We start from the raw sequence: 56,330 nt of genomic DNA on the forward strand, positions 1-56,330 counted from the left end.
TGATCAAGCCGATGCGGCCAGCACAGCACTTCCGGACCTACCAGCAGCACAGGTCGATGCGGTGGCCTGTCGTGAGCTCGACCTAGTCGCTGGGGTCGGTCTTGCCGCAGTCCCCCGACTGGGTTGCTGGCTCGGTAGCAGCCGGCGACGTCCTCCGGCAGGTCTGGGTCGATCACGTCGGCCCCGAGGTGACCCAAGGGTCCCGCAGACAGCACCACCGGCCGGTGGGCAGGCCGTGCCGGGAAGCATCGGCGAACGCCTGCCCCGCCTCCTGTGTTCGCCGGTCGAAGTCTGGCGAGCCGCTCTGGATGCTGGCGGCACGGCTTCACCGCTTGCTGAACGGTGTCGAACCGGACCTGGCGTGGTGAGGGGTCAACAGCTCGCTGTGGTCGAGCTCGACGATGAAGAAGATGCGCTGGGGAGAGCCTGGACGCGAGACCCAGCGCACCGAGGTGGTCGCGACCGCCTCGTGTCCTTCTTCGACGGCGAGGCGAACGAACTCCAGGAGGGATCGTAGCTACGCGGGTGTGCCGCGTAGCAGGATGCGGCCGAGTGCTCGAGCTCCTGGTCCACAGGAGGGATCAACACGTGTCCCGGCCCGCCAGGCGCCCGTGGCTGAGCAGCCGCCGGCGACCGACCAGCACCCCTCGGCGTCCAGTCAACGTGCGCCAGCATGCGCTCGGCGCAGCCAGGACGTAGCCCGGTCAGGTACTGCGCCAGCCCGGTCGGCGAACGGTAGGACAGCGAGCATCGTGCGGACCGGCAGCACGCGAGAGCCTCAAGCTCTCCCCTGCCGAACCGCAGGGCCGGTCGGCAAGCCGAGCCCGACCCTCTCTTGTACGGAGCCTGCCGGGCGCTCGGGTTCTCTGGGAACTCCGCCCAGCCAGAACTCATGAGCCTGGCCAGCGCCGAGTGAGAATGTGGCTCCCGCCACGTCGATGCGAACCGGAGCGGCAGCCGCACATTCTCGTGCGGTGACGAGCAGTCGGTCGTGGTGGAGGATGACGTCGAGGCGCTGACCGCGGTACTGGATCTGGAACCGCGCGCTGCGCAGCTCGGCGGGCAGCCGCGGGGCGAATGCCACGGTGCCGCCGTGGATCTGCATGCCGGCGAACGCGCGCGTGACGATGTCGACCGTGCCGGCCATGGCGCCGAGGTGGATGCCCTCCTCGGTGGTGCCCCCCTGGGTGTCATCGAGGTCGGCGACCAGAGCTTCACGAAAGGTGCTCCAGGCGCGGGTCGGGTCGATACGGGCCAGGACCGAGGCGTGCACCACGCGGCTCAAGGTGGAGCCGTGTGCAGTCCGGGCAAGGTAGAAGTCGATGGTGCGGACGAGCGTGTCGGTCGTGGCGGGGTAGCCGAGCCGGTTCAGCACCGCAAGCAGCTCGTCCGGCCCGAGCAGGTAGATCAGCATCAGCACGTCGGCCTGTTTGGCGAGCCTGTAGCGGTTGGTGGTGTCCCCCTCGGCCTCCAGGATCAGATCGAGCCGCCCGATGTTGCCGTACGTCTGCTCGTACCGATCCCAGTCGAGCTCGGCGAGGGCGTCGTACCCGTCGAACTGGCTGATGACGCCGTCGGCCAGGAAGGGCACGCCCAGCCGATGGCTCAGCCGCGCCCAGGTGGCCGGCTCCCCAGGACGGATCCTGAGCCGGGCGACGACCTCCTCGCGATCGTGACCGGCCAGGACGGTCAGGACCTCGCCGGCGCGCTGGCAGATCCAGGCGGCGAGGACGTTGGTGTAGGCGTTGTCACGCAGGCCTTCGCCGGGGGCGTCGGGGTAGCCGTCGTGGTACTCGTCAGGACCCATCACCCCGGCGATGTGGTATCGGTCGGTAGCCGGATCGTGGGTGCCCAGCGAGACGAAGAGCCGAGCGACGTCGATGATCAGCTCCGCGCCACGATCGGCCAGCCAGGTCCTGTCGCCGGTGCCCTGGTAGTACTGCCACGCGTTGTAGGCGACGGCCAGGCTGACGTGTCGTTGGCGGCGTGAGTTGTCCGGCATCCACCGCTGCGACCGCGCGTTGAACAGCTGGGCCGGCGTCTCCTCCCGGCCGTCGCTGCCGCTCTGCCACGGGAACAGCGCTCCAGACAGGCCGGCATGGGCTGCTGCCTGGCGGGCTGCAGGCAGGCGTCGCCAGCGGTAGTCCAGGAGTGCCCTGCTCACTTCGGGTAGGTGTGTGGTGATCGAGGGGAGGACGAACAGCTCGTCCCAGAACACGTGCCCGCGGTAGCCCTCCCCGTGTAGTCCGCGAGCGGGAACGCCGACATCGAGCTCTGCGGTGTGCGGTGAGATGGTCTGCAGTTGGTGGAACACGTGCAGGTTGAGCACCAACTGCGTCTCCCGGTCGCTGTCGAGGGTCACCCCGAAGCGGTCCCAGAGCCGTTGCCAGGCCGCTACGTGCCCGGGTAGCAGGCCGCTGACCCCGGCCGGAGCGCGGGCCAGCTCGTCGAGGGTGCCGAGCCCGGGTGCGGCGATCGCGCGATCCCGCGAGGTCGCCATCGCGACGGTCTTGTCGATCACCACGGGCAGCCCATCACGCAACCCGACCTCGACCCGGTGCGCGTGCCGTCCCTCGGGGCCGGACTCGAGCCGGCGAGGCGTCGGCACGGAGGCCCCATGCACGACGGTGCGCGCTGCGGTCGAGACCGTGATCCGGCTCTGCGTGGTCGCTGCCTGAACCAGGAGCGTCTCCGGGTCCGGCTGCTGGACCGTGACGCGGTCCAGGTGCCGATCAGCCAGCGCCGCGTACTCGGCGACGTTGGAGTTGGTGATCCCGGCGTCGATCCCGGACCGCACGCTGACCTGACCGCTCCAGCCCAGGGCGAGCAGGGTGGTCTCCAGGGCAGCGAGGTGCGGGTGCTCCATGGACACGAGCCGGCGCTGGGTGAGTTGCAGGCGTCGTCCGGCCCGGTCGGTCAGCTGGACGTGACGGGTCAGCAGGCCGCGACGCAGGTCCAGTTCGCGACGCTCGGACCGTTCGGTCAAGCCGCCGTCGGACCACCAACCGCCGTCCTCGATCCGAACGTCCAGCGGGAGCCAGTTGTGGACATTGACCAGGTGCTCGTCCTCCACCTGGCGGCCCTGGACGGTGCTGGTGAGCCGGTTGTAGATCCCGGCCAGATAGGTGCCCGGGTAGTGCGTACCGTCGGCGGAGGACTCAGGGGCGGCCCCCCGGGTCCCGGCGTACCCGTTGCCCAGAGTGGTCAGTGCCTCCCGGTGTCCCTCGTGGGCCGGGTCGAATCCCTCGTAGACCAGCAGCCATGGATCGGTCCGCAGCACACCGAGGTCCAGCTCGCCCAGGTCGTCGACGACGAGCTGCGCCCCCGCGGCTTCCAGATCTCTGCGGTGCCCGGCGCGGCTGATGCCGACCACCAGACCGACGTGGGCGGCCCGGGCAGCGCGCACGCCTGCAGCTGTGCCCTCCACCACGGCGACGCCGGCTGGCGGGACCTCCAGCCGCTGGGCGACGTCGAGGAACAACGCCGGGGCCGGCTCGTGGGACATGCGAGGTCCATCGACCGGGGCATGACCCACGACGACGTCCAACAGTCCCTGTAGCTCCGGCAAGGCCGCCAGCACACTGTGCTCCCGGCCGACGACGAGCCCGGTGGGCACATGTCCCGCTCTGAGCCTGCGGAGCAGATCGATGGCGCCGGGGGACACCCGCGGAGGGCGTTCTGTCAGCAGCCGCAGGTACATCTGGTCGTGGTGGGCCGCCAGGCCGTTGACTGAGCGGGTGCCGGGCGGGTCATCGGGGTGCCCCATCGGCATCGTCATGTGGTTGTCGGAGAGGAACGCGATCACCACGGCCTCGGGAGACCGTTGATCGAGGTACCTCCGGCCATCAGCGGCCGTCCCGGACGGTTGCGCGACCGTCGCCGCCCCGGCGCCGCTGCCGGTCAGCACAGCGGCGAAGAGCTCCTGCCAGGCGGCGGCGCGGATGGCTGACGTGTCGACGACCACCTCGGATGCGAAGATCACCGCACCGTATGGTGGCGCGGCCCCGAGGGGCCCGAGCCGGGAGGCAGGCGGATCGTCGGGTTCCCTCACGGCGCCGGTCGTGCCTGGGGAGGCACGGTCACCATGCCCGGCTCGCCGCATGGCCGGTGAGCTGTCCAGTGCGACCAGCGGCCAGGACGATGCGTGATCGGCCGCTGGTGCCCAAGCCCTCCCGAGCGGTCGGGACGACCACGCGGGCGCCGGCGCCTGAGCCGCTGTCGACCATCAGGACCCGCACCGCTGGACCGGCTCGACCAGCGGCTGGTTCCCGACCTGCGTACTCGGGCCTGCGACTGCGGACCACTCCCAGTCGCGGATCTCGGGCATGTCCTCCCCGTGCACCCGGATGTACTGACGGTGCTCGATCAGCTTGTCGTGGAGGCTCTCCCGGGCGTGCGCGGAGATCGCCTGCAGCCGCGGTACCCGGTCCAGGACGTCGATGGCAAGGTTGAACCGGTCGATCCGGTTCAACACGCACATGTCGAACGGCGTGGTCGTCGTGCCCTCCTCGACGTAGCCGCGGACGTGCATGTTGCCGTGGTTCGCACGCCGATAGGTCAGCCGGTGGATCAGCGTCGGATACCCGTGGTAGGCGAAGACCACCGGCTTGTCGGTGCTGAACAACGAGTCGAACTCCCGGTCGGAGATCCCGTGCGGGTGCTCCCGGTCGTCAACGAGCCGCATCAGGTCGACCACGTTGACCACCCGGACCCGCAGGTCGGGAAACCAGCCGCGCAGGATCTCGACGGCCGCAAGGGTCTCCATGGTGGGTACGTCCCCGGCGCAGGCCATGACGACGTCGGGCTCCGTGCCGGCGTCGGTGCTGGCCCACTCCCAGATGCCGATCCCCTTGGTGCAGTGCACGATCGCGTCCTGCATGCCCAGGTACTGCAGTTGCGGCTGCTTGCCGGCGACGATCACGTTGACGTACTGACGGCTGGCCAGGCAGTGCGCAGCCGTCGAGAGCAAGGTGTTGGCGTCCGGCGGCAGGTAGACCCGGATCACATCGGGCCCCTTGTTCACCACGTGGTCGATGAAGCCGGGATCCTGGTGGGAGAACCCGTTGTTGTCCTGACGCCAGACGTGCGAGGTCAACAGGTAGTTCAGCGACGCGACCGGACGTCGCCACGGGATGGAGTCGGTGACCTTCAACCACTTGGCGTGCTGGTTGAACATCGAGTCGACGATGTGCACGAAGGCCTCGTAGCAGGAGAAGAGGCCGTGCCGGCCGGTCAGCAGGTAGCCCTCGACCCAGCCCTGGAGGGTGTGCTCCGACAGGATTTCCATCACCCGGCCGTCCGCGGCGAGACTGACGTCGTCGGGCGCCCTCTGCGCGTTCCACGCCCGGTCGGTGGCCTCCAGCACAGCACCCAGCCGGTTGGAGTTGTTCTCGTCGGGAGCGAAGACCCGGAAGTTCGTCATGTTGGCGCGCATGACGTCGCGCAGGAAGGTGCCCAGCACCCGGGTCGACTCCACGGCGCCGGTGCCGGGATCGTCGACCGGGACGGCGTACTCCCGGAAGTCCGGCATCCGCAGGGCGCGCAGCAGCACGCCACCGTTGGCGTGCGGGTTGGCGCTCATCCGCCGGTCCCCCGCCGGGTGCAGGTCCCGGATCGCGGGCACCGGGGCGCCGTCGCCCTCGAAGAGCTCTTCGGGCCGGTAGCTGCGCAGCCACTTCTCCACCACGGTCCGGTGCGCGTCGTTGTCCCGAGCGTCGGTGAAGGGCACCTGGTGCGAGCGCCAGGAGCCCTCCACCTTCAGGCCGTCGACCTCCGCGGGGCCAGTCCAGCCCTTCGGCGACCGCAGCACGATCATCGGCCAGCGCGGCCGTTCACTGACCCCGTCGCGGGCCCGGCGTTTGATCTCCGCGATGTCGTCCAGGCACTGGTCCAGGGCCGCCGCGAACTGCTGGTGCATGAGCGCTGGATCGTCGCCCTCCACGAGGTGCGGGGTGTGCCCGTACCCGCGCAGCAGGTGGTCCAGTTCCTCGCGGCTGATCCGGTCCAGCACGGTCGGGCTGGCGATCTTGTAGCCGTTGAGGTGCAGGATGGGCAGCACGGTGCCGTCCCGGCGCGGATCGACGAACTTGTTCGAATGCCAGCTGGCCGCCAGCGGACCGGTCTCGGCCTCCCCGTCACCGACGACCGCGGCGACGATCAGGTCGGGGTTGTCGAACGCCGCGCCGTAGGCGTGGGACAAGGAGTAGCCGAGCTCGCCGCCCTCGTGGATCGACCCGGGTGTCTCCGGGGCAACATGGCTGGGTATCCCACCGGGGAAGGAGAACTGGGTGAACAGCCGCTGCATCCCGGCCAGGTCCTGGGAGACCTCGGCGTAGACCTCGCTGTAGGTGCCTTCCAACCACGCCGAGGCCACCGGTCCTGGGCCACCGTGGCCGGGACCCATGACGTACATCATGTCCAGGTCGCGGGCGGCGATGGCGCGGTTGAGATGGGCGTAGATGAAGTTCAGTCCCGGCGTGGTGCCCCAGTGGCCGAGCAGCCGCGGCTTCACGTGCTCACGGAGCAACGGCTCCCGCAGCAAGGGGTTGCCCATCAGGTAGATCTGCCCCACCGACAGGTAGTTCGCGGCCCGCCACCACGCGTGGATGCGCTCCAGCTCCGCCGGGTCGAGCGGACCCCGGGCGGAGGGGAGCGTGACGGCTGGTGCTTCCAGGACGTCCATGTGCTCCTCAGATCTCTCGGTGGCCACGCGGCTCGCGAGCCCGGTCATCGCTGACCCACCGGTTCCGCCGGGACACGGCCGACCGGTGCAGGCGCCGCTGCTGGTGGCTGCGCGGACCGCGGCAGCTTGAGGCGCTTGAGCAGCAGGGCGTTCACGGCGACGATCAGGCTGGACCCCGCCATCGACAAGGCGGCGATCTCCGGGCGCAGCACCAGCCCGAAGGCGGGCGCGAACACGCCGGCGCCGATGGGCAGGGCGACGACGTTGTAACCGATCGCCCAGCCCAGGTTCTGCCGCATCTTGCGCAGCGTTCCCCTGCCGATCAGCAGCGCCACCGACACGTCCAACGGATCCGATCGCATGAGCACCACATCGGCGGTGTCGATGGCGACGTCCGTGCCCGCGCCGATCGCGATGCCCACGTCCGCCTGTGCCAGCGCGGGGGCGTCGTTGACGCCGTCACCGACCATGGCCACCCGCTTGCCGGCCTCCTGCAGCTCGGCGACCTTGGTGGCCTTGTCCCCGGGCAGCACCTCGGCGATCACGATGTCGATCCCGAGCTGGCCGGCGATCCGGGCAGCCGTCGCCTGGTTGTCACCGCTCAGCATGACCACCTCGACGCCTGCGTCGTGCAGGGCCGATACGGCTGCGGCGGACGTTGGCCGGACTGCGTCGGCCAGGGCGATGACCCCGGCACCACGGCCGTCGACGGCCACCAGCACCGCGGTCCGGCCGGTCGCAGCCAGCTCGTCGCGGCGCGTGAGCAGGGCGGCCACCTCCACACCTTCGGCCGCCATCAGCTTGCGGTTGCCGACCAGCACGTGCCGCCCGGCCACGTCTGCGGCCGCACCCTGGCCAGGGACACTCCGGAAGCCGGTCAGTGGCGGCGACGCCACGCCACGGTCCTCGGCGTAGCGGACGATCGCGCCGGCCAACGGGTGCTCGGACTCGCGCTCGACCGCGGCCACCAGGGCCAACAGGTCGTCTTCGGACATGCCGTCGGCGACCACGTCGGTGACTTCGGGTTCTCCCTTGGTCAGGGTGCCGGTCTTGTCCATCACGACGGTGTCGATCCGGGCCGAGGTCTCCAGCGCGGTGGCGTTCTTGAACAGCACGCCTCGCTGAGCACCCAGCCCGGTCCCCACCATGATCGCTGTCGGCGTGGCCAGTCCCAGTGCGTCGGGGCAGGTGATGACCACGACGGTGATGGCGAACAGGAGAGCGGCTTGCACGCTGGACCCGGTCAGCCACCACACGAGGAAGGTCCCGGTCCCACCGATCAGGGCGACGAACACCAGCCAGAAGGCCGCCCGGTCGGCGAGGCGCTGGCCGGGTGCCTTGGAGTTCTGCGCCTCCTGCACGAGGGTCACGATCTGCGCCAGCGCGGTGTCGGATCCGACCTTGGTGGCCCGGACCCGCAACGTGCCGGTGGTGTTGATCGAGGCTCCGATGACCGCGGCACCGGGGCCCTTGGTCACCGGCAGGCTCTCCCCGGTCAGCATCGACTCGTCGACCTCGGACACGCCGTCCTCGACGGTGCCGTCCGCTGCGATCTTGCCGCCCGGACGGATGAGCAACAGATCCCCGACCACGACGTCGGCGGTCGGCATCTCGACCGGCTCGCCGTTCCGCACCACCACCGCCTTCGCCGGGGCGAGCTCGAGCAGGGTCCGGATGGCCTCGTTCGCTCCGCCGCGTGCCCGCATCTCGAACCAGTGCCCCAGCAGCACGAAGGCGGTGAGGACGGTAGCGGCCTCGTAGAACACCTCACCGCCGCCGGTCAGGGTGACGACGACGCTGTACACCCAGCCGGCCCCTACGGCGACCGCCACCAGCACCATCATGTCCAGCGTCCGTGCCCGTAGCGCCCGGTACGCGCCGTCGAAGAAGATCCATGCCGAGTAGAAGATGACCGGCAGGGTCAGCAGCAGGGAGAACACATCGGTGCGGAGCCCGAACGGCGCCGCGACGGTGAACCCCAGCACGTCCGAGCCGATCGGCGACCAGAGCAGGATGGGGATCGCGAGCAGCGCAGCTACGAGGAAGCGGTTGCGCATGTTGCGCACCATGGCGTCCATCGACATGCCGTGGCCGCCGCCGTGCCCCATCACCTCCTGCGGAGCCCGGCCCGCGTGCTCGTCACCCTGACCAGGCCGGCCATGAGCGTGCCCCGCAGGACCTGGTGGCGCCGAGCGCACCGCCTCAGGGCTGCCGGCACCCATCGGTGCCGACATGTCCATCTCCCTCTTCGACGATCCAGCCATGGGATCGCACACGTGCTCAGGAACAGAGCGTCCCGAGCAGTGGTAACCGCAGTCCCGGACCCAGCCGACGAGGTCGGCCACCGATGTCTGCCCGGGTTCGAAGATGACGGTGGCGGTCTGGGCCACCGGGTTCATCACCACCTCGAGCACACCGGGCCGGCGCGACAGGCCGGCCTCGACGACAGCCTTCGACGAGGCCCGCAGCAGGTTCGACACCTCGATGACGGTGGTCGTGGATGTGGATGTGGAACTCACAGGACCCTCCGGGTAGGGCGTTGTCGAGCGCGGTCGTGGTGGCGGCGCTGGATCGCCACGCCGGCAACCCATGGCTGCCGCTTGATCACTACGGCCACTGTCGTCCCCTCGATGCGCGGGGCGTAGGGGCCTCCGACTCAGGGCCCGAGCCGAAGGTCCCGGCACGCGGACAGCAGGACCGGCATCACGACGGGACCCGTTCGGTCGCCCGTTCCCGCGGGTCGGTCCGTGCTGCCTGCATCGGTCCGCTGAAGTGGATGAGGATGAGGAGGCTCAGCAGGGCAGCGAAGAAGCACCACACCGAGACGAACGTCATGATCGACACCAGGACCGCAGCGATCGCCAGCACGAATGCCAGGACTCCGAAGATCCGGACGCACCGATGACTGGAGAACAGCCCGGTGAAGCAGGTCGCCAGCAGGTAGATCACCAGAACCCCGGCGATGTAGAAGTGCGGCGAGTCGTAGGAGATGCTCCGCTCGTGCACATGGGCGCTGACCGGGAACCGGACGAGGAAGTAGAGGAGATAGAGGCCTACTCCGATACCGAGCGCCAGGAAGACGCTGATCGCCCTTCGCCGCCATCGCACCGGCTCGACCAGCAGGAAGGCGAACGGGATGAACATCGGCCACAGCACGTGGGAGAACAGCGAGAAGACGTAGGTCGACCACGACTGCAGCCCAGTCAGGTCGTTGTCGAGACCCACCCAGAGAAGTCCTTCGGTGAGCTGCTGCAACCCGAACAGCAACGGGACCGCCGCAAGCGGCAACTCGCTCCTGCCCCTCGACCTGTACACCGTCACCATTCCCACCGCGGTGAGCGCGGTTCCTGCGGTGAAACTCGCGGTCGCGGAAAAGCACATGTCAGGTCCTCCAGGAAGGCGGCTTGCGGGACACCCGGAACGGAGTGGGGCCATCCGCCGTCCGCCCGGCGCTGCCTCGCGGCTCAGGGAGGAACGACGTCCACGCGACGACGTCCGTACTCGTCGTCACGGCGGCTGCATCTCGCTCTTCCGGCCCGGCCGAGCCGCGTCCGCGATGTGCAGGTGACCGGGCCCGGCGGTCGCGGCACCGCGCTGGGTCAGCGCCAGCCGCATGCTCGCCAGGACCAGGACGATGCCCGCGACGGTCCAGCCATCAGGACGCTCGCCCAACACGGCGATGCCGATCAGCAGACCGAAGACCGGTACGAGGAACATCCACGGGGTCAGAGTTGAGAGAGGGCAGCGCTGGGTCTCGACGAACCAGGCCAGCGTCGTCGCCGCGGTGGCGATCAGGCCGAGGAAGGCCAGGACGGCGAGGAATCGTGGCGTCCAGTCGATCTGCGGCGCGCCCTCCACCATCACGGCGACGACGGCCAGCACCACTCCCCCGATCAGCAGGTGCGCCGCACTGGCCACCACCACGTCGACACCACCCAGCCGACGCACGAGCAACGTCCCGGCAGTGACCGCGAGCGCCGCGAGAAGGGACAACAACGCCCCGGAACCGCCACCGCCGGGGACGGCGACCACCAGCAGCCCGCCGAAACCCAGCACCAGCGCGACGCCGGTCCGCGCTGACACCCGTTCCCCGTAGAGCCACCAAGCGGGCAAGAGGATCAGCAGCGGCTGGGCATTGGCGAGCACAGCGGCGGTGCCGGTGGCCAATCCGTCGATGCCCGCGAACATGGCGGCGAAGGCCAGGCTGACGTTCACCACGCCCAACGCCGCGACCGTCCCCCAGGTACGCGCGGACCGGGGCAGCGGTCGACGCTGCACGGCGGCGAGTAGCGCCAAGGCCGTCCCGCCCAGAAGGGCACGCAGCGCAGCGAGCCACAGCAGTGGGGCGTCCCGCAGCCCCCACCGCACCCCCAGGAAGCAGCCTCCGAGGGCGGCCGTGATCCACAACATGCGCAGCGGCGCCGGCCGACCCGTTGAGGTGGACGGGGTGACCTCCACAGCAGGGCTCATCGAGAAGCGCTCATCGCTCGCCGCTGGCCCGCCGACGGGGTCGACGTGAACGGTGGCCGCTGCCTGCCCACCGATTCTCGTCGACATGCACCGGGACTCGACTTCTGACAGCCGGTGGACCGGCTGCAGCTCCACGGCCACTGCCCGGCAGTCCCACTCGACGTGGACCGGATGGCCTTCGTGAGCCAATCGAACAGCACTGACGGCGTGGACGAACGCACCCCGCCGACACCACTGTCCGCGGCTGCCGCGCTGACCGCCCTCGCCGGCGAAATGGCGGCGACCTGCCGTTCAGACGCCCACGCGGCGCGATCCGGTGGCCGATCAGTGTCGGTGCTCGACGTGCCGCTCCGACTCATCGCTTTCATCCCCGCCATCCTGGCTGCCGCCCATTCCACGCATCATGAAGAACATCATGAACGCGCAGGCACCCAGCCAGAGGAGCCCCAGCGAGCCACCGCTCGCGGCACCGGTCAACCACAGCACGCCCGCCAACACAGCGAAGCCGACCATCACATACAGGTGCTTTCCGTGATTCATCGATTCTCCTCAGGAACTGCGCGATGATCCAGCGCGGAGTCAGTCCGGCGCCGCCGATTGTTCGTTGGCCGGAGAGCAGGTACGGCCTTGCCGAACATCGGCACTGCCAGCGCCCACGCCCGCGAGACCAGACTGCACACAGGATCTGTTTCTCAGGGCGAACTGTGCCCGGTACGTCGAGTCAGCAGTAGAACCCAACGTCCCGAGTTGGCGTGGCGTTCTTGCGTGGTCGAGCCCGACACCGAGCTGATCACCGCCACCCGGTTGACTGCAGCGACCAGACCGGACCACAGCCATGTCAGCGTCGGCGTCCCGACTGTCCCCCCTGTGATGCGACAGCGAGGAGTAGCGCCAAGCGTGGAGGAGACTGCGCCAGCCCCCACAGGCTGTTCCGGCGGACTTGCTGGGACTGACACTGCCTGCGCGGCCCCCACCGGGCGACGCACTGGAGCGGCGGCCCCAGCCGCACCGACATGTCCCCGGCTGAGCGGCACGAGATCCCCCGCCACCAGTGGGACTGAAGCCGCGAGCTGACCGCTCACCCTCAAGCGTGCTCCCGCTTCAGCTGCAGCGCCGCCGGACCCTGGCGAGGAGCGGCGTGTCCGTGGCGAGCGGCCAGGCGGCATCGGTTGGAGCGCCCGAACGAGCGACCGCCAGCGACCGACAGGCCGCCAAGCCTGGCCGGTGGTGGCCAGGTGAGGCGCGCCTGCTTGCAGCGGCCGTGTCAGGTGCGGCGATCGCCGCCGGGATGCCTCCGCGGTCAGCCTGGTACCTGCTGCCGCTCGGCACGGCATTGCTGACGTGGGCACTGCTCGGCGGGTCGTGGCGACAGCGAGCCGTCCAGGGCGTGGTCACGGGTGCCGCCTTCTTCTCCCTCACGCTGAGCTGGCTCACCGGCTTTCATCCCGCCGGCTTCGCCGGCGTCCTGGTCATCGAGGTCGTCCTCTTCGCCGCGGCGATGGTGCTGGTGGACCCGTGTCCGGGCCGCTGGTGGACCGTTCCGGCACCGTTGGTCGTCCTGGAGGCCCTGCGAGCACGGTTCCCCTTCGGCGGCTTCCCCATCCCGGGGATGGCCCTGGGGCAGCTCGATGGGCCCTTCTCCCCAGCTGCTCCGCTGGGCGGTGCACTGCTGGTGCTCGGGCTGGGGGCAGCAGCGGGCGCGGCGGTGACCGGGGTTGCTGCCGGTGGCCGACGACCGCGGGCACTGGTCATCGTGGGTGCACTGGCGGCCGGGGCCACAGCCGGGCTGGTGATCGCACGACCGGAGGAGGCTCCCGTGGGGCGGCTGCAGGTCGCCCTCGTCCAGGGCGGTGGCCCGCGCGGAATTCCCGCCGTCGCCAGTGACCCTGACACCGTCACGGAATGACAGTTCCAGCAGAGCGAGGGTCTCCCGCCCGGGCTGGACCTCGTGCTGTGGCCGGAGAGCAGCATCGCCGTCTCCGGGCCGGTGGCTCAGACCAGAGAAGCCGAGCGAGTCGCCTAACTCGCCCGCCGCACCCAGGCCACAGTCGTCGCCGGCCTCAGCGAGTCCTATGCGACCGGGTTCCGGAACGCCGCGGAGGCCTGGGAGACGGACGGCCGCATCGTCGACCGGTACGAGAAGGTGCACCGGGTGCCCTTCGGGGAGTACATGCCGGGCCGGGCAGTGTTCGAGCGGCTGAGCGACGTGACCTCCCTGGTGCCACTGGACGCCATCCCCGGGCGAGGACCAGTGCTGCTCAGCACGCCAGCGGGTCCACTCGGCGTGGTGATCTCCTACGAGGTCTTCTTCGCCGACCGCACCCGCGCCGCCGTGACCGCCGGGGCACAGGTGCTCCTCGTGCCGACCAATGCGGCGTCTTACACGACCGAAGAGGTACCGGCCACTGAGGTGGCCGCTGCACGGATGCGCGCTCTTGAGACCGACCGCGCGGTCCTGCAGGCTGCCCCGACCGGCTACACGGCCATCGTGGTGCCCGACGGAGACATCGTGGCCCAGGGCGGCCTGGCAGTCCTGAGGTTCTCTCAGCTTCGGTGCCGCTTCAGACCGGACTGACCGCGTACACCCGTACCGGGAACGGGCCGAGCTTGCTGATGGGCGGGCCAGTGGCCTGACTGTGGAACACCCCGGCCGCGCGGCTCGTCTGAAGAGGCATGTACCCGGGTCGCATAGTAGTACCGGATCGTTTCGTGATCAGGCCGGCGGAAGCTGCTGACCTCTCTGCGACCGCTCAGGCGCACGTGCTGTTGCTTCCGGTCGGCCTCTTCCCCTCGATGGGCGAGCGATTCCTTCGGTGTTGGCACCGGACCTTCCTCCGCCTACCCCATGGGATAGCCCTGGTCGCCGTCGACGCGGGGGCCGGTGCGGGACAGGTGGTGGGCTTCCTGTTGGGAACCACTGACCAGGCCACGCACACTGACGCCCTGCTGAGAGATCGCCGGGCCCTCATGGATCTGGGCGCCTCAGGACTCCTCGCACTGCTGCGCCGGCCCAGACTCGCCGCCCGGTTCGCCCGCACGCGCGGTCGACCGTGGCTCCGCAAGCTGTTGCAGCGCCGCGGTTCTGCCGTCCAGCCGCCGGAGGCGCACTCTGTAGGACCGGTCGCAGTACTGGCCGCCGTTGCCGTCCAGGACTCCGCGCGAGGCCATGGGCTGGGCGCAGCACTCGTGCACCACTTCTTGGCGGCCGCGCAAGCCGGCGGTGCCGACGTCGCTGAACTGGTCACCGTCGTTCCGCACGAGGGCGGCACCAGTGCCGGGTTCTATGAGTGCCTGGGATGGTGTGCAACCGGCGACCGCAGCACCCGGGACGGGACGACCGTGCGTACCTACGCCTACCCGCTGCGCAGGCCAAGTCGGCCACCAGCCCGCGACCACGTGATCGGAAGAGAAGGCGCATGAGTTCTCGGTGGCGCCGTCTGGCCACCTTGCTGGCCCTCACGCTGATTGCTCTCACCCTGTGGGAGCTGCTGTCGTGGCCGGGGAACGATCCCGGCCGCGGGGCGGTAGGCGAGCCGACGCCTGAAGCGTCGGCCTCGGCTTCACCGACGGCATCGCCCACATCCACGGAACCGCCCACGGCCACGGCCGAAGCTGGACCGCCGACCACAGCGCTGCCCCCGACCACCGTCTGGCGACCGGGCCCAGGCGAGCCTCAAGCGGAGATCAAGCAGACAGCCACCGCGTTCATCGAGACCGCAGGCACCTGGATCGGGGCAGTAGGCGCGGCAGCGACGCTCCGGTCGAAAGGCGTCGGGCCAGACGTGGCAGCCACCGCCACCGCGCTCGAGGCGCCCGACGCCGTGTCCAGCACCGTGAGGGTGATCTACCCGCAGTACGGAGGAGTGACGGCCGACCGGGCTGCGGTGATGGTCCTGTTCGAGCAGCAGCTGCAGACGGCGCAAGGCGCGACGACCATCCGGCAGATGGCTCTGGACGTGCGGCTGACCCAGGTCGCCGGCGGAAGCTGGCAGGCGGAAGAGATCAGGCCGCTGACCTCGCTGGGGTCGAGTGTGCCGTTGAGCGAGGCCGCCCAAGCGGTGCTGGCCGAACCGCGCCTGGAGCTGTCGGCACCCGCCCGGCTGGACGTGAGCAGCGGTCGGATGGATGACCGGTTGCTCCGAGTCCTCCTCGGGCTGGCCGAGAACTGGGTGTTGACCGTGCAGGTGATGCACACCGGTCACATCCAGACGGTCTATCCGACCGAGCGGGTCTCCAACCACGCCGTCGGGCGGGCCGTGGACATTCGTGCGGTCGACCGGCAGCCGGTCATAGACCCGGCCACCTCCCGGGAGATGCTCATCGAGCTGGCTGCTCGGGCCGGGGAGCTTGGAGCAACCGAAGTCGGGGCGCCCTTCGACCTCAACGGGGACCGGTCGGGGTTCTTCACCGACGTCGTTCACCAGGATCACCTCCACGTCGGCATCACGCCGGGCAAGCAACCAGCCACCCGGTGAGCCGACACCGGAAGAAGGCGGTCGACGGCACGGTCACCTCAGCCGGCGCACCGACGGCCATGACCGGCCGATCCACGGTGCTGAGGTCGACGGCGATGTTGACCGCACTGGCTGCTGTGAGCGGTCTCCTCGGATTCGGCCGTGACGCCGCCATCGCGGCCGTGTTCGGGGTCGACTCCGCCGTCGACGCCTACCTCATCGCGCAGGGCTTGATGAACCTGGTCCTCGCACTCGTCGCTGCCGCTGCCGCGAGAGCACTGATCCCTGCCGTGGCACGGTCGGTGGCCGAGGGCCAGCCTCGGCGGTCCGACACCCTGGCGAACACGGTGCTGACCGTCGCTGTCCTGGTGCTCGTCCCGGCCGCAGTGGGCATGGCCCTGGCCGCGCAGACCGTCATCGACGTGCTGGCCCCCGGGTTCCCACCCGAAGTCGGCGCCGAGGCCGTCCGACTGACCCGGATCGTGCTCCTGGCGACGATCCTGGTGACGGGAACGGACATCCTGGCCGCCGTCTGCCAGGCCCACGGTCGCTTCTTCTTCTCCGGCCTGCAGGGGATTCCCTTCAACCTCGTGATGATCGCGGCCACCGTGACGCTGGGAGCTCGCTGGGGAGCCGATGCGCTGGCGATGGGATTCGTCGCGGGCAGTGCGCTGCGGCTGCTCGTCCAACTGCCCGCGGTCCGCGCGGCCGGCGTCCGACTGCGCCCCTCCCTGCGCGTCAAGCACCCAGACGTCGCCGAGGTCGCGCGCTTGATGCCTGCCCTGCTCCTCGGCACAGCGCTGGTCAACGTCAACACGTTGGTCGACCGGGCCGTCGGCTCGGGGGAGGCAGAAGGCACCATCGCAGCGCTGAGCTTCGGGTGGCGACTGGTCAGTCTCCCCTACACCTTGCTCGTCATCTCCTTGGTCGCAGCCCTGTATCCGGTCATGTCCGCCATCGCCGCTCCCGACCGGCGCGCAGAACTGCGGCAGACCACCGAACGGGCGCTGGGCGGTGTCCTCGCCGTCCTGGCGCCGATCGTGGCCATCCTGCTCGTCCTGACCGAGCCGTTGGTGCGGGTACTGCTCGGCCGGGGAGAGTTCGACCGGAGAGCAGTGGACATGACCGCAACAGCGATCTCGTGGTTCGCACTGGGGCTCGTCGGGGTGGCCATCATCGAGATCTGCTCGCGAGTGTTCTACGCCGTCGGGGACAGTCGGACGCCGGTGGCGCTGTCTGTCCTGGGGATGGTCGTCAACGTCAGTGGGGACCTGGTCCTCGGGCGAACATTCGGTGTGGCGGGCCTCGCGGCGGCCACGACAGCGTCGTTCCTGCTCGTCGCCGGCGCGCAGCTGGTCGCACTCCGCGCGCGCCACAACGCGGTCCGGCTCACCGCCCTGCGTGAACGGATGGGCCGCTGCACGCTGGCTGGCCTGGTGTCCGGCGGCGCAGCCTGGCTCATCGCCGCAGCCATGCCCTCGTCATCGGGGGCCGTCCCGGCGGACCTGGCGGTTGTGACCCTGGCCGCCACGGGCTGCCTCGTCTGTTACGTCGGCGCCCTCGCGTGCCTCGGCGGCCCAGAGCTGGCCGAGCTCCGGAGGATAATCCCGCGCCGGCAACGCCTGTGAGCCCCACGACGAGCAGGACCTGAGAGTCGAAGATGGTCGTCAGTTGTCCACCAGGTCACCTGGCGCCGAGCTACGGCCCGTACGTCCGTGCACGGCATGGGTGGTTCAGGCGGAGGATCCGTCAGCACTGTCGGGCGATTGCTCCGCCTGGCAGACGTGGTCGGCCACCTTGTCGAGTTCTGACTCGATCGTGCCTTGCGCGACCTTGCGGACCGTCTTGCGCTGCCGTCGGCGTCGCAGCAGGCCGCCGGCCAGTGGTTCGTGGGTGAGGGTGATCGACACGTCCGTGCTCTCGTCGGGGGCGTCTGCCAGCTCGATGGTCGTCACCCACACCTCAGGAGTCAGTTCCAGCCGTGTGGCGACTCGGTGCTCCGGCTTCCACTCGACGATCCGCCCACGGGGTGCGCCGCCCGGCGGTGACTGATCATCCAGGCGCCCAGGAACGCAAACGAACTCTGTTCCTTGCTTGGTGGCGGCTCCGTCTACGACATAGGAGACATCACAGACCGCGCAGTACGGCTGCAGGACTGCGAGGGCCCGCCAGACGCGCGACCGGACATAGGGCACCCGACGCGCACCCTCAGCGACAGTGAGCCAGCCCGGCACGCCACCGGCGGGCGGCACCCGCTGGCTCGAGACCTTCTTGGGCGCTGGCGCCTCCGACGCGCTCACTCCAACGCCTCCGCAGAGCTGGGGCCATCCAGATCCGAGCAGCCGAGGGGAACCGCGGCAAGCAGGGCCACGGACCACGCCAGCAACCTCCGTCGCGTGATCCACACTGTCAACTCGACGCCCTCCGCCCGACCGATCGATGACCCTGACTACGATGCAGCATAGGAGTTGCGCCGAGGCAGTGGCCGCCCGCGGGGCTGAGCGGCGGCATGGACGGCCCGCCACCCGAGCCGACGGCCCCACTCGGCTGCGCCGTCGACCTGCCACGCCGCGACTGGACGGGAGACGCCTTGTCACATCGCCGCTCGCGTTGGCTCGTGGGTCTGGTGGCGACCGCCAGCGCTGTCTCCGCTTGCTCGACACCCATCTCCGGGGCCCCTGTCAGCGACATCGTCAGTGCGCAGGAAGAAGACGGGTACGCGGGCACCTTGCTGTCCGATCCCACCATCTCTCGCCCAGCCCTCGTTCTCACGGACACCGATGGGAGGCCCTATGACCTGCAGGCGGACGTCGACGGGGTGACCGCTCTGTTCTTCGGCTACACGCGCTGCCCGGATGTCTGCCCGACGACCATGGCCGACCTCGCCACCGCGGTGCGCGAACTGCCGGCCGGAGCCCGGGAACGGGTGGACGTCGTGTTCGTGACCGAGGACCCCGACTCGGACACCCCAGCAGTCGTCCGCGAGTGGCTCGACCGCTTCGATGAGGACTTCATCGGCCTGATGGGTGGCCAGGGACGGACCGACCAGGTACTCGACCAACTGCACGTGCCCCGGACCGAGGGTCACGTCGACCCGCCCGAGGCTGCACCGCATGACGACGGGACCTTGGAGCACAGCGGGGTCGTCTACCTGTTCGGGCCCGGTGACGAGGCAACCGTCTTGCACAGTGGCGGGACGACCGCCGACCAGTATGCGGCCGACATCAGCCGACTCCTTGATCAGAGCTGACGCTCCGTCTGCGGTTCGATCGGGCCGCAGAAGACGGCGGCGCGGTCACTGCTGTTCTCGCTCAGCGGCCTCGGGCGAGGGTCACGAAGTAGTCGGGCGCCATGCCCCTGCCGATGCTCGCCGCTGTTCCTGCTGCTTACGCCAGCCGTACCGGGTGGTCCCCTTCGGCTTGAAGATCGAGAGCACCGTGGCAGTCAGCAACACGATGAGACCACCGATGGAGTGCGGCAGGGTGCCAGCGAGCTCGCGTGGGTCGCGGGTGGCCAACGCGGCGTCGGCGAGAGCACCGATGGTCTGCGTCTCCACCAGCAGGACGGCTGTGGCCAGCAGGGTGAGCAGCAGCTTTGCGATGACCCAGTAGTGGCGGAGCACGCCCCACGGCGTGCTCCATGCGGTGAGGAGTCCGATCACCACGGTTGCCAGTGCCAGCGGGACGATCGCCGAGTAGGCGATGAGCTCCATGGCCACGTAGGCGCTGCGGACCAGCTGGATGTCGCGGCTGGTCACGGCAGCCACGTCGAGAGCCAGATACGCGCAGACCGACCCCAGCCAGCCGACGGATGAGACGACGTGGACGGCCACGATCGCCTTCCGGAGGCGAGGTGGCGCGCTCACGGCAGTGCGCTCACAACTGCTGTGGTGCTGACGGCCACTGGTGCACGGCCGTCGGAGAGGTGGCGTCCCGGTCCGTGTTGGCCGGCCACCCCGGTCAGCTGCAGGACGAGGAACAGCAAGACGAGGACGCCGACGACGACGGCCGTGATCTTGACCCAGCGCGGCATGCCCGGGGGCTGGCCGTCGATGTCGTGTCCGCGGCGCGCGCCCTGCTTCTCATCAGACATGTGCATCCTCGTGCTCTCTGCGGCAGTACTCGCGCCGCCGACCCGTTTTGCGAGACAGTGTGTCTACATCGAAACACATTGGCGCCGTCGCGGCACTGCGTATGCTCCTGGCGTGCCGAAGCTGTGGAGCGACACGATCGAGACGCACCGCCGCACGGTGGACGAGGCGATCATGGAGGCCACCTGGGCGCTGGTCACCGAGCGGGGACTGCTGGCGGTGACCATGTCGGCGATCGCAGGGAGGACCGGGATCGGACGAGCCACGCTGTACAAGCACTTCCCCGATGTGGAGTCCATCCTGCGCGCCCATCACCAGCGGCACGTCACGGCACACCTCGCCCACCTGGCGCAGCTGAGAGACCGGACCGGTGATGCTGGACGGCGACTCCACGTCGTGCTGGAGGCATACGCGCTGATCTGCCATCACCGCCAGAGCCACGGCACGGACGAGCTCGCGGCACTGGTGCACCGGGGGGAGGACGTCGCACGTGCACAGGAGGGCTTGCTGACACTCTTCCAACAGCTCCTCACCGGGGTCGCCGAGGAAGGCCTCGTGCGCCGTGACATGGCAACCGACGAGTTGGCGTCCTACTGCCTCCATGCACTGAGCGCGGCAGGCGACCTTCCCTCCGAAGCGGCCGTTCGTCGGCTCGTCACCCTCACCCTCGCCGGCTTGGGCTTCGGCTCGGCGATCACCGAAGAGTGAGGCGTGGCTCCGTCCAGGCGCGCTCGGGCAGCGTGATCGTCGGCCGGGAGCGATGTGCGAGCCGCCAGCGACCCGACTCTGATGGCAGCCAGGAGAGGCCACCCAGCCGCCGGCCTGGATGCCCAGGGCGTCCGCGACGCACGCCTCAGCCGAGCAGGCTCGGCAGCAGGCCGGTCTGCCACCGCAAGTCGGGCCGGCGAATGAGAGCCGCGGAGGTCCTCCGGGACGCGGGAGTCGACGAGGCTGCTGCCGGTGACGCTCCCGGTCCAGGTGGACAACCGGAGAAGACCAGCCGTCGGCCGCCAGCGGAACGGCGGTGACGCCGCCGGGAGAGGTCGACGGCGCACGGACGGCGTACGGGCCGAAGACGACAACGGCCACCGCGGGTCAGGGATGCGGCCAGGAGCCGCAGTGCTCCGAGGCCAGCGCCGCCACCGATCGCGGCCACCCGCAGCTCGAGGGAGTCACGGGTCCAGGGGTGCACCAGAGCCGTCAGCGCGGCGGTCGGTTCGGGTTTCCCCCGGTGTAGGGACATCCGTCGCAGCGAGGCGTGGAACGGCAGCACGTGCCGTCGGGGTCGGGGCTCGCCGGCTCAGCATCGGTCAGGTCGGTGGTTCGGTGGGTCACGAGTGCGTTCTCATCCAGGTAGAGCGACGGCCAACCACGCTCCCGAGCCGACGCCCAGGAGCAGTGATGTGACCGCCGCGATGTACACGACTGCAGCAGGTGCAGTGAGCACCTGCACCCGAAGGAGGGTCCCGCCGTCCGGGTGCGGGTGCTCCGGCTGCACAGCAACCGGCTCCGTCTGGACGGCGGCCGCGATCCAGCGGAGGTAGTAGAAGAGGCTCGCGACCGTGTTGACCGCAGCCACGACGACCAGCCACACGAGCCCGCCGTCCCAGCTCGCGGAGAAGACGGCGAGCTTGCCGACGAAGACCGCCGTCGGAGGTGTTCCGACGAGGCCGAGCAGGCAGATGACGAGGCTGGCGCCGAGCCACCGCTGCTGCTTCACGGCGGCACCCCAGTCGCGGATCGTACGGGCGTCCGGGATGGCGGCGGCGGCGGCGAAGACACCGATGTTGGTGACGGCGTAGGCCGCCAGGTAGAGCGCCAGGGCAGGAACGGCCAGGTCCGACCGGGCCGCGACGGCCACGACCATGAACAGGTAACCCACCTGGCTGATCGAGGAGTACGCCAGCAGCCGGAGGACCTCGGTCTGGTTGAAGGCCCCGAGGTTCCCGAGCGTCATGCTGGCCGCCGCGATGACCGCGACGAGCAGGGGCACGTCCAGCGCAGTCGTGGCGAACGGCTCGGCTAGGAGGCGGTGGGCAGCGGCTACGGCGCCGATCTTCGGGATGGTGGTGAGGTAGGCGGCCATCACCGGGGTGGTGCCGGCCGTGACGTCGGGCAGCCAGAAGTGCACCGGGACAGCGCCGGCCTTGAAGGCGACTCCCGCGAGGACGCCGAGGACGCCCATCGCGGTGAGTGCGACTGGGGCAGTGGGCAGCGCGTCGGCGACACCGGAGTAGCTCGTCGTCCCGGTCGCGAGCACGAGGCAGGCGACGCCCAGCAGCATGAAGACGGCCACGAAGGCGCCCATCAAGTAGTACTTCAGGGCCGCCTCGGTGCCTCGCGGGTCCTTCGTGAACCCGGCGAGGGCGTACAGCGGGACGCTGGCCAGCAGGTAGGCCGCCACGAGCAGGAGGAGGTCGCCGCCGGCGGCAAGGGCGATCGCGCCGAGGCCGCCGAGCAGCATGAGGACGTAGGCCTCGGTCTCGCGCGGATGCCCGGCGAGGCTGGACGACGCCAACAGGGCCACACCTGCGACGGCCAGAGCGACGAGCAGACGGACGACGCCGGTGGTCGTGTCGATGACCCAGGCATCGTCGAAGACCCGCTCCGCTGGACCACCCAGGGCAGGGACGGCGGTGCCCGCACTCACCAGGCAGGCGATCACGACGAGCAGACGGACCCGCCACTGCTGTTGCTGCGGAGTCCACAGGCCCAGCAGGAGCGCGCCGACCGCTCCCAGGAGCAGGACCAGCTCGGGCAGCAGCCGGAGGGCCTCTGATCCCTCCGACATCCCGCCGTTCATCTGGCCACCAGCCCTGCTACGACCACGGCGGCGGGCTCGATCACCTCGAGCAACAGGCGCGGGAGCAGACCGAGCACGACCGCGAGCACGAGCAACGGCGCGATGGCGACCAGCTCGGAGCGCCTGAGGTCGGGCATGCCCACCGCGATGCCGGGTCGAGCCAGGGTGGTGGTGCCGCCGTCGGGCACGCGCTGCTCGGCCGGCGCCGGCTGGAGCGACTCGGTCGGGTCGTCGTCCTGGGGGATGACCGTCGGCCCGGCGAGCAGTCGTTGGATGGCGCTGAGGAAGAGCCCCGCGGTGATCAGGATCCCGAGGACGGCCACGACCGTCGCCACCGGTGCGGCCTGCAGCGCACCGGTGAAGATCTGGAACTCGGCTATGAAGCTGGCGAAGCCGGGCAGGCCCAGTGCACCGAATGCGCTGACCGCGAACAGGGCAGCGAAGACCGGCGCCGGGCGGGCCAGGCCGCCCCACCTGTCGAGGGCGTACGTGCGTCCGCGGGACCACAGGACGCCGGTGAGCAGGAACAGCGCTCCGGTCAGGAGGCCGTGGGCAACCATCTGGTAGACCGCACCGGTGATGGCGATGGAACGTGCCTGGGGATCGGCGTCGGCTGCCAGGCCGGCGGCTCCCAGACCGAGCAACACGTAGCCCATGTGGTTGACCGACGTGTAGGCGATCATCCGCTTGACGTCGGTCTGGGCCAGGGCGACGAGGGCTCCCCAGAGCACGCTGACGACACCGACGACGACCACGACCATCGCCCAGCGCTGCCATGCCTCGGGGAGGATCGGCATCGCGATGCGGATGAACCCATAGGTACCGAGTTTCAGCAGGATCCCGGCGAGGATGGCCGATCCGGCTGCTGGGGCATCGGTGTGGGCGTCGGGCAACCAGGTGTGGAAGGGGAACACCGGGGTCTTGATGGCCAGGCCGATCCCGATGGCGAGCAGCACCAGCCCCCCGGCGACCGGCGAGTCCGCCAACGGCGGGTCCTGGGCCAGCGCCACCATGTCGAACGTCCGGGTCTCCCCGCCCAGGAACAGCCCGATGAAGCCGACGAGCAGCGCGAGTGACCCGACGAACGTGTAGAGGAAGAACTTCAGCGCGCTCCGCCGGGCATTGCCGTGTCCCCAGCCCGCGATGACGAAGTACATGGCGACGATCGTCAGGTCGAAGAAGACGAAGAAGAGGATGAGGTCGAGGGCTGCGAAGGTGCCCAGGCACGCGGTCTCGAGGAAGAGGAACGCGGCGGCGTGCAGCCGAGGTCGGTCTGTCTGTCGCAGCGACCAGATGCCCACCGCGAGGAAGAGGACCGCGGTCAGGGCCAGCAGCGGCAGGGACAGCCCGTCGACGCCCACGTGATAGCCGGCGTCCACGGTCGGGATCCAGCGGACGTCGGCTTCGAAGGCCAGGCCGTCGGTGACACCACCTGCACCGGAGCCCTGATCGAAGCGCCACCACATCCAGCCGACGAGGACGAGTTCCGCGAGGGAAGCGCCCACCCACAGCCGGTTCGCTGTCGGGCCGGTCAGCCGGGGCATCGCGACGAGCGCCGCCGCGACGACCGCGGGCAAGAAGACTGCGACAGTCAGCAGCACGGTCACCTCACCGCCAGGAGCAGGGCGAGCAGCACGCCGAGACCGGCGGCTGCCTGGACGTAGTACTGGTGGAGCAGGCCCGTCTGTGGCCGGCGAGCAAGCGCGCCGGCCCGGCGGAACGCGCCTGCGACGCCACGGACGGCGCCATCGACGACCCGGCCGTCAGCGCCAGCCAGCTGCGCGGCGCCGGACCTCACCGCAGTCGCCGTGCCCATCACGACGCGGTCGATCACCTGGTCGTCGACTCGTTCGAGGGCACGTGCGAGGGACAGCGCCGGCCGGGCGGAGAGCAGGTGGCCGAGCCCGGCCCACGAGCCCAGAGCGCTGCGTTCCAGGACTGGGAGAACTGCAGGGCGGGTGCGGATGACCACGAGGGTCGCTCCGAACGCCACCAGCGCCAGCAACCCACCCAGCAGCAGCTCGGACAGCGCTGGAGCTGATCCCTCCTGACTGAGGAGGACAGCGCTCAACGAGTCGGCGACCGGTGGGAGAGCGAGTGCGCCCAGCCCTGCGGCGAACACGGCCAGCACGATCGCGATGGTGGAGACGGCCACAGGTACACGGCGAGTGCCGTGTTCTTCGTCGTCGAGTGGCTCCGCACCGGTTGGCGGGGCCAGCAGCACCGTGAGCATGCGGGCCGCGTAGACGGCCGAGAGGGCGGAGGCCGCGAACCCGACCACTCGCAGGGCCGCCCCGTCCACACCCGCCAGGACCTCCTCCTTGCTCGCCCACAGCGACAGCGGGGGGATCCCGCCGAGCGCCAGCGCCGCCACCGTGGCCGCCGCCCCGACCCCGCGGTGGCGGCGTGCAGCTCCCCGCAGGCCGACGAGCTGCTTGGTGCCCAGTGACGTGAGCCAGGCACCGGCAGCCACGAACAGCCCGGCCTTGACTGCTGCGTGCGCGAGGAGCTGGGCAGACCCGCCTGCGACCGCCCCCACGCCCGCGGCCAGGACGACGAAGCCGATCTGGGCGGCCGTGCTCGCGGCGAGGAGCTGCTTCAGGTCGCGCTGGGCCACGGCGATCGCACCGAGGACGAGCGCGGTGAGGGCCCCGATCCATGCTGCGGCCGCTGCTGCCCATCCGGTGGCCTCGAGCAACGGCTGGACCCGGAGCAGCAGGTAGCCGCCTGCAGCGACCATGGTCGCTGAGTGCAGCAGGGCGCTGACGGCGCTCGGCCCCTGCATCGCCCCCGACAGCCAGGCGGAGAAGGGCAACTGGGCCGACTTGCCGAGCGCGGCGACGAGGATGCCGGCCGCGGCCACGTGCTGCCATCCACCGTCGGAGGTGGGCAGATCGGCCAGCACGAGGCCACCGGTGCCCGCGAGGGCCGCACCGGCCGCGACGTAGAGCCCGAGGTCGCCTGCTCGTGTGGTGAGGAAGGCACGCGTGCCGGCCGTCAGCTTGCCCGCGTCCTGCCAGCGGTAGCCGATGAGCGCGTAGGACGTCGCGCCCATGACCTCCCAGCCGATCAGCAGCGCCGGCAGGGTCACGGCCGTGACGGTGGCGAGCATGGCCGCGACGAACAGGAGGAAGAAGCCGAAGAAGCGGGCACGGGCGGCGTCGTGCGGCAGGTCGGCGACGGCGAAGCAGGTGACGAGGAAGGACATGGTGGCGACCAGACCGACGAGGACCGCGGACAGTCCGTCGACCGCGAAGCGCAGGTCCCCGCCGTCCACGAGCCCGAGGAACGGAAGCGAGGCCTCAGGGCGCTGAGCGAGGACCACCGTGGCGCCGACCAGACCGAGGACGGCGGTGACGACCGCGACCAGCGAGGCCAGTCGGTCGGCTCTCCGGCCGCCCACGAGGAGGGCCGCCCCCACCGCAGCCGGCGTGCTGATGAGCGTGATGAGCACGCCCGCAGCCGCGCTCACCCCTTCAACTCCGTGGCCATGTCGACCATGTCGACCTGACGGGCTCGATAGATGGCGATGGTGACGGCGAAGCCCATGGCCATCTCGACGGCCATGACCACCAGGGTCACCACGACGAGCATCTGGGCGTCTGGCAGCTCAGGCCCCAGGAAGAACCACGCCGCGCCACCGGCCAACAGGACACCGTTGAGGGCCAGCTCCAGGCCCATCATGATCATCACGATCGACTGCTGGGACAGCGCGCCGTACAGCCCCACACCGACGAGCCCCGCGGCCACCGTGAGGACGATCTGCAGCACCAGCTCACCGCTCATCGCCCCATCCCTCCCTCGACCGGGTCGGAGGGGCGGGCCGCACTCAGATCGGGGCCGAAGCGGTCGTAGCGACCGCGGGCCGTGGCGAGGACGGTGCCGGCCAGGATCGTGCCGAACAACGCGATGCCGATGACCAGCATGACGAGCATGTGGCTGCCCATGATCGCCTCGCCGAGCTGACGGGTGCTGTCCTCCGGCAGCGCCCCGGTGCGGGGGGGCCAGTCGACGGTCCAGATGCCGATCACCAGGACGACGAAGGTGACGACGCCGACGCCCGCTGACCCGCGCTGGTTGTGGACCATGCTCATCGGCATGAGCCCAGCCGGGTTCATCATGAACATGATCATGAAGACGGCCATGACGGCCATCTCGATCGTCATCATCAGCGCCGTCACCACGGCGAGGTAGACCAGGTCGAACACGAGCAGGATCCCGGCGACCGCCAGGAACGAGCCGAGGAGTGCGAACGTCGCACGAGCCATCGAGTCGACGACGAAGACTGCGACCCCGAGGGCGACGGCGAGGACGCCGAGAACTGCGACCACGACCAAGGACCACGTCGAGACGTCCACCATCACGCCTTGCCCTCTCTCCCTGGCCTGATCATCCGTAGAACCCTGTCACTGCCAGGACAGCCACGATGAGGGTCTGCAGGAGCGTCACCGGGACCAGCACGATCCAGGCCACCTCCACTGTTCGGTCCGGGCGCAGCACCGGAAGTCGTCGACCCCACGAGATGAGGGCCACGATCACCGCGGCCGTCTTCAGCACGTACCAGGCGAACCCGGGCAGCCAGGGCCCCGAGTCGCCACCCAGGAACAGCGCGACGGCCATCGCCGCCGCTGCACCGAGGAAGACAGCGCGCCCCAGTTGCAGGAGCAGCCGGTCGGGCCCGGACAGCTCCGACGTCACACCACCCGCGATGTCGCCACCGGCGGGTGCGGCGAACGGGCCCCAGAAGGCGAAGGCTGCCGCGCTCGTGACGAACACGACGAAGCCGACCGGCATCGTCACCACGAACCAGAGGTCCGACTGGGCGACCACGATGTCGGTGGTACGGAGGGACCCAGCCGCCACGCCGACACCGATCAGCGAGAACATCAACGGCAGCTCGTACGCCAGGCCCTGCGCCAGGAACCGATATCCCCCGACGAGGGAGTGGAGGGAATTGGGTCCCCAGCCCACGATCCACACCGCCGCCCACAACAGCGCCTCCATGGCGTTGAACCAGACGAGATCGGCGCTGGTCGACCACAGGGTGCGCCCGCCGAAGGGCACGACGGCCAGGGACAGCAGCGCGGCGACCGGGACCACGCCCCCGCCGACACGCCAGAGCAGGCGATCGGGCGCCAGGGTGGTACGCCGCTCCTCCAGCAGCAGCCGCGATCCAGAACGCAGCGGTTCGGCCGCAGTTCCGAGCCCACGCCCGGTGACGACGGCAGAGTCCACCGCCGCGACGACCAGGGCGAGCACGAGCCCGGCGGTGATCACCACCAGAACTGCGGGCACGAGACCCCAGGCTTCGGCCGACGTGCTCGTCGCGGCCAGCACGTCAGACACCGGCCACCGTCTTCTCGTGAAGGGCCGCCGTCCGGTCGAACGCGAAGCTCGCAACGACCAGCCGGGCCGTGGCCAGTTCGGTGCCGTGCAGCGCAGCTGCCAGATCTGCGAGCGGAATGGGCATGACGGGGGTGGCCCCGGTCGGCTGCGCGACGGCGTCGCACCATCGGTGGACGCGATCCACCACGTCGGCTGTGGGGCGTGGCCGGCCCTGGCCATGCTCGCCGCCGCCAGCCTCCGGCAGGCGGCCCATCCTGCGTACCGACCAGGTGAGGGCGTGCGACCGTCGGATCTGCGTCGCCAGTCGACGTGCCGGGTCCTGGGCACTGGAGCGCACAGCCGGATCCGTCGCAGCCAGACCAGCCCGGACCCGGCGAGCTCGCCGCGCTGCCCTTCCCCATCCAGCCACCGCGAGGAAGCGAGCCAGGTGGTCGAGCGCCGTCAGCTGCGGATCGCGGGCGTCAGCATGATCAGCGGTCGGCTCGGCGCCGGCCGTCCACGACAGGACGACGTCGGTCAGCACATCACCCTGCAGCTGCGTGCGCAGCACCAGTCCCGTGGGCCAGCCCGGGAGAATCGGCCCGAGGGCGAGCGAGAGCGTGTCCAGGTCCAGCCCGTCCCGGTCCTGCGCTGTGCGAGCCATGGGAAGACCCGCCACCATGCCTCCGTGGTGCATGCCGTGACCGCCCATGTCATGGCCGGCGTGCTCCCCCATGTCCATGTCCATGCCGTGGCCGGCGTGCCCGCCGTCGCCGGGCGCACCCATGCCGTGGCCGGCGTGCTCCCCCATGTCCATGTCCATGCCGTGGCCGGCGTGCCCGCCGTCGCCGGGCGCACCCATGCCGTGGCCGGCGTGCTCCCCCATGTCCATGTCCATGCCGTGGCCGGCGTGCCCGCCGTCGCCGGGCGCACCCATGCCGTGGCCGGCGTGCTCCCCCATGTCCATGTCATGGCCGGCGTGCCCGCCCATGTCGTCGCCAGCGCGCGTCTCGGGGTTCGAGCTCCCACACGCGGCCGTGTGCCTGTCACCCACGCTGACCGCCGGCGGATGTCCCTCCGAGGCCGGAGTCGAGGTCAAGCGGATCCAGGCGGCGTCCAGCAGGTCGTCCACCAACGCCGGTTCAGGGATCGACACTCGGCTGCGCGGTCGAGGCACCTGGGACCAGACGACGTCGATGGCCTCGGCGAGGGCGGGATCGGGCTCGCCGATCACGATCAAGACGTCGGTGTCGGCCGGGGACACGGCGAACTCCCAACCCCTGTCGTCGACAGCCGACTCGACGGCCCACCGCAGCTCCTGGTGTCCAGGTGTGTCGACCACGAGGACGCGAGGATGGGCGTGGACCCAGCGCCGCAGCCGCTCTCTCAGGTCCATCGGAGCGCGCCCTCACGCCACACGTAGACGACGCCCACCAACAGCACGGCCAGGAAGCCGAACATCTCGATGACGGCACCTCGGCCCATTTCCGCGACGACGACGGCCCACGGATACATGAAGATCATCTCCATGTCGAAGGCCAGGAAGAGGATCGTCACCGCATACCACCGCGCGTGATACCGGGACACCGCGTGCTGTGTGGGCAGAAGACCTGACTCGAAGGGCAGGGCAGGGGCCGTCATGGAGGGACCCCGCAGGAGCGACGAGGCACCGTAGATCGCCAGGACGACAGCGCAGGTCCCCATGAGAAGCAACAGGAACGCCACGACGACACCTCCTCCTGCGGATCGACTCCGGTCGTTCCGCGATCCGGTGGCCGTCATCCACGCGCTCACGCGAATGCGGACACCCTAGGGACTGTTCTGCTCCCACCTCGAACTGCGGTGAGATTCCTCAGCGGACGCTGGTCCCGCCGTCCGCAGCCTTCGCCGGGAGGACGGCCGGCCGATGAGCGCGGACTCCCCCGTCGACCTGGGCAGCGGACAGGCTCGTGAACCGCCGCAGCCGCAGGCTGTTGGAGACGACGAACACCGAGGAGAAGGCCATGGCGGCGCCGGCCAGCATGGGGTTGAGCAGCCCGGCGGCAGCCAGGGGCAGGGCCGCGACGTTGTAGGCGAAGGCCCAGAAGAGGTTGCCCTTGATGATCGCCAGGGTCCGCCGTGAGAGGCGGATGGCGTCGGCGGTGGCGCGGAGGTCCCCGCGGACGAGCGTCAGGTCGCTGGCTTCGATGGCCACATCGGTGCCGGTGCCCATGGACAACCCGAGGTCGGCCTGGGCCAAGGCTGCGGCGTCGTTGACGCCGTCGCCGACCATCGCTACGACCTTGCCCTGCGACTGCAGCCGCTTGATGACGTCGACCTTGTCCTTGGGCAGGACCTCGGCGATCACCTCGTCGATGCCCACCTGGGCAGCGACCGCCCTGGCGACCGTCTCGTTGTCCCCGGTGAGCAAGATCGGGGTCAGACCCAGCTGCCGCAGCTGACCGATCGCCTGCGCGGAGGTGTCCTTGACGGCGTCGGCCACGACGAGCACACCCCGAGCTGCCCCGTCCCAGCCGACGGCGACAGCCGTGCCCCCGCCGGCCTCCGCGGCACTCATGGCCCGCTGGAGGTCATCGGGCAGCTGCTGCGACCAGTCGGCGAGCAGTTGGGCCCGGCCGACCACGACCGCGTGGCCCTCGACGATGCCCTGGACTCCCAGGCCTGCGGCGTTGGTGAAGCCCGCGATCGCGGGCAGGGGACCGGACCGGTCCCGGGCGGCAGCGGCGATGGCCTGGGCGATGGGGTGCTCGGAGGCGTCTTCCAGGGCACCGGCCAGCCGGAGCACCTCATCGGTGTCCTCGCCGTCGACTGCGATGACGTCCAGGAGGGTCATCCGCCCGGTGGTGACCGTGCCGGTCTTGTCCAGCACGACGGTGTCGACCTTGCGGGTGGACTCCAGGACCTCCGGGCCCTTGATCAGGATGCCCAGCTGGGCCCCGCGGCCGGTGCCGACCATGAGGGCGGTCGGCGTGGCCAGTCCCAGCGCGCAGGGGCAGGCGATGATCAGCACGGCAACGGCTGCGGTGAAGGCGGCGGCGAGGCCGGCTCCGGTGCCGATCCAGAAGCCGAGGGTGGCCACGGCCAGGGCGATGACCACCGGCACGAACACCCCGGACACCCGGTCGGCCAGTCGCTGGACCTCGGCCTTGCCGTTCTGCGCGTCCTCCACCAGCCGTGCCATCTGGGCGAGCTGGGTGTCGGCGCCGATCCGGGTGGCGCGGATGACGATGCGGCCGCCGGCATTCACCGTCGCGCCGACCACGGCGTCCCCGGGTCCGACCTCGACGGGCACGGACTCGCCGGTGAGCATGGAGGCGTCGACGGCGGAGGAACCTTCGGTGATGACGCCGTCGGTGGCGATCTTCTCCCCCGGGCGGACGACGAACAGGTCACCGACGGCCAGGAGCTCGGCGTTGATCCGCTCCTCGCGGCCGGCCCGCAGCACCGAGACCTCCTTGGCGCCCAGTTCCAGCAGCGCCCGCAGCGCAGCACCCGCGCGGCGCTTGGAGCGGGCCTCGAAGTACCGCCCGGCGAGGATGAACGTGGTGACCCCGGCGGCGGCCTCGAGGTAGATGTTCCCGCTGCCGTCGGTGCGGCTGATGGTGAACTCGAACGGGTGGGTCATGCCGGGGATGCCGGCGGTGCCCCAGAACAGCGCGTACAGCGACCAACCGAGCGCTGCGAGGGTGCCCATCGAGACGAGCGTGTCCATGGTCGAGGTGCCGTGGCGTAGGTTCGTCCAGGCCGACTTGTGGAACGGCCACGCGCCCCAGACCACCACGGGTGCGGCGAGGGTGAGGGACAGCCACTGCCAGTTGGTGAACTGCAGCGCCGGGATCATGGCCATGGCCACGACCGGGACCGTGAGGGCGGCGGAGACGAGCAGCCGCTGCCGCAGCGAGCGGACCGGGTCGCTGTCCACCGACTCTTCGGGTGCGGCACCGGCTGGCCGGGGCGGGGCGGGGAGCTTGGCGGTGTAGCCGGCCTGCTCGACGGTGGCGACGAGCTCCTCAGGAGTGACCCCGGTGTAGCTGACCCTGGCCTTCTCGGTGGCGTAGTTGACCGTCGCGGTGACGCCGTCGAGCTTGTTGAGCTTCTTCTCGATCCGCATGGCGCACGAGGCGCATGTCATGCCGCCGATGGTGAGTTCGACCTGCTCACCGCCGGTCGCCGTAGCCGTGTTGTTCGTCGCGGAGCTCACTGTTGTCCTCTCGGGGGTCACCGGTCTTGCCGGTCGGGCGGCGCCTGGATCCTGACGCCGCCCGACGGTCGTGCCGTCGCAGGGGCCGATCTGGTCAACTGCCGGCGTCGCCGCCGGTGTCCATGCCCGTGTGGCTGATGTGGGTCTGCGCAGGCGGGGAGGGCTGGTCACCGGCCGGGCCGAGGGGTCCGACGGCGCTGCCGATACCGACAGCGGCAGCGAAGACGGCGACGAGACCTGCCAGGTAGCTGCCGACCTTGATCGGGGTGTTCACACCAAGACCCTCACGCCGGAGCTGGATGGTCCGGGCTGTCAGCTGCAGCCGCAGCCGCAGCCGGCCGCCTGGCCGACTGGCTCGATCGCGAGGCTGGCGGGGGCAGCCACCTGGTAGCCGGCCTCTTCCACGGCTGCCTGGATGGCGGACCCCTCGACCGGGGTGTCGCTGGTGACGGTGAGGTCACCACTGGCCAGGTTGACGTCGACGCCGGTGACGCCGGGCACCTGGCTGACCTCTTCGGTCACCGAGTTGACGCAGTGGCCGCAGGTCATGCCAACGACGGTGTAGGTGGACGTTGTCATGTGACTTCTCCTCGATGATGTTGCCTCAGCGGGCTGTGCGGCCCGCCTGGACGCCGCGCGGTTGCCGGCGCCTGGTCGATGTCAGGAGCGGACGAGCCGAGCGATCGCCTCGGACGCTTCCTGGATCTTGATCTCTGCCTCGTGCCCGCCTTCGGCGGCCGCCCGCACGACGCAGTGGCTCAGGTGCTCATCGAGCAGCCCCAGCGCCACCGACTGCAGCGCCTTCGTCATCGCTGAGACCTGGGTGAGGATGTCGATGCAGTACTTCTCGTCCTCGACCATGCGCTGCAGGCCTCGGGCCTGGCCCTCGATCCGGCGCAGCCGCTTGAGGTGGTCGTCCTTGCTGCTGATGTAGCCGTGCTGGCCGTGTGCCGCCTCGGTCACCGTCTGACTCCCTGGTCTCGGCGTGAGCACCTTCTCGATCCATAGGTACCATACCCCCCTACGGTATCAGCGGCAAGTGCCTGGCAGACATCGGGAGTTGGCCGACGGGGCCGACACTATCCCGCTTAGTAGTCCGTGGTCCCGGGTACCAGTGCGGCGATGTCGGGCGGAGGAAGCACCGCCCGCACCACTCATCGAGGAGACACCGTGACCGTTGCCGGGCAGATGCTGGAGACCTACCCCAAGGACCTCGGCGGGCTCGACCGTCAGAAGTTGCTGGAGTGCATCGAGGCCTGCTTCGAGTGCGCGCAGGCCTGCACCGCGTGCGCTGATGCGTGCCTGAGCGAGGACATGGTCGCCCAGCTCACCACGTGCATCCGGACCAACGCCGACTGCGCCGACGTCTGCGGCACCACCGGGCGGGTGCTGTCCCGCCACACCGGCTACGACGCCGACCTCACCCGGGCGGTGCTGGAAGCCTGCGCGACGGCGTGCAGAGCGTGTGGCGATGAGTGCTCCCAGCACGCCGACATGCACGGGCACTGCCGCGTCTGCGCCGAGGCGTGCCGGCGTTGTGAGGCGGCTTGCCGGGACCTGTTGGACTCGTTGGGCTGAGCCGCGGTCAGTCCCGCCGGAGCTCGCTGAAGGTCTGACCGCCGTCCCGGGACTCGGTTGCCGCCCTGGAGGTGACCACCAGGATCCGACTGCCCCCATCGGTCGTCGTTGCCACGTCCATGGCCATCGGCGGGGCGTCGAGCTGGGCCGCCCGCTGCCACGCCCTGACGCCGTCCTGACTGGTCCACACCAGTCCATCCGGGTCCACCCCGACAGCGGTCAGGCCGTCGACTGACCAGTCGACGAGCTGGAGCAGCGGGGCCCCGGGGACCAGGGCCCAGGTACTGCCGGCGTCGGTGGAGTGCAGCAGTCCCTGCTCCGTGGTCGCCAGAACCTGGCTCCCGTCCGGGCCGGCGGAGAGACTGGCCGGTTCGGCCGGGATCTCGAGCCGCTCCCAGGAGAGTCCGTCCGCGCTGCGCTGCAGGGTCCCGTCATAGCCCAGGACGCCCGCAGGGCTGGCGGTGAGAGCATGGAAGTCGGACTGGCCCTGCCGCGACAGCGGCTGCCAGCTTCGCCCCTGGTCGGTGGACTCGATCAACCCGACCGGTTGGGGCAGGTCGACGTCGGGGCCGGGATGACCCGACGCCAGGAGCCGCCCCGGCGCGGCCACGGCGAAGCCCATGAGGTCGATGGCCGGACTCACCTGCACATCACCGTCAGGGGACAGCCGGAACAAACCGTTGTGGGCTGCGACGAGAACGGCGTCGCTGTCGGCCTCGCCGACCACTCCGTGCACGTGGTCGAAGCGCGGCGAATCGGTCAACAGATGCGGCGCGGGAGGCGAGCTGGCCGTCTCTCCGCTGTAAGCGGTTGTGCACGCCGACAGCACGGCCACGCACCCGGCGGCGACAAGCAGGGCCCGGCCACGGGTGAGACGCGGGGATCGACAGGTGTCACTCACAGGAAGAAGTCCCCGAGTCCGGCTGCCGCAAGCCATCCACGAAGCCAGAAGATCGAGGTGTCCCAGAGGCCGGTGACCAGCAGCAGTCCCAGAGCCACCAGCAGTCCACCGCCCACCCGCATCACCGAGCGAGCGTGCCGGCGAGCCCAGCTGGAGAAGCGCAGGGCTCGACTCGCCCCGAGCGCCATCGCCAGGAACGGCAGCCCGAGCCCGAAGCAGTAGGCCAGCCCCAGCAGGGCGCCCCGCAGGGCGGAGGCCTCGGTGTAGGCGAGTGTGTTCACCGCCGCGAGCGTGGGCCCCAGGCAGGGGGTCCAGCCGAGTCCGAAGACGACGCCCAGCACCGGTGCGCCGGCGAGCCCCCCGGTCGGACGGTGGTGGATGCGGCGTTCCCGTTGGAGCCAGGAGAACCCGCCCAGGAACGCGATCCCCATGCCGATCGTGATGACCCCGGCCACGCGGGTGAGCACCGGCGCCCACTCCAGGAGCAGCCTGCCCAGGCCCCCGAAGAGTGCGCCGAAGGCAACGAACACCGCGCTGAAGCCGCAGACGAACAGGAATGCCCCGAGCAGCACGCGGCGGCGCCCGGCGGTGGCCACCTGCGGGGCGCGGACGGCGAGGGCCCTGCCGGAGGTCTCTGAGGCCGGCGCTGGGCCGGCCGGTTCCTTGGTCGCCGCGGCGGCCGCCTCGGCCCCTGCCAGACCGGTGATGTAGCCGATGTAGCCCGGCACCAGGGGCAGACAGCACGGGGAGGCGAAGCTGATCAGGCCCACGAGGGCCGCGACGAGCAACGCCAGGATCAGCGACCCGTCGGTCACGATGCCGGCGAAGGTCTCCCCGATGGCCGTCATGACCCGTCCTCTGCAAGCAGCGCGTCGACTGCTGCCCGCAAGTCCTCTTGGAGGATCGCACCGGTGTAGACAGCAGCCACGTCCCCCTGCGCATCGAGCAGGATCGTCGACGGCACCACGTTGGCCGGAAAGCCCCGGAACTGCAGCGCGATCTCCCCGCGTGGGTCGTACAGCGACGGGTACTGAGCTCCGGCGTCGGCCAGGAAGGCGCTGGCCATCTGACGCTGGTCCTTCACGTCGACCCCGAGGAACGCGACGCCCCGGTCACCGACGTCGGCGTAGACGGCCTGCAGGTCCGGGGTCTCCAGGCGGCAGGGAGCACACCAGGAACCCCAGAAGTTGATCACGACGATGTCGCCGGCCAGGTCCTCGGAGGAGAATGACGTGCCGTCGAGGAGCTCACCGGTGAAGGCGGGCGCTGGTGCCCGCTCAGCGGCGGGAACCAGCTGACCTGCTGCAGTGACCCCGGTGAATTCGAACTGGTTCGTGGTGGCGTCAGCATCGGTGGACGAGCAGCCGGTCAGGACGACAGCGAGAAGCGCGCCGATCGCGACCGGGATCGGCGCCCGTGACGGCCTGCGTACCCGCGGGGCGGGGGCGTGCATGGGGGACCTCCTGGCCCGGGAGATGGCTGCATCTGGACGTGGGCGCGGCCCGTCCATACGCAGGTGAACGGCCGGTTCGGTGGTGGCCCGTCTACTGCCTGGGCCACCACCGAACCGAGCGCGTCAGCTTCCGAGCTCGGTGAGCAGGGTCTGCATCTCCTCGATCTCAGCTGTCTGAGACGTGGAGATCTCGCGGGCCAGCGCGATGGCGTCGGCGTTCTGCCCGTCGGCGATCTCCGTCTCGGCCATGTCGACCGCGCCCCGGTGGTGCTCGGTCATCATCTCCAGGAACATCCGGTCGAACTCGGTGCCGGAGGCGGCTTCCAGGCCGGACATGTCCATGTCCATGCCACCCATGTCCATGCCGCCCATGTCCATGCCACCCATGTCATCGGATGCCGGCTGGCCCCATGCCTGCAGCCAGCCGGTCATGGTCTCGATCTCTGGCTCCTGCGCAGCTTCGATCCGGCTGGCCAGGTCGAGGACGCGGGGGTCCTCGGCGCGCCCCTCGGCCAGCTTCGCCATCTCCAGGGCCCCCTCGTGGTGCGGGAGCATCCCCTGGACGAAGGCCACGTCGGCATCGTTGAAGTCAGCCGATGCGCTCGCCGACGCACTCGCCGGGGCGGAGCTGGATGCACCGCTGCCACTGGCTGCGGTGCTGTCATCGGAGCCGTTCGAGCAGCCGGCGAGGACGACCACGCCGGCGATGAGGCCTGCGCTGAGGCGGGCACGGCGAAGGTTGGTGCGGGTCATTACTTCTCCTGTGGGTGAGATCTGGTGGTGGACGACTGACCCGGTGTGGTCGCGGGAGCGGCCGGGTCGGTGGTTCGGCCTAGATCCGGAGAAGACAGAGGACGGCTAGATCGGGCGGTCTGGGCAGCTGGATCGACGCCCACCACGACCTGGCCCGGACCAGCGCTGCGTCGCGGCGGTCCGGTGCGGTCGCTCTCCTGAGCGAGAGGACGGCGGCCAGCAGAGCCAGGCCGGCGAGCAGGACAGCCAGGCACACCGCCAAGGCGTGCGCGGCGCTGTGCACCGGCCCGGGGTGGCTCGCGGAGGACCCTGGGTCGCCCATCGCCGCGGGTGCGGCGTCAGCGGAGCCGGCGGCCATCAGGTGGGCGTCACCGGACGGAGAGGCACCCATGGCCGCGGTGGTGGTGTGGTCACCGGGGTTGGTGCCCGCCGGCTGTGCGCTGAGGCACTGCAGCCCGTGCATGGAGAAGACGGCAGCGAGGATCAGCAACGCCAGCACTCGAGCTGCGCGCACCATCCCCCCTCTCCCCAGTACCTGTACCCCGATGTTACTACTGGGCGTAGTACTGGGGGTCGGGCCGAGGTGGGGGTGACGCGGGCGCCGGGAACATCCGGGCGGCGGTGTTCAGGAGAGGATGCGCCGAGCTCCGACGTAGCCGGACATGTCCACGCTGGCCACGCTGACCGGCTCACCGGAAGTCCTGGCGTGGACCATCTTGCCGCCGCCGATGTAGATGCCGATGTGGCTGATCGGGCTGGAGGAGTGGACGAGATCACCGGGCTGCAGTTCCGCCCGGGTGACCGCACGTCCCATGGCCGCCTGCATCTTGCTGGAGTGCGGCTGGGAGATGCCGGCCGCGGCGAAGGCCTACTGGGTCAGCCCTGAGCAGTCGAAGGCATCAGATTCGCCAGCGGCCCACACGTGGGGGTCATCCACCTGCGCCAACGCCATGTCGATGACCAACTGAGCTGACCCACTGGCAGCCTCCACGGACCCCGCGGCCGGCGCCTGCAGCGACGGCCCACCGTGCGTGGCGTCGGCCTGCTCCTCCTCCTGGGCGGTGAGAACCGCGTACTGGACCTCGTAGTCCTCGATCTCGGTCCCCAGCTCCTTCTGCTGCCCTTGGACCGCAGCCAACTGCTCTTCTGCCGCGGCGGTGGCCTGCGCTGCAGCAGCACCGGCGCTCTCGGCGGCTGCACGGGATTCCTCGACCCGCGCCAGGACGTCGTCGTGATGGCCGGCGACGGAGTCCAGGGTGGCGACCCGCTCGAGGAACTCGTCTGCGGGGCCGCTGGTCATGAAGACCTGCAGTGGGCCCAGCCCGTCACCGGTGCCCGCGCTGTGCGCGACAGCGGCGATCCGGTCCTGCAGCGCGGCCAGCTCCGCGTCGGCGGCCGCCACCTGGGCGGCGGCCTCAGCTGCGGCGGCCTGCTGCAGGGTGGGGTTCTCCCGGGCTTCGTTGAGGTCTTCGGTGAGGACCTCCAGCTGGTGGCCGCTCTGGGCCGCGAGCTCCGCCGCCTGCGCACCGGTAGCCGCCTCCCCCGGTGCTGCGCTGGCGCCACCGGGAGTCAGGGCGATGCCGGTGGCGGTGAGCACCGTGATCAGCATCAGCACAGTGGCCGGTCGCCGTCCGCGGCAGCCGGTGGCCCCTCGGCGGGAACTCTCGGGGTGCATGGTCGCCCCGGGCGGTGGCTCCCTGTCTTCCGTGGCCGCCTACCGAGTTGGCTGACGGGTTCGGGCGGGAAGTCGCCCGTCGCGTTCCCCCTGCGTGGGCGGACACGATCCACCCCGAGACTGCGGTGGATCCCCCGTCCCCGGCGGTTGCCGCAGGTTCGGCGGCGCCGGCTGAGGTCCCCTCAAGGGGGTGACGACGACTCGTCCCAGCGCCGCCGAAGATGGGGCCGCGACCGCTCCGCTGACGAAGTCTTCTACCTGTGTCGGATGGTTGGTGCTGGAGTGACCGAGGAAACTGGGGCGCGGCGGCCCCGACCTCGGTCAGCCTGGCAGGAGATGGCCGTCCTCGAAGTGGAGGACTCGCTGAGATCGAGCGTCAAGCCGGACAAGTTGGTCGTTGACCCTGGACGCGGCCGGGGTAGGCGATGCCCGGGCAGTCGATCCTCGCCGCATCGAGAACTCGGCCGGCGGGTGATCCGTCCGCGAGTGCCGAGGCCGCCTCCGTCAGGTGAGGTCCCGCGACATCTCGATCAGCGGATGCAGTCCCCGACCGAAGCGCATGGCGGACTCACGGTTGTTCTCGAGCTCGCTGTAGGGCAGGTACCGGACCTGCAGATCAGCAACGCGGCTGAAGGCTGGCCGCTGCACCTGCGCTCGCACGTCCGCCTCGCGGCTGTCGGGAGCCACCAGGAACATGCCATGCGCTGCGTCGGCCTGGTCTCGACTGAGTGCGAGATCGAGCATGCGGACGATGCCGGAGTAGATGGACGTGCTGTGCTCGACCTCAAGGGCGGCGGCCACTGTTCCGTCCCTGTGGAACCACAGCACGTCGATGAGTGCCACCGCGCTTGCCGCCGGCCCTTCAGCCAGGCCGCCGGGCAGCTGGCCAAGGCAGCCGTCACCCAGCCGGCCTCCCGCGTACGAGCGGTTGCGGTCGTTGCTGGCGATCCAGACGTCGAAGCCCAGCGCCGAACCCAGATCGCGAAGCCAACCTTGGACCCTTGTGTGGGTCAGATCTTGCCGTTCCGCCTCGACGCTCGCCCTGCTCGCCACCGCCTGCTCCCGAACGCGAACCAAGTCGGCGGTCCACGCCGCCCGCGCAGCTGCAGCATCATCCTCGCCTCGAGGGGGAGCTGTGTAGCGCTTGCTGCCGATGTCGAACAGCAGGCCTGCGACGGCCCCGAGGTCGTTGCTGAACAGGTCCCGAAACCGGTCGTTGAGAGCGAGGATGCCCTGCCGCATGGCGAGGTACTCGTGCCACTTCCCCAACTTGACTCGAGCACCGGTCAGCGCGTTGTAGCCGTTGACGATCGCCGTGTTGAACGGCGGCATGATCGTGGGGTGCAGGAAGTACAGCATGTTCGCTGCGGCGGGACCAAGGCCCTTGATCTGATGATCAGCCAGCTGTCGTACAGCTGTCAGGACGGGTTGTTCTGACGTACAGCACCGGCAGGTCTCGAGCATGCGTCCGAACACCAGCTGGTTCTCCCGGTTCTCGTAGATGTCCGGGATCCGCAGCTTCGGCTTCCACAGGAACGCGTGGTCGGCCCCCTTAAACATCTGCCGCTGCTCCGCGATGGAGTGCATCACCGTCTCCAGCGAGGAGCCCTTGTACGCGTAGCCGAAGTGACCGGCCTCCATCTCAGCTGCGACCTGCTCGATTCCACGGCGGATCGAACAGAAGTTCTTGAGGCGCTCCTCCCACAAGAACCAGGTGCGGTAGGTGGCCCCCGGGTCTTCGCGCCAGCGAGTGATCAACTCGCGTACGGCGTCGACGTCATAGTCGGACGCTGTGCTCGACGTGACACCTACGACTGCGGACACCAAGACATCATGTCCCCTACGGGGTCACAGAAGGCCGAGGACACCGGGACTGGCACAGATGTTCGGCCGAAGGGGCAACCCGATCGGCGCGACGCCTAGCCCGACGCCGTAGACGCCGGTACTTCCGAGGTCGAAGTGCCGAGGCACGAGGACGAAGACCAGGACTCCCCAGCCGACTGCGTGCAGGAGCACGACGATGCATGTCATGCCTCCGAGGGACGACCGCTCGCGGGAGTCCAGTCCAGACCCGGAGCGTTGACGGGTAGCGCGGTCATGTGGACGCCGAGCTCGAAGCCGCCGCTGGTCGCTGTTGCACACTTCTGGCATCAGCGCGCCCGAGCGTGCCAGGTCTGGTGGCCGACCAGCCGTAGGATGTCCGTTCGGCTGGTCGGCCCCCAGATTGCGGTCAAGCAGCTCCAGGATTTTCGCGCAGGAGACGGGAGCGCCGATGCCCCACTTGGGCAAGCTCGAGGCCGCCGTGATGGACGTGTTGTGGTCCACCAACGCGCCACTGACCGTGCGCGAGGTCCTGGAGAGGATGCCGCCCCAGCGGAACCTGGCTTACACAACGGTGATGACCGTGCTGGGCAACCTGTTGCGCAAGGGCCTTTTGGAGCGGGAACCGGTGGGCCGTGCGTTCAGCTACCGCCCGACCGTGACGCGGCAGGGGGCGGCGGCGGCCTCGCTCAGGGAGATCTTGGACGCCTCGGAGGATCCGCGGTTGGTGCTGTTGCACTTCGCTGAGACAGCCACCGACGAAGAGTCCTCGGTGCTGCGCGAGGCGCTCGCGCGGCGGGCCACGACCTCATGATCGGCATGCTCGCCGTCCTGGTGGTTGGTTCAGCAGTCGGGCTGTACGGGCACCGGCCGCTGCTGTGGCTGGCTGAGCGGCGGGTCGACCCGACCATCCTGCTGGTGGGCTGGTTGGTGCTCAGCATCGGCCTGGTGGTCTCGACCCTGGCCATGATCGGCCTGCTGGCCCTGCCGATGGACCAGCACCAGTCCAGTGGGCTCTTCCAGCTGGTGGGGGGCTGCTGGACTGCGGTCACCAAAGGCACCCTGCCCGCCTGGCAGCAGACGGTCGCCGGCATCAGCCTGATCATGGCTGCGGCCATCGTGGTGCGGCTGGGCAAGGCCGTCGCCAGCCGCGTGAGGTCGGTCCGGCGGCACGCCCCCCACGTGGAGCAGCTGCGGCTGCTGGCCATGAGCTCCTCGGCCGGGGAGCCGCTGTGGGTGCCCGGCCGGCGCGCGATGGCCCTGTCCATCGGCGGTCGGCCCGGGGTGATCATCGCCTCGGACGGTCTGCGGGCGCAGCTGCCCCCGGCGGCAGTCGCGGCGACACTGGAGCACGAGCGGGCCCATCTGCGCGGGCACCACCACGCCCTGGTGACGGTTGCTGAGACGCTGGCCGCAGCACTCCCCTGGTGCCCGCTGCTGCGTGCTGCACCGGCCGCGACCCGGGACCTGGTGGAGCTGGCCGCCGATGACCAGGCAGCCCGCCGGTGCGGGCCGGAGGCCGTTCAGGTCGCGCTGCACCGGATGACCGGGCAGCCGGTGCTGCCTTTCGGGCTGCCGATGGCCTCCCTTCTGACCGAGTTGCGGATCAGCCGGCTGCGGACGTCCGATCCTCGGGCGGCGCGCCGTCTGCTGCGCTGGCCCGGGGCCGCAGCGATGGCGACCGGGGCGCTGCTCCTTCCTGCGGCGACGATGTGGCTGGGGGGCAACGTCGTGCTGTGCGCGGTCACCTGACCTGCTTCACCCTGTACCGATCTACTCCGCGGCCGGCGCCTGCCCGCAGCGGCGCCGAGACCGCGCTCACGCCGGGAAGGAGGTGCCTCAGCCCGCCCGCCGCGCCAGGCGCGGCGGGCTTCCGCCCGCTCATCGGTCTGTCGGCCTCAAGGCAACCGGCCTCACTGCCGTTGCTACTACAACCCGTAGTAACAACCAGATGTGAGGACGACAGCTGATGTGCACCGGACACCTTCGACGCGACGGGTTCACCAAGACCCTTCGGCAGAGGGCTGGTAGCCAGCCGCGACGGGGAGCAGCCCGCCGCGCGGCGGGCCTGGCGCTGGCCGTGGTCGTCATGTCCTTTGGCCCGGTGACCGCAGCTCAGGCCGCACCGGTCAACCCCAGCGACGCGGACTTGAGCGCCGCTCAGTCCAGCCAGGACGCGGCCGCCGCCGAGGTGGGTCGCCTGGCGGCGCTGCTGTCGGGTGCGGAGAGCGACCTGGAGCGGGTCATGGTCCAGGCCGAGGCGGTCAGCGAGGCCGACCGCGTCGCCCAGGGTGAGCTGGAGGCCGCCGAGGAGCACGCGGCAGCGACCGCGGCGGAGCTGCAGGCCGCTCAGCAGGCGGTGACCGTCGCCCGGGCCGACGTCGCCACCGTCGGGCGGGAGCGGTACATGTCAAGCGGGGACCTGGCCGGCATCGCCGCGCTGCTCAGCGCCACCGGCCCGGACCAGCTGCTGGAGGGCGCGGCCACTCTGCGACTGCTGGCCGATCAGCGGACTGCCACGCTGGAGGGCCTCCGGATCGCCGAGTCCGCCCAGGTCGAGGCTGACTCTCGGGCACAGGAAGCGGTCGCCGACCGCGCGCAGGCCGCGCAGGCCGCGGCGGCGGCCAAGGCCGCCGCCGATGAGCAGGTCACGGTCTTCCAGGCCACCACCGACGCTCTGGCCGCCCAGCGGGCCACCATCGAGACGCAGCTTCAGCAGGCCCAGGTCCAGCTGCTGGCCCTGCAGGGACAGCGCAACGCCTACCAGGCGTGGCAACAGCAGCAGGCGCGGGAGAAGGCCGAGGCCGAGGCGCAGGCCGCCGCGGCCGCCAAGGCGGCGGCGCAGGCCGCCGCCACGGCCAGGGCGGCGGCGAAGGCCGCTCCCCCGGCAGCGGTGACCACCCCCGTCACCAAGACCGCGCAGCCGGCTGCCGGGCCCAAGCGGGCTCCGGCCCCCGACGTCGTCGACGCTCCCGCGCCGCGGCCGCTGACCGGCGGTGGCGGTAGCGGTAGCGGTGGTGTCGCCCCGACCAGCGGCCGGTTCACCACGTGCTTCGAGATGCGCTGGGGTGTCATGCACAACGGCGTGGACATCGCGGCCCCGACCGGCACCCCGATCTATGCCCCGGTCGCCGGCCGGGTGGTCCGCGCCGGTACCGCCAGCGGCTACGGCCTGGCCGTCTACATCGAGCACGATGACGGGTCGGTGTCCGTGTACGGGCACATCAACGACTACTTCGTCACCGCCGGGCAGCGCGTGTCGGCGGGCACGGTCATCGCCGAGGTGGGCAACACCGGTGAGTCGACCGGCCCGCACCTGCACTTCCAGGTCAACACCGCCGGTCTGCACTCCGGTGCGGTCGACCCCATCCCCTGGCTGGCCGCCAACGGTGTGTCCATGGGTGGCCGCTGCCGGTGAGACCTCACGGCGGGCCGGTCCTGCCGGAACCGGGCTCACCCGCGCTGACCGCGGACTCCGGGGTGCACTGGGCAGGGGGGCGCGGTCGGTGGCAGGTGACCCTGCTCACCCTGGTCGGGGTGGGCGTGCTGGTCGCGGTAGGGATCGCGTGGCGGGGCGGGGTACCCAGCCTCGCTGCGGTACAGGGCCACTTCCAGGCCCCTGGGGTGGGTGACTGGTTGCTGGCGTGGGCCGCCGTGGCCGTGATCCTGGTGTTCCCCTCGCCGCGTTCAGCGCTGGCGCTGGCCGCTGGCGCGGTGTTCGGGGTGCCGGCGGGGTTGCCGCTGGTCCTCACCGCCGCCCTCGCCGGTGGGATCGGTGGGTTCACAGCCAGCCGCCGGCTCGGCCGCGGCCGGGTCCAGCACGCGTCCGGCAAGCGCCTGGCCCGGGTCGATGAGCTGCTCAGCAGGCACGGTGTGCTGGCTGTCCTGGCGGCCCGGTTGCTGCCCGCCCCGCCGTTCGCGGTGGTCAGCTACGCCGCAGGTGTGAGCGGGATCGGCCTCGTCCCCTTCGCGGTGGGCACCGCACTGGGCGCGATCCCGGGATCGGTGTTCTACGTCAGCATCGGGGCAGCGGCGAGCACCACCGATGGTTGGTGGGCCGGACTGTTGGATCGGCCGTGGCTGGTCGGCCTCACCGGACTGACTGTTGCTGCCGTGGCCATGGCCTGGTGGATTCATCGTCAGCGCCGCCCCGCCCACCCAGGCGGTGCCCGAGAGACAGCGTGAGCTGCACACGGGCACCGCCCGGCGACGCCGGTCAGCCAGCGGGCCACTTCAGTGAGTCTGGATGGCCCCGCTGGAGATCAGCTGCAGCTGCCGCCGACCGACAGGCCACGGGCAGCCAGCCACGGGACCGGGTTCGTGCGGTTCTGGTACAGCCCGCCTTGATGCACCTCGAAGTGCAGATGCGGGCCGGTGGACTGCCCGGTGTTGCCCACCTGCGCGATCTCCTGCCCCTCCGACACCTGCTGGCCCGCGGCCACGGAGTAGCTGCTGATGTGCCCGTAGAGGGTGATCGAGCCATCCGCGTGCTGCAGGTAGACGGCCAGACCGAAGCCCGACGCGGGGCCTGCCTGCAACACCACGCCGGCCTCTGGTGCATAGATCGGGGTGCCGATGGGGGCGGCGATGTCCACGCCGTAGTGCGTGGTCCCCCAGCGGTCGCCGTAGCAGGACGTCACACGGCCGGTGGTCGGGATGCCGGTGCCAGCGGCGGTCCGCCCGCTTCCACGGGAGGCAGCCTGGTTGCCTCGTTCGGCCGGGGCGGTGGCCCCGCTGGCCTCCTCCACAGGTGCGGCGGCGGCCGCAGCGCTGCGGGCGCGCTCGGTAGCTGCTGCGGCCGCGACTGCGGCGCCGCGATCCTGCTCGGCGGCTGCGGCGGCCGCGGCGGCCGCTTCACGGGCAAGGGTGGCCACTCGCTCGCGGGCTTGCTGCAGCTGCTGCTCCAGCGCGGCCTTCTCCCCCACCGCAGCGTCATAGGTCTGCTGCGCGGCGGCGAGCTTGTCGTTGGCGACCCGCTCGGCCTCCGCGGCGGCCTGGGCGGCCGCGTCGCGGGCGTCCACAGCGGCCTTCGCAGCTTCGGTCGCCGCCTGCTGCTGGACCTCGACGACCTCGAGCTGCTCGAGCTGCTCGATTCGGGCATCCCCCAGGTGCTCCAGGGTCGCGGCCCGATCGAGCACCTCATCAGGGCTGGCTGCGCCGAAGAACGCCGAGGCGGCGCCGTAGGCATCCGCACCCATGTAGCTCTGCCGGCCCAGGGCGGCGACGTCGGCCTGCGTCGACTCGACCGCAGCTTGGGCAACGCTCAACTCCGCGACCCGGGCATCGGCCTCCTGCCGAGCCCGGGAAAGCTCAGCCTGAGCGACCAGGCTCGCATCGGCGACTGCTTCTGCTTCCACGGTGAGACGCTGCAGGGTCTCCTCGGCGGCCAGCACGGACTCCTCCATGCCGCGCAGCGCGGCCTCTGCATCGGCCAGCTCGACCTGACTCGCGGTGGCAACCGGCTCGCCCGGCGCGGCCTGGGCGGTCGGGCCGGTGAGGGCCAGCAGCACGGCGGCGCTGGTGGCCAGCGCCGGAGCGATCAGGGCGACGCGCAGGCGCGAGCGGCCCGGACGGCGATGGTGCGTCAAGACGATGTCGTGCGATGTCGCCAACTCGGCGAACTCCATTCTCCCTCGCCGTCTACCGAGTTAGCTGACGGGTTCGGGCCGGAGACAGCCCTACTCGCGGCGGCACACTGGCCAGGCGAGATTCACCCCAGGGGAACGATGGGTCCCCGGTCCGCCACCGCGTGAGCGGTGGCAGTTCGACGGGGTCCGCGCGAGGACCTCAGGACGAGGTCGCGGCTCGAGCGGACCGGCCGGAACGCTACTACGAAGCTGCATAGTTGTCACAAGTCGGTAACACCGGACAACCAGTTGGGCCCGCCGCGCCGCCACCGTGCGGCGGGTGTGCTCAGAAGATGTCGAGCACGGGCAGCAGCTGGGCGCTGGCCTCGACCATGGCGGAGGAATCGGCCAGCGCCTGGCGGGCCTCCTCGACGCTGGTCGTCTCAGGACCGGCGGGGCCGGGGTACTCCAGCTCGTTGCGGCGCCGCCGCAGGTAGCCGAAGTCGGCGAACCCGGGCTCGAACTGCGCCCGCAAGGCGCGCTCCACCGCCACGTGCCCGCCTTCTCGGGTGGCCCGCAGGCCCTGCTGGGCGAGGACGGCGGCGCCGGCCTGGCGGGCGGCGTCGTAGGCGATCACGAAGGCGGTGCCCGGGTCGGTCTCCAACAGCGTGCCGGCCGAGGCCAGCAGCTGGCGCGCCCGCTCCAGGGAGGACTGCGCGGACAGCTGCGCGCCGGGAACCCGCTGCAGCTCCCGGCCGGTGATGAGCTGCTCGACCTGCACAGCACCCTTGGGCCGGCTGGTCACAGCCGCTCACCTGCCCCGGCCAGCAGCGTCGCCGCGGCCTCTGGTGACGAGTCGGCTTCTGGTGACGGGTCGGCGGCGCGCTCGATGACTGTCAGGTGACTGGAGCGGTGCACCTGGTCGACGAGGGCATCGTCGGCGGCCCGCCACTGGTCCGGTGTCCGCAACGCCGGGTTCACCGGGAGGCGCAACCGGGCGGCGGCCCGGTCGGCGGCGGCGTAGACCGCCGCCCGGCGTGGGGCGCCGATGACCAGGACGTCGATGTCGGCCGGCGGCGAGCCGTCCTGGCCGGCGTATCGGGCCGCCCAGGACCCGAACAGCAGCACCGACTCCACGTCGGGCAGCTCAGCGAACTCCTCGGCGATCACCTGGGCGGGGCCGAAGGTGAGGGTGAGCAGCTCGGTCAGTGCCCGGGCGGCGGGATGACCGGCGTTGGCCTGGTAGAGGCGGGTACGGCCGGCGCTGCGGCTGGCGACCAGGCCGGTGTCGACCAGGCGGGCCATCTCCCGGTGGGCGGTGCTCAGCGGCACCCGGGCCGCCTGCGCCAGCTCGGTGAGGGCGTAGGAGGTGTCGGCGTGCAGGTAGAGCTGGGTCATCAGCTCGGCCTGATGCTGCGACCGGAAGATCGGCATCAGCGACGGAGACTGACTTCTCATAATTGAGAGCGTACTTCCATTCATGAGAAGTTGCTAGTGCCCCGGGCATGGCGTCTCGATAGGCGATGCGGGCTCGCGCTCTTGCTCCTCACCGAGCAGTCGTGCTCGCGCCAGGTCGGTGAGCACGCGACGGCAGCAGGACAATCGCCGACTGTCGCGCTGACCGCGGTTGCCGGTTTGCCTGTAGTGCCGTGGCCTTCGAGCGGTCGTGGCGCCCAACCAGCCGACCGCGTGCCGACGGGTCCCCGCGCGATGGCCGCGGGACCTGCGTGCGACCCCGCGTCAGGCTCACACTCTCCGACCCGGGCCGTCGAGCACAGCGCGTCATTCGTCACCCCGCCGTGTGGAGAGTGCCACGCACAAGACGACCTCCGCCGACACACCTCTTGCACCCACGGCCCGAGAACTCGTGGTGACGTGTCCCTGCACGTTCCTCCAGACGCTGAGGGCATGAGCAACAGGGGAAGCCCCTGAGAACCGGGCTCGGCGCCGGGAGCGAGTGCGCCGGCGGCGCGCGGGCCTGAGTGCGCGGAGGAGCGACAAGATCCGGCGGCGGACGAACTACCGACACAGCCCGCGACGGCCGGTCGTGCGAGGCGTGCGGCAGCGACCTCCTGCGCCTGGTGCCACGGCCCGATCACCCCGCGATCCCGGGGCCCCATCCCCAGGTGGTGCTCGGCGACCTGCCGGCACCGCGCCTGAGAGCAGACCCGAGCAGCGAGATCAGGCCGATCAGCGGTGGAAGTCGTCGAGCGGGTCGTCGTCAGCCCCGCTCCCCCGGCGCAGCCGAGAGCGCCACGGCACGACGAGTGGGCCGGCGTGCTGCGAGAACTCACCGGGCAGATCGACCGCGGGCTCGTCTACGACCGGGAACTGCTGACGGTCGCCCGCGCGGTCGACGAGGTCATCGCCGCGCTCCGCCGTCGCCCCTACCGCAGGTGACGCCGCGCTCCGGTTGCAGGGGTGACAAGCGGGGGTGACCTAGCTGTCGGCGCCGACTGGCAGCGAGTGGATCTGGTCGACGCCTGCTCTGTGGACCGGCTGCCGACATCCGCAGCCACCGTCCATCACCGGGAGACCGTCATGACCATTCGACTGCTGACCACCGAGGAGGTGGCGGCCCGGTTCCGCACCAGCCCGGCGACCGTCCGCTACTGGCGGCACATCGGCATCGGTCCAGACGGCGGCCGCGTCGGCCGGCGGGTGCTCTACGACGAGCAGGAGGTCGACCGGTGGTGGCGGTCGAAGGTCGACGGGCAGAAGGCCACCCGCGTCCACAGTTGACCGCGCAGCGCCGCCACGTGTCCGCAACATCGGGCAGGCTCAGCCGGACACGCTTCGCCCAGCACCCACATGCGACCCGGACAAGGGGTCCCCTGCCGCGGGCGGCTCCATCACCCGGATCACGCTGAGCGACGGATCCTCTCGGTATCGCGCGCGGTACCGAGACCTCGGCGGTCGCCAGCACGAGAAGCGCTTCGTCCGGAAGCTCGACGCCCGACGCTGGCTGGACGAGGCGACCTCAGCGATGGTCACCCAGACCTGGACCGCACCGGAGCGCGGCCGGGTCACGGTCTCGGCGTGGGCGGACCAGTGGCTCGCGGCGCAGACTCAGGTCAAGCCGAGCACCCGGTACCGGCACTGGGCCTGTTCCGCACCCACGTCCTGCCGGCCTGGGGCAGCCACCGACTGGCCGACGTCACCCACGCCGAGGTCGCCCGGTGGGTCGCCGAGCTCCGTGCGAACGGTTCGGCGCCGGCCACCGTGCGTCAGGCGCACCGCGTCTTCTCGCTGCTGCTCGCGCTGGCCGTCCGCGACGGCCGCATCCCACGGAATCCCGCCGACCGGGTGCCGCTCCCCCGCGTGACCCGCCAGGAGCCTCGATTCCTGAGCCGGGAGGAGGTGGAGCGACTGGCCGAAGCGGCCGGTGCCGATGGTGACGTCATCCGGCTGCTCGCCCATGCCGGGCTGCGGTTCGGCGAACTGGCCGCGCTCCGGGTCCGCCGCGTCGACTTCCCCCGCCGTCGGCTCACCATCGCCGAATCGGTGACCGAGGTGGCCGGCCGACTGGAGTTCGGGACCCCGAAGACGCACCGACGTCGCAGCGTGCCTCTCCCCGCTGCGCTGGTCGGTCCGCTGTCGGCGCGATGCGCGGACACGCTGGGCGACGCCCTGCTGCTGACGACGTCCGCCGGCACCGCACTCCGGCTACGGAACTGGCGTCGGGCGGTCTTCGACCCGGCCGTCCGCGAAGCCGGGCTGGGCCGACGTCACCCCACATGACCTTCGGCACACGCTGCCTCACTCGCTGTTGCCAGTGGCGCGACCATCGCGTGCGTCCAACGCGTGCTCGGACACGTCTCGGCGGCCATGACGCTCGACGTCTACGCCGGCCTGTTAGACGACGACCTCAACGATCTGGCTGCCCGGATGGACGCCGCGGCGCAGGAGACCGCAGCGAATCGTGTGGGCGTCTTGTGGGCGCGATCTCCAGCCGACCACCCCAGAAGCGGAGAACGTGCAGGCCAGCACGGTGGGCCCCGTGGGGATCGAACCCACAACCCGCGGATTAAAAGTCCGCTGCTCTGCCAGTTGAGCTAGAGGCCCGGCCCGCTCAGTGTCCCAGAGGCACCGCAGGGCGATCAGCAGGACGACGACCGCGGTGGGCACCGGGCTGAGGCCGACGCGGTCAGGCTGCGCAGACCCGGCCGAGCAGGTCTTGCAGCAGCCCTCGCTGCGCGTCGTCCAGTGGCAACGTGACCGCGACCGGCGTCCCCTCCGCCACCGACACGAGCAGCGGGAAGAGGAACGGCTGCTTGGTCTCGGCCAGCGCGTGCGGCTCGCAGGTCGCGGGCCGGAAGGTGACCGGCAGCCGGAGCTCACCGTCCTCCAGCGTCGCGGGCAGGGCGGTCGACAGCAGGGGCTCCAGTACCACGCTGCGCTGCAGCGCGGTCACGGCCACCGGCTCGGACCCGGCCGCGCGGGTGAGCACCACCTCGCCGGTGACCGCGTCGTCCGTGGCCACCAGCCCCTGCAGGGACACCGGGGCCGCCGAGGTGACCGCCTCGACGGCGCACTGCTCGGCGTGCACGTCGGTCAGCACCGGCCCGGCCAGCGGCACCCGCACCTCCTCCGCCAGCCCGCCGTCCCGGGTGATGGTCAGCAGGGCGGCGACCGGGTCGGGAGATGCCGAGCAGACGACGGCCCCGAAGCGGGCGGTGAGGTCGTACCTGCGCCCGGGCGCGAACTCCTGCGACAGCTCCCGGGCCGGCAGGACGGCGAACCCCGGGGAGTCCAGCTGCACCGACGTGACGGTGAACGGCGCCGTCCCGGTGTTGGTCAGCCGCACCTGGAAGCTGTCGCCGAGCGCCACGTCGCTGCGGTGCCGGAACGACTCGGCGGCCATGCCGGGGACCTCCGGCACAGCCGCCGGCACGGCCGCGGGCGCTGGCCGGTCGTCCGCGCCCGCGCACCCGGCGAGCAGCAGAGCGACCGCCACCCACCCCGCGCCGCCTCGCACGGTCCGCAGCGTAGGGGCGGTCAGCTCACTTCGGGGTGTGCCGGTTCGGCAGTCGCCCGAACACCCGGCCGGCCTCGAACTTGACCTCGAGCTTCTCCTGCGCCGACGCCGTCGGGCCGCGCCGCGGCTCGCCGTTGTCGAGGGAGAAGGCCGAGCCGTGCCACGGGCAGACCAGGCAGTCCGACCCGCGCACGTTCTCCACCGTGCCGTCGGAGAGCGGACCGCCGACGTGCGCGCAGGCGTCGATGAACGCGTCGACGGTCAGCCCGCGACGGACGACGACCAGCGCGACCGGCGTCCCCTGGCCCTCGCCGGTGCGCCGCGTGGGGCGACCCTCGGGCAGGTCGTCGAGCGGGCCCAGGTCGATCCAGTCGGTGGTGAGCTGGCGCGCCTCGACGACGGCGTGGTTCGCCCCGGAGGACTGCGCGTAGGACATGTGCCCGCCGACCGCCGCCGAGCCGCTGGCGACCAGCAGGCCGCTGTAGGACAGCACCCGGCCCAGCGTCCCGTTGCCCTTGCCCCGGGCCACCAGTGACCCGACGTACAGGCCGAGGGCGGCCACGTTGCTCACCGCGTGCAGGCCACCGAGCCGCCGCACCGCGTCGTCCTGCTCCGACCAGTCGGCCGCACCGGCGAGTGCCGCGGGCACGCTCCCGGCCACCCCGGCACCGATCATGGCGGTCGCGGCCGGGCGGGTGGCCGGCACCAGGTCGAGCAGGCCGGCCGACAGCCAGGTCCCCACGGGCACCATGGCCAGGATCGGGTGCAGCGGGTGGCCCAGCCACGTGCCGTGCAGCACGTCCTTGAACGCCTTGGGTCGCAGCACCTTGTTCACCGCCGTCCGCGCCGCCTCCAGCTGCTTGTCGAACGAGGGCACCTCGGAGAGGCGGTCCAGCACACCGAACAGGCTCATGCGCGCTCCCTTACCCGCTGCCGGTGCCCGGAACCGGTCAGGACGCCGCGGTCCAGTCCGTGCCCTCGGCGAGCAGTGCGATCGCGGCGGCACCGATCGCGTCGACGTCGGTGGCCACCAGCTCCACCAGCTCGAGCAGGCCGACGTCCGCCGGGCGGGTGCACAGGAGCCCGGCGAGCCGGTCGGCGGCCGCAGCGAGCCGCTCCCGCCCGGGCAGCACGGCCTCGTCGGGGTCGCACCGGACGCCCGGCCAGGCCAGCCCGGCCTCCGCGCACAGCACGGGCAGCCGGCGCAGCAGCGCGGCGGCCGTGGCAGCGGTCCGCCACGCGGCACCCTCGACCAGTGGCGGCGGGCAGCCGAGGGCCGCCTCGGCCCAGCGGAGCAGCCCCAGCACCTCCGACCACAGCACGTCGGACACGACGTCGTCGGCCGGGCCGCCCTCCGGGGACCGGTGGGCGCGCACGAGCACACCTCCCACTGCCGGGTCGTAGAGCCACGGTCGCCGGGGGCTGCTGGTCATGCCCCGACCCTGCCGGGCCCACCCGGCAACTCCCTGCCCGTCACCTGTGATCTCGTCGTGACCACGCTGCGTGAGCGAGGTCACCGTGTGTGCGCGGGGCACACCGGGAATGCACAGGTCGCTCGCGGTATTGCTGCCGGAGCATGGCCCTGTCGGCCACGCTGGTGCCCTGAACGTCGATCGAGGAGAACCCGTGACCTGCCCGTCCCTGCTCCGCCGCCCTGTAGTGGGCAGCGGAGCACGCGAGGGCCGGGACGACGTCCCCACGGCGTTCGAGCACGGCCGGCAGCTGCTCGCCCCCCTGCGGGTGCGCCTGCACCAGGACGACGCCCGCGCTCAGTTCGTCCGCTTCGTCGTCGTCGGCGGGGTCTCCAGCGCCCTCTACGCCGTCATGTTCATCGCCCTCGGCGGGCTGGGCGACCAGACCGCCAACCTGGTCGGCGCGATCGTCTCCACGCTGGTGGCCAACGAGATGCACCGGCGGCTGACCTTCCACGCCGGACAGCAGGTCTCCTGGGTCACCGCGCAGTGGGAGGGCGGCGGGCTGGCCGTCATCGGCCTGGTCGCGACGTCGCTGGCGCTGGCTGGGGTGCACGCCCTGATCGGCGACGTCGGCACGGTCGCCCAGCTCTGCCTGATCGCCGCGGTCACCGGTGCGATCGGCCTGGTGCGGTTCGTCGCGCTGCGCAGCTGGGTCTTCACCAGCAGTGCCTCGCGTCCCTGACCCCGGCGACCTCCCCCGCCGTCGGCCGCTGCGCCCCTACGCTGCCGACATGTCGACACCGCACCGGTACGCCACCCGGCCCCTCGCGGGCGCTGCCGCGGGCCTGTTCCTCCTGCTGCCGCTGACCGCCTGCAGCTCGGAGAACGTCTCCTGCTCAGGCTCGCAGTGCACCGCGACGCTGAGCGGGTCCGGCGCCGAGGCCAGCTTCTTCGGCACCGACCTGGCGTTCGCCGGGACGCAGGACGGCCGGGCCACCGTCTCCGTCGGCGGGGTGAGCTACTCCTGCGGGCAGGGCGAGAGCATCACGGCCGGCCCGCTGTCGCTGACCTGCACCACGGTCACCGACGACTCGCTGCAGATCACCGCCGCCCTGAGCTGAGCCGCTCAGCCGGCGTCGACCACCTCGACGACCACGCGGGACGGTCCGGTCAGGGAGTAGACACGGAACGGCGCGGTCGCGTCGGTGCCGATCCAGGCCACCGCCGTCCCCTCGAACGTCGCGTCGTAGACGACGCCGGCGACGTGCTCGGTCCCGGAGACGGGCACGGCGCCGCGCGGCACCTCCTCCGCGCCGGTCTCGTAGGGGTAGCTCACCCCCTGCAGCGTCACCTGGAGCGCCGCCGCGCCCGGGACGTCGACGGGGTCCCCGCTGCCCTGGGCGACCGGGCCGTCGACGTACTCGACGCGCCAGCCCGGCGTCCCGCTGCCGGCCAGCTCGAACACCACCCGGTCGTGGCCCTCCTGCCGGGCGGCCCGGACGGCGGTGACGGTCAGCCCCGCGGGGTGCACGGCCTCGGCGATGTCGGGCGAGGTGTCGGCGGGCCGGTCGTCGGCGGGCGCGGTGCCGGACGCTGCGGTGCCGGACGGCGTGCTGCTGGCCGTCGCCGAAGAGGACGGCGCCGGCTTGCTGCTGGCGGTCGCCGACGCCGTCGGCTGGCCGTCGGCGGTCGACGGCGCGCCGGCCGAGCTCGCCGCGTCGACGGTGCCGGTCGCGCCACCGCACCCGGCGAGCAGCGCGACGGCCACGACGACACCGGCGGCGCGCGCCGGTCGGGAGGACGGGTAAGCGGTCACGGGCCGATGCTGGCACGCGGTGGGCCACCCCCGGGGCCGCCGCGCGGAGCGCGCGACACCTCTCCGGCGGCACGTCCCGGAGGGGGTGCACGAGCAGTCCGGACCCTCATGTATGGTTCTCACTGCCTCCAGCGAGCACGAGCCCTCATCGTCTAGTGGTCCAGGACGCCGCCCTTTCAAGGCGGTAGCACGGGTTCGAACCCCGTTGGGGGCACGCGGCACACAGCTACACGCACCACGAGATCCACAGCATGGCCCTGTAGCGCAGTTGGTTAGCGCGCCGCCCTGTCACGGCGGAGGTCGCGGGTTCGAGTCCCGTCAGGGTCGCCATCCGGTGTCCGACTCACGTCGGTGCGCCGGGAGGGGCAGGTAGCTCAGTCGGTACGAGCGCTCGCCTGAAAAGTGAGAGGTCGGCGGTTCGACCCCGCCCCTGCCCACCCGAACAGCACGACGACGGGGCGCCACGCGATCAGCGTGGCGCCCCGTTCTCGTCCTGGGTGCGGACTCCCGATCCGCCGGGTCCGACGGGTGACCCAGGTACTTCCTGTGCAGCACCCAGGGAGTTCGCAGGATCACGGGCCAGGGTCGGGGCATGACCACGACCACCTCGTCCGCCTCCAGCTCCCGGACCCAGTTGACCCGGCCCGACGGCAGCGCCCTGCGGGTGCTCGTCGTCGACGACGAGCCCTCGATCTGCGAGCTGCTGTCGATGGCGTTGCGGTACGAGGGCTGGGACGTGCGCACGGCGGCCGACGGCGCCGAGGCGGTGCGCACCGCCCGCGACTTCCGCCCCGACGCCGTCGTCCTCGATGTCATGCTCCCGGACATGGACGGCCTCGAGGTGCTGCGCCGGCTGCGCGCGGACACCCCGCTGGTGCCGGTGGTCTTCCTGACCGCCAAGGACGCCCTCGAGGACCGGATCGCCGGGCTCACCGCCGGTGGCGACGACTACGTGACCAAGCCGTTCAGCCTGGAGGAGGTCGCCGCCCGGCTGCGCGGGCTGCTGCGCCGCACCAGCCGGGCCGTCTCCGACGACGGACTGCTCGTCGTGGGCGACCTGACCCTGGACGAGGAGAGCCACGAGGTCACCCGGGGAGGTGCCGACATCCGGCTCACCGCCACCGAGTTCGAGCTGCTCCGCTACCTGATGCGCAACCCCAAGCGGGTGCTGTCCAAGGCGCAGATCCTGGACCGGGTGTGGCAGTACGACTTCGGCGGCCAGGGCAACATCGTCGAGCTCTACATCTCCTACCTGCGGCGCAAGATCGACGCCGGCCGCACGCCGATGATCCACACGCTCCGCGGCGCCGGGTACGTGATCAAGCCCGCCGCATGACGTCTGCACACCCGCGGTGAGCCGCGGCACCACCCGGTCACGCCGCTCGCTGCGGACCCGGCTGCTGATCGCCTCCGTCGTCCCGCTGGTGGTGGTGCTCGCCCTGGTCGGGGTCGTGTCGGTCGCCGCGCTGCGGCACCAGCTCACCGCCCAGGTCGACACCCGGCTGGAGGCGGCCACCGACCGCTCCCGCGACTACTCCGCCGGCCCGGGGCCGGGGTCCCCGCGACCCCAGGACCAGGACGACGACGGCCGGGGTCCGGCGTTCCTGGGTGCCCGCGGGCAGGGCGAAGGAACGCTGGGCGCGACGGTCACCGACGGGGTGTGCACCTCAGCCGGGGTGCTGGGTGCCCGCGGACAGCTGATCAGGCTCAGCGACGCCCAGCAGGCCGTGCTGGCCAGGCTGCCCGCCGACCAGGACCCGGTCACCGTCGACCTGGGCGGCGACCTGGGCAGCTACCGCCTGGTCGCCGCCCCCTCCCCCGCCGGCGACGTGCTGGTGACCGGGCTGCCGCTGCGCGGCACCACCGACGCCGTCCGCAACCTGGTCCTGGTCGAGGTGCTCGCCGGGCTGCTGGCCCTGCTGGCGGCTGCCGGGGCCGCGGTGGTGGTCGTCCGCCGCACGCTGCAGCCGCTGGACCGGGTCGCGGCCACCGCCACCCGGGTGTCGGAGCTGCCGCTGGCCAGCGGGGAGGTGGAGCTCGCCGAGCGGGTGCCACCCGAGGACACCGACCCGCGCACCGAGGTCGGCCAGGTCGGTACCGCGCTGAACCGGATGCTGGACCACGTGGAGGGCTCGCTGGCCGCCCGCCAGGCGTCCGAGACCCGGGTCCGGCAGTTCGTCGCCGACGCCAGCCACGAGCTGCGCACACCGCTGGCCTCGATCCGCGGCTACGCCGAGCTGGTCCGCCGCACCGGCGGCGAGGTCCCCGCCGACGTCGGCCGGGCGATGAGCCGGGTCGAGTCCGAGGCGCTGCGGATGCAGGAGCTGGTCGAGGAGCTGCTGCTGCTG

53 protein-coding genes, 4 tRNA genes, 2 pseudogenes and 2 riboswitches (1 of these 61 running past the window's edge) are annotated in these 56,330 nt (G+C 71.0%); of the genes and pseudogenes, 22 read left to right on the forward strand and 37 right to left on the reverse strand.

All coding sequences use genetic code 11. From position 1 onward, the window contains the following. Window positions 1-778: 778 nt before the first annotated feature. The 6 genes from GCU67_RS04080 to GCU67_RS04105 all read right to left on the reverse strand — a co-directional run bounded on the left by GCU67_RS04080 (window position 779) and on the right by GCU67_RS04105 (window position 11,692). Window positions 779-3,982 (reverse strand): glycosyl hydrolase family 65 domain-containing protein, encoded by a 3,204-nt coding sequence (locus tag GCU67_RS04080; protein ID WP_211660750.1) that lies wholly within the window; start codon window positions 3,980-3,982, stop codon window positions 779-781. A 243-nt stretch (window positions 3,983-4,225) separates the two neighbouring features. Then, window positions 4,226-6,730, reverse strand: a complete 2,505-nt coding sequence (locus GCU67_RS04085) for a phosphoketolase family protein (protein ID WP_246214576.1) — start codon at window positions 6,728-6,730, stop codon at window positions 4,226-4,228. Beyond that, complete coding sequence (locus GCU67_RS04090) at window positions 6,727-9,162, reverse strand: heavy metal translocating P-type ATPase (protein WP_211660751.1); 2,436 nt, start codon at window positions 9,160-9,162, stop codon at window positions 6,727-6,729. Before GCU67_RS04090 ends, GCU67_RS04085 begins: the two co-directional genes overlap by 4 nt. 223 nt (window positions 9,163-9,385) lie before the next feature. After that, window positions 9,386-10,117 carry a DUF6629 family protein gene (locus GCU67_RS04095; protein WP_338104757.1) on the reverse strand — a complete coding sequence of 244 codons (732 nt, stop codon included), beginning with the start codon at window positions 10,115-10,117 and terminating at the stop codon, window positions 9,386-9,388. A gap of 72 nt (window positions 10,118-10,189) precedes the next feature. Beyond that, entirely contained in the window at window positions 10,190-11,287 is a 1,098-nt protein-coding gene (locus GCU67_RS04100; protein ID WP_211660753.1) for a DMT family transporter, read from the reverse strand. A gap of 189 nt (window positions 11,288-11,476) precedes the next feature. Further along, complete coding sequence (locus GCU67_RS04105) at window positions 11,477-11,692, reverse strand: DUF2933 domain-containing protein (RefSeq protein WP_163609827.1); 216 nt, start codon at window positions 11,690-11,692, stop codon at window positions 11,477-11,479. 748 nt (window positions 11,693-12,440) lie between these two features. On the opposite strand from GCU67_RS04105, the gene GCU67_RS21630 reads away from it, so the two are divergent. The 5 genes and pseudogenes from GCU67_RS21630 (at window position 12,441) to murJ (ending at window position 17,234) form a co-directional block, all read left to right on the forward strand. Beyond that, window positions 12,441-13,058, forward strand: coding sequence for a hypothetical protein (locus GCU67_RS21630; protein ID WP_246214577.1), 618 nt, complete (start codon window positions 12,441-12,443; stop codon window positions 13,056-13,058). A gap of 177 nt (window positions 13,059-13,235) precedes the next feature. After that, window positions 13,236-13,727: pseudogene (locus GCU67_RS21635) on the forward strand (nitrilase-related carbon-nitrogen hydrolase); the annotation flags it as partial. A gap of 392 nt (window positions 13,728-14,119) precedes the next feature. Beyond that, a complete protein-coding gene (locus GCU67_RS22975) occupies window positions 14,120-14,572 on the forward strand; it encodes a GNAT family N-acetyltransferase (protein WP_420846347.1) in 453 nt (150 codons plus the stop codon). Then, window positions 14,569-15,627 carry a hypothetical protein gene (locus tag GCU67_RS04120; protein ID WP_211660754.1) on the forward strand — a complete coding sequence of 353 codons (1,059 nt, stop codon included), beginning with the start codon at window positions 14,569-14,571 and terminating at the stop codon, window positions 15,625-15,627. The genes GCU67_RS22975 and GCU67_RS04120 overlap by 4 nt, the downstream gene beginning before the upstream one ends. A gap of 59 nt (window positions 15,628-15,686) precedes the next feature. Further along, a complete protein-coding gene (gene murJ, locus GCU67_RS04125) occupies window positions 15,687-17,234 on the forward strand; it encodes a murein biosynthesis integral membrane protein MurJ (RefSeq protein WP_276508392.1) in 1,548 nt (515 codons plus the stop codon). A 105-nt stretch (window positions 17,235-17,339) separates the two neighbouring features. On the opposite strand, the gene GCU67_RS21640 is transcribed toward murJ, so the two are convergent. Then, window positions 17,340-17,561, reverse strand: coding sequence for a hypothetical protein (locus tag GCU67_RS21640; RefSeq protein ID WP_246214578.1), 222 nt, complete (start codon window positions 17,559-17,561; stop codon window positions 17,340-17,342). 662 nt (window positions 17,562-18,223) lie between these two features. Here GCU67_RS21640 and GCU67_RS04135 point away from each other — a divergent pair. Continuing rightward, window positions 18,224-18,856: an SCO family protein gene (locus GCU67_RS04135; protein WP_163609830.1), complete on the forward strand. Its 633-nt coding sequence runs from the start codon at window positions 18,224-18,226 to the stop codon at window positions 18,854-18,856. A gap of 81 nt (window positions 18,857-18,937) precedes the next feature. Here GCU67_RS04135 and GCU67_RS04140 read toward each other — a convergent pair whose 3' ends face one another. Together GCU67_RS04140 and GCU67_RS04145 are read right to left on the reverse strand one after the other, a co-directional pair. Continuing rightward, window positions 18,938-19,438 (reverse strand): hypothetical protein, encoded by a 501-nt coding sequence (locus GCU67_RS04140; protein WP_211660755.1) that lies wholly within the window; start codon window positions 19,436-19,438, stop codon window positions 18,938-18,940. A gap of 29 nt (window positions 19,439-19,467) precedes the next feature. Next, window positions 19,468-19,698 (reverse strand): hypothetical protein, encoded by a 231-nt coding sequence (locus GCU67_RS04145; RefSeq protein ID WP_163609822.1) that lies wholly within the window; start codon window positions 19,696-19,698, stop codon window positions 19,468-19,470. A 112-nt stretch (window positions 19,699-19,810) separates the two neighbouring features. On the opposite strand from GCU67_RS04145, the gene GCU67_RS04150 reads away from it, so the two are divergent. Then, on the forward strand, window positions 19,811-20,404 hold the full coding sequence (locus GCU67_RS04150; protein WP_163609832.1) for a TetR family transcriptional regulator: 594 nt from the start codon (window positions 19,811-19,813) through the stop codon (window positions 20,402-20,404). A 637-nt stretch (window positions 20,405-21,041) separates the two neighbouring features. Here the strand turns inward: GCU67_RS04150 and GCU67_RS04155 are convergent. The 12 genes from GCU67_RS04155 to GCU67_RS04205 form a co-directional block, all read right to left on the reverse strand. Beyond that, window positions 21,042-22,487 (reverse strand): NADH-quinone oxidoreductase subunit N, encoded by a 1,446-nt coding sequence (locus GCU67_RS04155; RefSeq protein ID WP_163609833.1) that lies wholly within the window; start codon window positions 22,485-22,487, stop codon window positions 21,042-21,044. Window positions 22,488-22,495: 8 nt separating this feature from the next. After that, window positions 22,496-24,100 carry a complex I subunit 4 family protein gene (locus GCU67_RS04160; protein WP_338104758.1) on the reverse strand — a complete coding sequence of 535 codons (1,605 nt, stop codon included), beginning with the start codon at window positions 24,098-24,100 and terminating at the stop codon, window positions 22,496-22,498. A 2-nt stretch (window positions 24,101-24,102) separates the two neighbouring features. Further along, on the reverse strand, window positions 24,103-25,971 hold the full coding sequence (locus tag GCU67_RS04165; protein WP_163609834.1) for a proton-conducting transporter transmembrane domain-containing protein: 1,869 nt from the start codon (window positions 25,969-25,971) through the stop codon (window positions 24,103-24,105). Further along, window positions 25,968-26,285, reverse strand: a complete 318-nt coding sequence (locus tag GCU67_RS04170) for an NADH-quinone oxidoreductase subunit NuoK (RefSeq protein WP_211660757.1) — start codon at window positions 26,283-26,285, stop codon at window positions 25,968-25,970. The genes GCU67_RS04165 and GCU67_RS04170 overlap by 4 nt, the downstream gene beginning before the upstream one ends. Beyond that, complete coding sequence (locus GCU67_RS04175; protein ID WP_163610329.1) at window positions 26,282-26,860, reverse strand: NADH-quinone oxidoreductase subunit J; 579 nt, start codon at window positions 26,858-26,860, stop codon at window positions 26,282-26,284. The genes GCU67_RS04170 and GCU67_RS04175 overlap by 4 nt, the downstream gene beginning before the upstream one ends. A 28-nt stretch (window positions 26,861-26,888) precedes the next feature. Next, window positions 26,889-27,845, reverse strand: a complete 957-nt coding sequence (locus GCU67_RS04180; RefSeq protein ID WP_338104759.1) for a complex I subunit 1 family protein — start codon at window positions 27,843-27,845, stop codon at window positions 26,889-26,891. Further along, window positions 27,838-29,088: a hypothetical protein gene (locus GCU67_RS21645; protein ID WP_246214579.1), complete on the reverse strand. Its 1,251-nt coding sequence runs from the start codon at window positions 29,086-29,088 to the stop codon at window positions 27,838-27,840. Before GCU67_RS21645 ends, GCU67_RS04180 begins: the two co-directional genes overlap by 8 nt. A gap of 122 nt (window positions 29,089-29,210) precedes the next feature. Next, complete coding sequence (locus tag GCU67_RS22680; protein ID WP_338104836.1) at window positions 29,211-29,606, reverse strand: NADH-quinone oxidoreductase subunit A; 396 nt, start codon at window positions 29,604-29,606, stop codon at window positions 29,211-29,213. A 70-nt stretch (window positions 29,607-29,676) separates the two neighbouring features. Continuing rightward, window positions 29,677-32,025, reverse strand: coding sequence for a heavy metal translocating P-type ATPase (locus tag GCU67_RS04190; protein ID WP_338104760.1), 2,349 nt, complete (start codon window positions 32,023-32,025; stop codon window positions 29,677-29,679). Window positions 32,026-32,119: 94 nt separating this feature from the next. After that, window positions 32,120-32,299: a hypothetical protein gene (locus GCU67_RS04195; protein ID WP_163609836.1), complete on the reverse strand. Its 180-nt coding sequence runs from the start codon at window positions 32,297-32,299 to the stop codon at window positions 32,120-32,122. Between the two features lie 38 nt (window positions 32,300-32,337). Then, entirely contained in the window at window positions 32,338-32,604 is a 267-nt protein-coding gene (locus GCU67_RS04200) for a heavy-metal-associated domain-containing protein (RefSeq protein WP_163609837.1), read from the reverse strand. An 81-nt stretch (window positions 32,605-32,685) separates the two neighbouring features. After that, window positions 32,686-32,988, reverse strand: coding sequence for a metal-sensing transcriptional repressor (locus GCU67_RS04205; RefSeq protein WP_163609838.1), 303 nt, complete (start codon window positions 32,986-32,988; stop codon window positions 32,686-32,688). 207 nt (window positions 32,989-33,195) lie between these two features. Between GCU67_RS04205 and GCU67_RS04210 the strand changes: the two genes are divergently transcribed. Then, window positions 33,196-33,603 (forward strand): four-helix bundle copper-binding protein, encoded by a 408-nt coding sequence (locus GCU67_RS04210; protein ID WP_163609839.1) that lies wholly within the window; start codon window positions 33,196-33,198, stop codon window positions 33,601-33,603. Between the two features lie 7 nt (window positions 33,604-33,610). Here the strand turns inward: GCU67_RS04210 and GCU67_RS04215 are convergent, their stop codons facing one another. From GCU67_RS04215 to GCU67_RS04250, 8 genes and pseudogenes are all read right to left on the reverse strand, one after another. Then, window positions 33,611-34,438: a F510_1955 family glycosylhydrolase gene (locus GCU67_RS04215; protein ID WP_338104761.1), complete on the reverse strand. Its 828-nt coding sequence runs from the start codon at window positions 34,436-34,438 to the stop codon at window positions 33,611-33,613. 62 nt (window positions 34,439-34,500) lie between these two features. Beyond that, window positions 34,501-35,352, reverse strand: coding sequence for a cytochrome c biogenesis CcdA family protein (locus GCU67_RS04220; RefSeq protein WP_163609840.1), 852 nt, complete (start codon window positions 35,350-35,352; stop codon window positions 34,501-34,503). Then, window positions 35,349-35,957: a TlpA family protein disulfide reductase gene (locus GCU67_RS04225; protein WP_163609841.1), complete on the reverse strand. Its 609-nt coding sequence runs from the start codon at window positions 35,955-35,957 to the stop codon at window positions 35,349-35,351. Before GCU67_RS04225 ends, GCU67_RS04220 begins: the two co-directional genes overlap by 4 nt. Window positions 35,958-36,080: 123 nt before the next feature. Beyond that, entirely contained in the window at window positions 36,081-36,710 is a 630-nt protein-coding gene (locus GCU67_RS04230) for a DUF305 domain-containing protein (RefSeq protein ID WP_163609842.1), read from the reverse strand. 79 nt (window positions 36,711-36,789) lie between these two features. Beyond that, entirely contained in the window at window positions 36,790-37,227 is a 438-nt protein-coding gene (locus tag GCU67_RS04235) for a DUF6153 family protein (RefSeq protein WP_163609843.1), read from the reverse strand. 108 nt (window positions 37,228-37,335) lie between these two features. After that, a pseudogene (locus tag GCU67_RS04240) lies at window positions 37,336-37,566 on the reverse strand (C40 family peptidase); the annotation flags it as partial. 12 nt (window positions 37,567-37,578) lie between these two features. Beyond that, window positions 37,579-38,319 (reverse strand): NlpC/P60 family protein, encoded by a 741-nt coding sequence (locus tag GCU67_RS04245; protein ID WP_163609845.1) that lies wholly within the window; start codon window positions 38,317-38,319, stop codon window positions 37,579-37,581. 102 nt (window positions 38,320-38,421) lie between these two features. Beyond that, window positions 38,422-38,549: riboswitch (cyclic di-AMP (ydaO/yuaA leader) on the reverse strand. Between the two features lie 340 nt (window positions 38,550-38,889). Further along, complete coding sequence (locus tag GCU67_RS04250) at window positions 38,890-40,209, reverse strand: type II restriction endonuclease (protein WP_163609846.1); 1,320 nt, start codon at window positions 40,207-40,209, stop codon at window positions 38,890-38,892. A 448-nt stretch (window positions 40,210-40,657) separates the two neighbouring features. On the opposite strand from GCU67_RS04250, the gene GCU67_RS04255 reads away from it, so the two are divergent. The 4 genes from GCU67_RS04255 (at window position 40,658) to GCU67_RS04270 (ending at window position 44,391) form a co-directional block, all read left to right on the forward strand. Beyond that, complete coding sequence (locus GCU67_RS04255; RefSeq protein ID WP_163609847.1) at window positions 40,658-41,020, forward strand: BlaI/MecI/CopY family transcriptional regulator; 363 nt, start codon at window positions 40,658-40,660, stop codon at window positions 41,018-41,020. A 5-nt stretch (window positions 41,021-41,025) separates the two neighbouring features. Then, window positions 41,026-41,958, forward strand: coding sequence for a M56 family metallopeptidase (locus tag GCU67_RS04260; protein WP_163609848.1), 933 nt, complete (start codon window positions 41,026-41,028; stop codon window positions 41,956-41,958). Between the two features lie 352 nt (window positions 41,959-42,310). Next, the gene (locus GCU67_RS22685) at window positions 42,311-43,624 is read left to right on the forward strand and encodes a peptidoglycan DD-metalloendopeptidase family protein (protein ID WP_163609849.1); all 1,314 of its coding nucleotides are present in this window, start codon (window positions 42,311-42,313) and stop codon (window positions 43,622-43,624) included. 95 nt (window positions 43,625-43,719) lie between these two features. Then, complete coding sequence (locus GCU67_RS04270; protein ID WP_163609850.1) at window positions 43,720-44,391, forward strand: VTT domain-containing protein; 672 nt, start codon at window positions 43,720-43,722, stop codon at window positions 44,389-44,391. A gap of 77 nt (window positions 44,392-44,468) precedes the next feature. On the opposite strand, the gene GCU67_RS04275 is transcribed toward GCU67_RS04270, so the two are convergent. From GCU67_RS04275 to GCU67_RS04285, 3 genes are all read right to left on the reverse strand, one after another. Then, window positions 44,469-45,833, reverse strand: coding sequence for a M23 family metallopeptidase (locus GCU67_RS04275; protein WP_163609851.1), 1,365 nt, complete (start codon window positions 45,831-45,833; stop codon window positions 44,469-44,471). Next, window positions 45,826-45,972, reverse strand: a riboswitch (cyclic di-AMP (ydaO/yuaA leader). Its footprint overlaps the gene before it by 8 nt. Window positions 45,973-46,119: 147 nt before the next feature. Then, on the reverse strand, window positions 46,120-46,578 hold the full coding sequence (locus GCU67_RS04280) for a hypothetical protein (RefSeq protein ID WP_163609852.1): 459 nt from the start codon (window positions 46,576-46,578) through the stop codon (window positions 46,120-46,122). Next, a complete protein-coding gene (locus tag GCU67_RS04285) occupies window positions 46,575-47,231 on the reverse strand; it encodes a helix-turn-helix domain-containing protein (protein ID WP_163609853.1) in 657 nt (218 codons plus the stop codon). The genes GCU67_RS04280 and GCU67_RS04285 overlap by 4 nt, the downstream gene beginning before the upstream one ends. 738 nt (window positions 47,232-47,969) lie before the next feature. Between GCU67_RS04285 and GCU67_RS04290 the strand changes: the two genes are divergently transcribed. From GCU67_RS04290 to GCU67_RS04300, 3 genes are all read left to right on the forward strand, one after another. Next, complete coding sequence (locus GCU67_RS04290) at window positions 47,970-48,173, forward strand: hypothetical protein (protein WP_163609823.1); 204 nt, start codon at window positions 47,970-47,972, stop codon at window positions 48,171-48,173. Between the two features lie 141 nt (window positions 48,174-48,314). Next, a complete protein-coding gene (locus GCU67_RS04295) occupies window positions 48,315-48,515 on the forward strand; it encodes a helix-turn-helix domain-containing protein (RefSeq protein WP_211660758.1) in 201 nt (66 codons plus the stop codon). Window positions 48,516-48,812: 297 nt separating this feature from the next. Then, entirely contained in the window at window positions 48,813-49,514 is a 702-nt protein-coding gene (locus GCU67_RS04300; RefSeq protein WP_211660759.1) for a tyrosine-type recombinase/integrase, read from the forward strand. A gap of 251 nt (window positions 49,515-49,765) precedes the next feature. Here GCU67_RS04300 and GCU67_RS04305 read toward each other — a convergent pair. The 4 genes from GCU67_RS04305 to GCU67_RS04320 all read right to left on the reverse strand — a co-directional run bounded on the left by GCU67_RS04305 (window position 49,766) and on the right by GCU67_RS04320 (window position 52,184). Continuing rightward, window positions 49,766-49,838, reverse strand: a tRNA-Lys gene (locus GCU67_RS04305). 82 nt (window positions 49,839-49,920) lie between these two features. Then, on the reverse strand, window positions 49,921-50,637 hold the full coding sequence (locus GCU67_RS04310) for a hypothetical protein (protein WP_163609854.1): 717 nt from the start codon (window positions 50,635-50,637) through the stop codon (window positions 49,921-49,923). Between the two features lie 139 nt (window positions 50,638-50,776). Beyond that, window positions 50,777-51,664 (reverse strand): Rieske (2Fe-2S) protein, encoded by an 888-nt coding sequence (locus GCU67_RS04315; RefSeq protein WP_163609855.1) that lies wholly within the window; start codon window positions 51,662-51,664, stop codon window positions 50,777-50,779. A gap of 37 nt (window positions 51,665-51,701) precedes the next feature. Next, a complete protein-coding gene (locus GCU67_RS04320; protein ID WP_163609856.1) occupies window positions 51,702-52,184 on the reverse strand; it encodes a hypothetical protein in 483 nt (160 codons plus the stop codon). A 193-nt stretch (window positions 52,185-52,377) separates the two neighbouring features. Between GCU67_RS04320 and GCU67_RS04325 the strand changes: the two genes are divergently transcribed. Continuing rightward, window positions 52,378-52,908: a GtrA family protein gene (locus tag GCU67_RS04325; RefSeq protein WP_163609857.1), complete on the forward strand. Its 531-nt coding sequence runs from the start codon at window positions 52,378-52,380 to the stop codon at window positions 52,906-52,908. A gap of 49 nt (window positions 52,909-52,957) precedes the next feature. Next, on the forward strand, window positions 52,958-53,287 hold the full coding sequence (locus GCU67_RS04330; protein ID WP_163609858.1) for a hypothetical protein: 330 nt from the start codon (window positions 52,958-52,960) through the stop codon (window positions 53,285-53,287). A gap of 5 nt (window positions 53,288-53,292) precedes the next feature. On the opposite strand, the gene GCU67_RS04335 is transcribed toward GCU67_RS04330, so the two are convergent. Further along, the gene (locus tag GCU67_RS04335; RefSeq protein WP_163609859.1) at window positions 53,293-53,982 is read right to left on the reverse strand and encodes an AMIN-like domain-containing (lipo)protein; all 690 of its coding nucleotides are present in this window, start codon (window positions 53,980-53,982) and stop codon (window positions 53,293-53,295) included. Between the two features lie 141 nt (window positions 53,983-54,123). Between GCU67_RS04335 and GCU67_RS04340 the strand changes: the two genes are divergently transcribed. From GCU67_RS04340 to GCU67_RS04360, 5 genes are all read left to right on the forward strand, one after another. Continuing rightward, window positions 54,124-54,196: transfer RNA gene (locus GCU67_RS04340), tRNA-Glu, on the forward strand. A 39-nt stretch (window positions 54,197-54,235) separates the two neighbouring features. Continuing rightward, window positions 54,236-54,312 (forward strand) — tRNA-Asp (locus tag GCU67_RS04345). 33 nt (window positions 54,313-54,345) lie between these two features. Next, window positions 54,346-54,419 (forward strand) — tRNA-Phe (locus GCU67_RS04350). A 155-nt stretch (window positions 54,420-54,574) separates the two neighbouring features. Then, the gene (locus tag GCU67_RS04355) at window positions 54,575-55,318 is read left to right on the forward strand and encodes a response regulator transcription factor (RefSeq protein WP_163609860.1); all 744 of its coding nucleotides are present in this window, start codon (window positions 54,575-54,577) and stop codon (window positions 55,316-55,318) included. A gap of 16 nt (window positions 55,319-55,334) precedes the next feature. After that, window positions 55,335-56,330, forward strand: partial view of an ATP-binding protein gene (locus GCU67_RS04360; RefSeq protein WP_163609861.1) — the 5' portion only. Its footprint extends 483 nt past the window's final position; only the first 996 of its 1,479 coding nucleotides appear in the window; it begins with the start codon at window positions 55,335-55,337; the stop codon falls past the right edge of the window.

Origin of the sequence: Modestobacter muralis (assembly GCF_010682105.1) — a bacterium.
GTDB lineage: Bacteria > Actinomycetota > Actinomycetes > Mycobacteriales > Geodermatophilaceae > Modestobacter > Modestobacter muralis.

What these genes read in the sequence shown, in the direction of transcription:
- GCU67_RS04085 (WP_246214576.1), bottom strand. Translation starts at nt 6,730, where the DNA reads ATGACCGGGCTCGCGAGCCGCGTGGCCACCGAGAGATCTGAGGAGCAC.
- GCU67_RS04095 (WP_338104757.1), bottom strand. Translation starts at nt 10,117, where the DNA reads ATGGCCCCACTCCGTTCCGGGTGTCCCGCAAGCCGCCTTCCTGGAGGA.
- GCU67_RS04105 (WP_163609827.1), bottom strand. Translation starts at nt 11,692, where the DNA reads ATGAATCACGGAAAGCACCTGTATGTGATGGTCGGCTTCGCTGTGTTG.
- GCU67_RS21630 (WP_246214577.1), top strand. Translation starts at nt 12,441, where the DNA reads ATGCCTCCGCGGTCAGCCTGGTACCTGCTGCCGCTCGGCACGGCATTG.
- GCU67_RS22975 (WP_420846347.1), top strand. Translation starts at nt 14,120, where the DNA reads ATGGATCTGGGCGCCTCAGGACTCCTCGCACTGCTGCGCCGGCCCAGA.
- GCU67_RS04120 (WP_211660754.1), top strand. Translation starts at nt 14,569, where the DNA reads ATGAGTTCTCGGTGGCGCCGTCTGGCCACCTTGCTGGCCCTCACGCTG.
- murJ (WP_276508392.1), top strand. Translation starts at nt 15,687, where the DNA reads ATGACCGGCCGATCCACGGTGCTGAGGTCGACGGCGATGTTGACCGCA.
- GCU67_RS04145 (WP_163609822.1), bottom strand. Translation starts at nt 19,698, where the DNA reads ATGTCTGATGAGAAGCAGGGCGCGCGCCGCGGACACGACATCGACGGC.
- GCU67_RS04155 (WP_163609833.1), bottom strand. Translation starts at nt 22,487, where the DNA reads ATGTCGGAGGGATCAGAGGCCCTCCGGCTGCTGCCCGAGCTGGTCCTG.
- GCU67_RS04170 (WP_211660757.1), bottom strand. Translation starts at nt 26,285, where the DNA reads ATGAGCGGTGAGCTGGTGCTGCAGATCGTCCTCACGGTGGCCGCGGGG.
- GCU67_RS04175 (WP_163610329.1), bottom strand. Translation starts at nt 26,860, where the DNA reads ATGGTGGACGTCTCGACGTGGTCCTTGGTCGTGGTCGCAGTTCTCGGC.
- GCU67_RS22680 (WP_338104836.1), bottom strand. Translation starts at nt 29,606, where the DNA reads ATGACGGCCACCGGATCGCGGAACGACCGGAGTCGATCCGCAGGAGGA.
- GCU67_RS04200 (WP_163609837.1), bottom strand. Translation starts at nt 32,604, where the DNA reads ATGACAACGTCCACCTACACCGTCGTTGGCATGACCTGCGGCCACTGC.
- GCU67_RS04220 (WP_163609840.1), bottom strand. Translation starts at nt 35,352, where the DNA reads ATGACGGCCATCGGGGAGACCTTCGCCGGCATCGTGACCGACGGGTCG.
- GCU67_RS04225 (WP_163609841.1), bottom strand. Translation starts at nt 35,957, where the DNA reads ATGCACGCCCCCGCCCCGCGGGTACGCAGGCCGTCACGGGCGCCGATC.
- GCU67_RS04230 (WP_163609842.1), bottom strand. Translation starts at nt 36,710, where the DNA reads ATGACCCGCACCAACCTTCGCCGTGCCCGCCTCAGCGCAGGCCTCATC.
- GCU67_RS04235 (WP_163609843.1), bottom strand. Translation starts at nt 37,227, where the DNA reads ATGGTGCGCGCAGCTCGAGTGCTGGCGTTGCTGATCCTCGCTGCCGTC.
- GCU67_RS04245 (WP_163609845.1), bottom strand. Translation starts at nt 38,319, where the DNA reads ATGCTGATCACGGTGCTCACCGCCACCGGCATCGCCCTGACTCCCGGT.
- GCU67_RS04255 (WP_163609847.1), top strand. Translation starts at nt 40,658, where the DNA reads ATGCCCCACTTGGGCAAGCTCGAGGCCGCCGTGATGGACGTGTTGTGG.
- GCU67_RS04260 (WP_163609848.1), top strand. Translation starts at nt 41,026, where the DNA reads ATGCTCGCCGTCCTGGTGGTTGGTTCAGCAGTCGGGCTGTACGGGCAC.
- GCU67_RS04275 (WP_163609851.1), bottom strand. Translation starts at nt 45,833, where the DNA reads ATGGAGTTCGCCGAGTTGGCGACATCGCACGACATCGTCTTGACGCAC.
- GCU67_RS04285 (WP_163609853.1), bottom strand. Translation starts at nt 47,231, where the DNA reads ATGAGAAGTCAGTCTCCGTCGCTGATGCCGATCTTCCGGTCGCAGCAT.
- GCU67_RS04295 (WP_211660758.1), top strand. Translation starts at nt 48,315, where the DNA reads ATGACCATTCGACTGCTGACCACCGAGGAGGTGGCGGCCCGGTTCCGC.
- GCU67_RS04310 (WP_163609854.1), bottom strand. Translation starts at nt 50,637, where the DNA reads ATGGCCGCCGAGTCGTTCCGGCACCGCAGCGACGTGGCGCTCGGCGAC.
- GCU67_RS04315 (WP_163609855.1), bottom strand. Translation starts at nt 51,664, where the DNA reads ATGAGCCTGTTCGGTGTGCTGGACCGCCTCTCCGAGGTGCCCTCGTTC.
- GCU67_RS04320 (WP_163609856.1), bottom strand. Translation starts at nt 52,184, where the DNA reads ATGACCAGCAGCCCCCGGCGACCGTGGCTCTACGACCCGGCAGTGGGA.
- GCU67_RS04330 (WP_163609858.1), top strand. Translation starts at nt 52,958, where the DNA reads ATGTCGACACCGCACCGGTACGCCACCCGGCCCCTCGCGGGCGCTGCC.
- GCU67_RS04355 (WP_163609860.1), top strand. Translation starts at nt 54,575, where the DNA reads ATGACCACGACCACCTCGTCCGCCTCCAGCTCCCGGACCCAGTTGACC.